The sequence below is a fragment of the Streptomyces sp. NPDC101191 genome (assembly GCF_044767915.1).
Taxonomy (GTDB): Bacteria; Actinomycetota; Actinomycetes; order Streptomycetales; family Streptomycetaceae; genus Streptomyces.
Genome location: NZ_JBIWOU010000001.1, coordinates 640565 through 698235, shown reverse-complemented (window position 1 = coordinate 698235; position 57671 = coordinate 640565). Strand labels below are relative to the sequence as shown.

At 70.5% G+C, this 57671-nt stretch carries 44 protein-coding genes (2 of these 44 running past the window's edge); 23 read left to right on the top strand and 21 right to left on the bottom strand.

Annotation, left to right across the window (positions count from 1 at the left end):
• Together ACIRQF_RS03135 and ACIRQF_RS03130 are read right to left on the bottom strand one after the other, a co-directional pair.
• Positions 1-78: the beginning of a hypothetical protein gene (locus ACIRQF_RS03135; protein WP_404088347.1), read on the bottom strand. It extends 141 nt beyond the left edge of the window; the window shows 78 of its 219 coding nt (coding positions 1-78); the start codon lies at positions 76-78; its stop codon lies off the left edge, out of view.
• Between the two features lie 250 nt (positions 79-328).
• A complete protein-coding gene (locus ACIRQF_RS03130) occupies positions 329-1282 on the bottom strand; it encodes a helix-turn-helix domain-containing protein (RefSeq protein WP_404088345.1) in 954 nt (317 codons plus the stop codon).
• A 91-nt stretch (positions 1283-1373) separates the two neighbouring features.
• Here ACIRQF_RS03130 and ACIRQF_RS03125 point away from each other — a divergent pair, with 91 nt between their 5' ends.
• Entirely contained in the window at positions 1374-5597 is a 4224-nt protein-coding gene (locus ACIRQF_RS03125; protein WP_404088343.1) for a S8 family serine peptidase, read from the top strand.
• Positions 5598-5800: 203 nt separating this feature from the next.
• Here the strand turns inward: ACIRQF_RS03125 and ACIRQF_RS03120 are convergent, their stop codons facing one another.
• A complete protein-coding gene (locus ACIRQF_RS03120) occupies positions 5801-7150 on the bottom strand; it encodes a M64 family metallopeptidase (RefSeq protein ID WP_404088341.1) in 1350 nt (449 codons plus the stop codon).
• Between the two features lie 138 nt (positions 7151-7288).
• Here ACIRQF_RS03120 and ACIRQF_RS03115 point away from each other — a divergent pair, with 138 nt between their 5' ends.
• Entirely contained in the window at positions 7289-8629 is a 1341-nt protein-coding gene (locus ACIRQF_RS03115) for a tetratricopeptide repeat protein (RefSeq protein ID WP_404088339.1), read from the top strand.
• 130 nt (positions 8630-8759) lie between these two features.
• On the opposite strand, the gene ACIRQF_RS03110 is transcribed toward ACIRQF_RS03115, so the two are convergent.
• The 3 genes from ACIRQF_RS03110 to ACIRQF_RS03100 all read right to left on the bottom strand — a co-directional run bounded on the left by ACIRQF_RS03110 (position 8760) and on the right by ACIRQF_RS03100 (position 12541).
• Positions 8760-9983, bottom strand: coding sequence for a cation:proton antiporter (locus ACIRQF_RS03110; RefSeq protein WP_382479717.1), 1224 nt, complete (start codon positions 9981-9983; stop codon positions 8760-8762).
• 193 nt (positions 9984-10176) lie between these two features.
• Entirely contained in the window at positions 10177-11532 is a 1356-nt protein-coding gene (locus ACIRQF_RS03105; protein ID WP_404088337.1) for a flavin monoamine oxidase family protein, read from the bottom strand.
• A 109-nt stretch (positions 11533-11641) separates the two neighbouring features.
• A complete protein-coding gene (locus tag ACIRQF_RS03100; RefSeq protein ID WP_404088335.1) occupies positions 11642-12541 on the bottom strand; it encodes an MBL fold metallo-hydrolase in 900 nt (299 codons plus the stop codon).
• A 195-nt stretch (positions 12542-12736) separates the two neighbouring features.
• Here ACIRQF_RS03100 and ACIRQF_RS03095 point away from each other — a divergent pair, with 195 nt between their 5' ends.
• Positions 12737-13426 (top strand): DUF1345 domain-containing protein, encoded by a 690-nt coding sequence (locus ACIRQF_RS03095; RefSeq protein WP_404088333.1) that lies wholly within the window; start codon positions 12737-12739, stop codon positions 13424-13426.
• 34 nt (positions 13427-13460) lie between these two features.
• Here ACIRQF_RS03095 and ACIRQF_RS03090 read toward each other — a convergent pair whose 3' ends face one another.
• Positions 13461-13643, bottom strand: a complete 183-nt coding sequence (locus ACIRQF_RS03090) for a hypothetical protein (RefSeq protein ID WP_404088331.1) — start codon at positions 13641-13643, stop codon at positions 13461-13463.
• Positions 13644-13797: 154 nt separating this feature from the next.
• A complete protein-coding gene (locus ACIRQF_RS03085; protein WP_404088329.1) occupies positions 13798-14691 on the bottom strand; it encodes an FAD-dependent oxidoreductase in 894 nt (297 codons plus the stop codon).
• A gap of 256 nt (positions 14692-14947) precedes the next feature.
• On the opposite strand from ACIRQF_RS03085, the gene ACIRQF_RS03080 reads away from it, so the two are divergent.
• Positions 14948-15568: a TetR/AcrR family transcriptional regulator gene (locus tag ACIRQF_RS03080; protein WP_404088327.1), complete on the top strand. Its 621-nt coding sequence runs from the start codon at positions 14948-14950 to the stop codon at positions 15566-15568.
• 368 nt (positions 15569-15936) lie between these two features.
• On the opposite strand, the gene ACIRQF_RS03075 is transcribed toward ACIRQF_RS03080, so the two are convergent.
• Positions 15937-18114, bottom strand: coding sequence for a SpoIIE family protein phosphatase (locus ACIRQF_RS03075; RefSeq protein ID WP_404088325.1), 2178 nt, complete (start codon positions 18112-18114; stop codon positions 15937-15939).
• A 631-nt stretch (positions 18115-18745) separates the two neighbouring features.
• Here ACIRQF_RS03075 and ACIRQF_RS03070 point away from each other — a divergent pair.
• Positions 18746-20353, top strand: coding sequence for a transporter (locus ACIRQF_RS03070; RefSeq protein WP_404088323.1), 1608 nt, complete (start codon positions 18746-18748; stop codon positions 20351-20353).
• A gap of 213 nt (positions 20354-20566) precedes the next feature.
• Here the strand turns inward: ACIRQF_RS03070 and ACIRQF_RS03065 are convergent, their stop codons facing one another.
• The 7 genes from ACIRQF_RS03065 to ACIRQF_RS03035 all read right to left on the bottom strand — a co-directional run bounded on the left by ACIRQF_RS03065 (position 20567) and on the right by ACIRQF_RS03035 (position 30382).
• A complete protein-coding gene (locus tag ACIRQF_RS03065; RefSeq protein ID WP_404088321.1) occupies positions 20567-21913 on the bottom strand; it encodes an NAD(P)/FAD-dependent oxidoreductase in 1347 nt (448 codons plus the stop codon).
• Between the two features lie 44 nt (positions 21914-21957).
• Positions 21958-23505 carry a long-chain fatty acid--CoA ligase gene (locus tag ACIRQF_RS03060; protein WP_404088319.1) on the bottom strand — a complete coding sequence of 516 codons (1548 nt, stop codon included), beginning with the start codon at positions 23503-23505 and terminating at the stop codon, positions 21958-21960.
• Positions 23506-23626: 121 nt separating this feature from the next.
• Positions 23627-25090, bottom strand: a complete 1464-nt coding sequence (locus ACIRQF_RS03055; protein WP_404088317.1) for an aldehyde dehydrogenase family protein — start codon at positions 25088-25090, stop codon at positions 23627-23629.
• A 27-nt stretch (positions 25091-25117) separates the two neighbouring features.
• Positions 25118-26215 (bottom strand): Zn-dependent alcohol dehydrogenase, encoded by a 1098-nt coding sequence (locus ACIRQF_RS03050; protein WP_376628171.1) that lies wholly within the window; start codon positions 26213-26215, stop codon positions 25118-25120.
• Between the two features lie 112 nt (positions 26216-26327).
• Positions 26328-28673 (bottom strand): AMP-binding protein, encoded by a 2346-nt coding sequence (locus ACIRQF_RS03045; protein WP_404088315.1) that lies wholly within the window; start codon positions 28671-28673, stop codon positions 26328-26330.
• 68 nt (positions 28674-28741) lie between these two features.
• Positions 28742-29458 (bottom strand): transporter, encoded by a 717-nt coding sequence (locus ACIRQF_RS03040; protein WP_404088313.1) that lies wholly within the window; start codon positions 29456-29458, stop codon positions 28742-28744.
• Between the two features lie 24 nt (positions 29459-29482).
• The gene (locus ACIRQF_RS03035) at positions 29483-30382 is read right to left on the bottom strand and encodes a phytanoyl-CoA dioxygenase family protein (protein ID WP_404088311.1); all 900 of its coding nucleotides are present in this window, start codon (positions 30380-30382) and stop codon (positions 29483-29485) included.
• 200 nt (positions 30383-30582) lie between these two features.
• On the opposite strand from ACIRQF_RS03035, the gene ACIRQF_RS03030 reads away from it, so the two are divergent.
• A complete protein-coding gene (locus tag ACIRQF_RS03030) occupies positions 30583-31176 on the top strand; it encodes a TetR/AcrR family transcriptional regulator (protein WP_376628163.1) in 594 nt (197 codons plus the stop codon).
• Positions 31177-31258: 82 nt separating this feature from the next.
• Here ACIRQF_RS03030 and ACIRQF_RS03025 read toward each other — a convergent pair whose 3' ends face one another.
• From ACIRQF_RS03025 to ACIRQF_RS03015, 3 genes are read right to left on the bottom strand one after another with little or no spacing between them, the layout of a single operon-like run.
• Entirely contained in the window at positions 31259-32035 is a 777-nt protein-coding gene (locus ACIRQF_RS03025) for a gamma-glutamyl-gamma-aminobutyrate hydrolase family protein (protein ID WP_404088308.1), read from the bottom strand.
• The gene (locus tag ACIRQF_RS03020; RefSeq protein WP_404088306.1) at positions 32032-33402 is read right to left on the bottom strand and encodes a glutamine synthetase family protein; all 1371 of its coding nucleotides are present in this window, start codon (positions 33400-33402) and stop codon (positions 32032-32034) included. Before ACIRQF_RS03020 ends, ACIRQF_RS03025 begins: the two co-directional genes overlap by 4 nt.
• Entirely contained in the window at positions 33395-34060 is a 666-nt protein-coding gene (locus tag ACIRQF_RS03015) for a hypothetical protein (protein ID WP_376628159.1), read from the bottom strand. Before ACIRQF_RS03015 ends, ACIRQF_RS03020 begins: the two co-directional genes overlap by 8 nt.
• Before the next feature lie 167 nt (positions 34061-34227).
• Between ACIRQF_RS03015 and ACIRQF_RS03010 the strand changes: the two genes are divergently transcribed.
• From ACIRQF_RS03010 to ACIRQF_RS02990, 5 genes are all read left to right on the top strand, one after another.
• Positions 34228-35190 (top strand): alpha/beta hydrolase, encoded by a 963-nt coding sequence (locus ACIRQF_RS03010; RefSeq protein ID WP_404088304.1) that lies wholly within the window; start codon positions 34228-34230, stop codon positions 35188-35190.
• Between the two features lie 198 nt (positions 35191-35388).
• The gene (locus ACIRQF_RS03005) at positions 35389-37053 is read left to right on the top strand and encodes a flavin-containing monooxygenase (RefSeq protein ID WP_404088302.1); all 1665 of its coding nucleotides are present in this window, start codon (positions 35389-35391) and stop codon (positions 37051-37053) included.
• Positions 37050-37430 carry a hotdog domain-containing protein gene (locus tag ACIRQF_RS03000; RefSeq protein WP_376628154.1) on the top strand — a complete coding sequence of 127 codons (381 nt, stop codon included), beginning with the start codon at positions 37050-37052 and terminating at the stop codon, positions 37428-37430. Before ACIRQF_RS03005 ends, ACIRQF_RS03000 begins: the two co-directional genes overlap by 4 nt.
• A 248-nt stretch (positions 37431-37678) precedes the next feature.
• Complete coding sequence (locus ACIRQF_RS02995) at positions 37679-39148, top strand: MFS transporter (protein ID WP_404088299.1); 1470 nt, start codon at positions 37679-37681, stop codon at positions 39146-39148.
• Positions 39149-39401: 253 nt separating this feature from the next.
• Positions 39402-40514 (top strand): acetate/propionate family kinase, encoded by a 1113-nt coding sequence (locus tag ACIRQF_RS02990; protein ID WP_404088297.1) that lies wholly within the window; start codon positions 39402-39404, stop codon positions 40512-40514.
• A gap of 144 nt (positions 40515-40658) precedes the next feature.
• Here ACIRQF_RS02990 and ACIRQF_RS02985 read toward each other — a convergent pair whose 3' ends face one another.
• Positions 40659-42440 (bottom strand): PucR family transcriptional regulator, encoded by a 1782-nt coding sequence (locus tag ACIRQF_RS02985; RefSeq protein ID WP_404088295.1) that lies wholly within the window; start codon positions 42438-42440, stop codon positions 40659-40661.
• Positions 42441-42760: 320 nt separating this feature from the next.
• Between ACIRQF_RS02985 and dnaK the strand changes: the two genes are divergently transcribed.
• The 10 genes from dnaK (at position 42761) to ACIRQF_RS02935 (ending at position 55470) form a co-directional block, all read left to right on the top strand.
• On the top strand, positions 42761-44659 hold the full coding sequence (gene dnaK, locus ACIRQF_RS02980) for a molecular chaperone DnaK (protein WP_382479681.1): 1899 nt from the start codon (positions 42761-42763) through the stop codon (positions 44657-44659).
• 9 nt (positions 44660-44668) lie between these two features.
• A complete protein-coding gene (locus tag ACIRQF_RS02975) occupies positions 44669-45289 on the top strand; it encodes a nucleotide exchange factor GrpE (RefSeq protein WP_404088293.1) in 621 nt (206 codons plus the stop codon).
• 6 nt (positions 45290-45295) lie between these two features.
• Positions 45296-46249 (top strand): DnaJ C-terminal domain-containing protein, encoded by a 954-nt coding sequence (locus ACIRQF_RS02970; protein ID WP_404088291.1) that lies wholly within the window; start codon positions 45296-45298, stop codon positions 46247-46249.
• Entirely contained in the window at positions 46246-46653 is a 408-nt protein-coding gene (locus ACIRQF_RS02965; protein ID WP_376628141.1) for a chaperone modulator CbpM, read from the top strand. Before ACIRQF_RS02970 ends, ACIRQF_RS02965 begins: the two co-directional genes overlap by 4 nt.
• Entirely contained in the window at positions 46644-49286 is a 2643-nt protein-coding gene (gene clpB / locus ACIRQF_RS02960) for an ATP-dependent chaperone ClpB (protein WP_382479675.1), read from the top strand. The genes ACIRQF_RS02965 and clpB overlap by 10 nt, the downstream gene beginning before the upstream one ends.
• On the top strand, positions 49283-49723 hold the full coding sequence (trxA, locus tag ACIRQF_RS02955; protein ID WP_376628137.1) for a thioredoxin: 441 nt from the start codon (positions 49283-49285) through the stop codon (positions 49721-49723). Before clpB ends, trxA begins: the two co-directional genes overlap by 4 nt.
• A gap of 170 nt (positions 49724-49893) precedes the next feature.
• Positions 49894-50157 (top strand): UBP-type zinc finger domain-containing protein, encoded by a 264-nt coding sequence (locus ACIRQF_RS02950; protein WP_376628135.1) that lies wholly within the window; start codon positions 49894-49896, stop codon positions 50155-50157.
• A complete protein-coding gene (locus tag ACIRQF_RS02945) occupies positions 50157-51911 on the top strand; it encodes an FAD-dependent oxidoreductase (RefSeq protein ID WP_404088288.1) in 1755 nt (584 codons plus the stop codon). The genes ACIRQF_RS02950 and ACIRQF_RS02945 overlap by 1 nt, the downstream gene beginning before the upstream one ends.
• Before the next feature lie 240 nt (positions 51912-52151).
• On the top strand, positions 52152-53273 hold the full coding sequence (locus ACIRQF_RS02940) for a hypothetical protein (RefSeq protein WP_404089498.1): 1122 nt from the start codon (positions 52152-52154) through the stop codon (positions 53271-53273).
• 25 nt (positions 53274-53298) lie between these two features.
• Positions 53299-55470 carry an FUSC family protein gene (locus ACIRQF_RS02935; RefSeq protein ID WP_404089496.1) on the top strand — a complete coding sequence of 724 codons (2172 nt, stop codon included), beginning with the start codon at positions 53299-53301 and terminating at the stop codon, positions 55468-55470.
• A gap of 112 nt (positions 55471-55582) precedes the next feature.
• Here the strand turns inward: ACIRQF_RS02935 and ACIRQF_RS02930 are convergent, their stop codons facing one another.
• Positions 55583-56218, bottom strand: coding sequence for a TetR/AcrR family transcriptional regulator (locus ACIRQF_RS02930; protein ID WP_404088286.1), 636 nt, complete (start codon positions 56216-56218; stop codon positions 55583-55585).
• 135 nt (positions 56219-56353) lie between these two features.
• Between ACIRQF_RS02930 and ACIRQF_RS02925 the strand changes: the two genes are divergently transcribed.
• Together ACIRQF_RS02925 and ACIRQF_RS02920 are read left to right on the top strand one after the other, a co-directional pair.
• Entirely contained in the window at positions 56354-57508 is a 1155-nt protein-coding gene (locus tag ACIRQF_RS02925) for a VOC family protein (protein ID WP_404088284.1), read from the top strand.
• A gap of 28 nt (positions 57509-57536) precedes the next feature.
• On the top strand, positions 57537-57671 hold the 5' end (the start) of the coding sequence (locus ACIRQF_RS02920; RefSeq protein WP_404088282.1) for a fumarylacetoacetate hydrolase family protein. The gene runs 894 nt beyond the window's last position; only the first 135 of its 1029 coding nucleotides appear in the window; it begins with the start codon at positions 57537-57539; its stop codon lies beyond the right edge, outside the window.

Here is a 57671-nt window from a genome sequence, read left to right as displayed (position 1 = left end):
CGGCCGAAGGGGCACGCCTTCGGGAGCGGCCGCGACAGCGGCCCGCAGGCTTCGGATGAGAGGCGACTCGTCGGACATGGGGTCAGCCTAGAAATCGGCCCGCGGCTCTCGTTCACCGGGTGCGGTCACGATCGACGGACGGGGAGCGCGCCGGTCCCGCGGCGTCCGGCCGGCTCCCCCGTACGCGGAGGCCGAGGTGCGCGGCCGGGGTCAACGGCGTGGTCGGTCCGGCGCCGAGACGGCGCCCCACGCGCCGCCGCCTGCCGCCATCAGTGCCGGTGGCCGATTGCCTGTGGCGGACAGTGCGTCTGTTCCCTCCCGGTGGCGGTCAGACCCAGCCGCGGCGTGCCGCGACGACGCCGGCCTGGAAGCGGTTCACCGCGCCCAGGAGGTCGTGGAGGCGGCTCATGCGCCGGCGTACGGTGCGGACCGACCAGCCGAGCTGACGGGCTATGGCCTCGTCCTTGAGGCCGCTGACCAGCAGGGTCAGCACCAGGCGATCCTCCTCGCCGACCGGGTCCTCGGCGGGGGCGTCGAGCGGCAGGGCCTGCTTCCAGCACAGCTCCCAGTAGTCGCTGAGGGCGTCCAGCAGAGTGGAGGGGCGGATGACCGCAGCGCGCACGCCGTCGAGGTCCAGGGAGAGCGGCATCAGCGCCAGCCGGCGGTCCGCGATGGCCAGTTTGATCCGCAGGCCCGGCATCACCCGGGCCTGCTCGCCACGGCGCACGAGTCCGCGGATGTCCTCGAGCACCCCGGGCCACTCCAGCGCCTCGGGGGCGTAGACGGCGCGGTAGCGCACGCCGCGCCCCAGCGCCGTGCTCTCCACCGGGTTGGCGGTGGTCAGTGCGTACGGCGGCCGGTCCAGCGTCATGACGTCCTCGCGCGCCTCCTGCTGGAGGCGGACGAACCAACGGCCGAGCGCCTCGCGGCCGGTGGCGATCTCCACCTCGTCCTCTCCGGCGGTGCCGGCCTGGGCCGCCGCGAAGAGGCGGGACAGCTCGCCCGCCGCCGAACGGACCCGGTCCAACTCCGCCGTCCTGGTCCGCACCAGGGACTCGACCGCTGCTCCCGGCTCGATCGCCGCGTACCGGCGTCGCACGCCCGCGAGCCGCCCGACCAGGCCGTGGTCGTGCAGTCGGTCCAGCGCCCTGGCGGCGCGGAGCGGGGAGCAGCCGAGGTCGGCGGCGAGCTCGCTCGGGGCCGCCGTCCGCCGGGTCAACACCGCCCGGTAGACGCTCTCGTCGAACGGATCGATTCCTGCCGCGGTGAGCTCGTTCGTCATGAGCGGATACTGGCCCACTTGTGCCAAGTGCAGCAATGGGCCGCCAAGATCCGTTGTACGGAGAGTGACTTCGGCGCTAGGACTTCTCCCCATGGCCAAGAACCCACGAAGAACCCGACGCCTGACGGCCGCCACGGTCACCACCGTCGCGCTGGCCGGGACGCTCACCGCGACACCCGGCACCGCGACCGCGACGTCACCCGGCCCGAACCAGCGGGTCATCGTCGAGTTGTCCGGAGACGCCGCCGTGGCGGCCGCCCCCGGCGGCTCGCTCACGTCCCTGGCCGCCGGCACCACCTCCGCCGTCGGCCACGCCCGACGGGCCCTGGCGGCGCGGCAGGACGCCTTCGTCAGGACGGTGGGGGAGGCCGGACTGCACCCCGCCTCACCCCGCAGACTCGGCCTGCTCGTCAACGCCGTGGCGATGACGGTGCCCGCCTCCGAGACCGCGCGGCTGGCCGCGCTGCCGGGCGTCGTCGCCGTCCGGCCCGACACCCGGATACAGGTGCGCACGGACGCGGGCGTCCCGCTGACCGGCGCGCCCGAGGTCTGGAAGCGCGAGGACCGGGCCGGGGTGAAGGTCACCGGCAAGGGCACCGTCGTGGCGGTCCTGGACAGCGGCGTCGACTACGGTCACCCCGACCTGGGCGGCGGCTTCGGCAAGGGTCACAAGGTCGTCGGCGGCTTCGACTTCGCCAACGGCGACGCCGACCCGATGGACGACAACGGTCACGGCACCCACGTCGCGGGCATCATCGCGGGCAAGGCGGCCGGGAAGGGAGGCGTCACCGGCATGGCGCCCGACGCGAGCCTGTTGGCCTACAAGGTCATCGGCGCCGACGGCAGCGGGTACACCTCCGACATCATCGCGGGCATCGAGGCGGCGGCCGACCCGGCCAACCCCCACCCCGCCGACGTCATCAACATGAGCCTCGGCGGCCCCGGTGACGGCACCGACCCGCTGGGCCGCGCGGCGACCGCCGCCGTGCGGGCCGGAGTGGTCGTCGTCGCCGCGGCCGGCAACGACGGGCCCGGCAGCGGCACCGTCAACACCCCGGCGTCGGCCGACGGCGTCATCGCGGTCGGTGCCTCCACCAGCGGGCTGCGGATACCCAGCGCGTACCTGGCGGGCAAGGACCCCGAGTTGATCCAGACGTACCGGGGCGTCCTGTCCGCGAACCCGCCCAGGGAACCGGTCACCGCGCCGCTCGTGGACGTCGGCGCGGGCACGGCCGAGGACTGGAAGCGGGTCGGTGACGTACGGGGCAAGGTCCTGCGGGCCGACATCCTCGTCCCGCCCAGTACGGATGTCCTGAGCCAGAGCGACATCGACTGGGCACGCGAAGCCGAGGAGCGCGGCGCGCTCGCCGTGCTCGGCGGCCTCCCGGCAGGGGGCGGACCCGTGCTCGCCGCGACCCCGGGAACGGTCGGGGCCACGGCGACCCCCGCCCGCCCCGACCTCACCCGGACCGCCGCCTCCGGCGACTCGCTGCGCATGGACCGCTTGGTCGTCATGGGCATCGACACGACCCAGTACGCTCAGCTGAGCCGCGAACTGGCCGCCGGGAAGGTGTCCGTCACCCTGCGCGGCACCGACTCCACCGACCAGATCGCCTCGTTCTCGTCGCGCGGGCCCGGCACCGGCTTCGGCCTCAAGCCCGACCTGGTCGCACCCGGCGTGGAGATCCGCTCCACGATCCCCACCTCGATGTACGCACCCGGCGTCTACCGCATGTCGGGCACCTCGATGGCGAGCCCGCACGTCGCCGGAGCCGCCGCCCTGCTGCGCCAACTGCGCCCGGGCCAGGGCCCCGACGAGATCAGGTCCGCACTGGTCGGCTCCGCGAAGCCGCTCGCGGGGACCGGCCCCACCGTCCAGGGCAACGGACGGCTCGACGTGGCCACCGCGGCGTCGGCCACCCTCAGCGCCTCCCCGGCGACCGTGTCGTTCGGCCTCGCCGACCTGGCGGACAGGACCGTCGGCGGCACCGCGACGGTACGCCTGGCCAACCCCGGCAGGGAACCGCTGGCCGTCACCCTCGGCAGCACCGGGCCGGCCACCGTGTCTCCGCCGCGGCTCACCGTCCCCGCCGGCGGGTCCGCAACCGTCCACGTCACCCTGCGCGCCGACCGCCCGGCCACCGACACGGAGATCAGCGGCCGGATCACGGCCACCCCCGCGCGCGGCCCGGCCCTCCGGGTGCCGTATCTGCTCGTCGTCCGGCACCTGGTCGTCCAGGCGTCCCCCGACCCGAGCGACGGCCGCTCCACCGTGCACGTCGCCGCTCCGGCCGCCCTGAACGCGCCGCCGCAGATCCGGGTCACGCCCCCGCACGGCAAGGCCTTCACGCTGCCCACCACCATGAACGGCGCCGGCTACTACCAGGCCGACGTGACCGGGAAGGCGGCCGGCGCCTACCGGTTGGCCGTGTGGGCCACGACCGTTGACGGCCGGCGGATCACCGGAACCGGCGCCTTCGAGGTCACCCCCGCCGACAGCCGCCGCGACCGCTGGGAGCCCATCGGCCCGAACAGTGAGGCCGGCCACCTCGCGCTCTCGCCCGCCCGGCCGAAGCAGGCCGTCGTGACCCAGTACCGGAAGGCCGCCCCCTGGCTGACCACCGACGGCGGCGTCACCTGGCGCCAGGTGGGCAGGCTGCCGGTCGCCGACGGCAACGGCACCGGAGCGGTCGTGGTCGACGCCCGCCGCCCCGACCGCTGGTGGTACGCCGTGAACACGGCCGCCGACCCCACCCGCCGCGGCACGATCCTGCGCACCGACGACAACGGCCGCACCTGGCGCAAGCTCGGCGTGCCCGACGCACGCATCGACGCGTTCGTCGCCGACGAGCAGACCCGCACCCTCGCCGCGATCGTCGACGGCACGCTGCTGGTCAGCACCGACGCGGGCGACAGTTGGGCGACGTACCCCACCGGCGTGACCGGTGACGTCCGCGACGCCACGCTCGTCGGCGACACCCTGTACCTCGCGACCTTCGACAGCGTCTGGCGAATCGACGGCGTCGGCAAGGGCGACCCCGGTCCGGCGCACCTCCTCCTCGACGAGCCGGTGAACACCGTCCGCGGCCTGGCGGCCGACTCCACCGTGGTGGCGGCCTACGTCCCCGGAACGGGCGTTCGCGGCTCCTACGACAAGGGCCGTACCTGGTCCACCCTGCTGCCCCTGGCGCAGGGCGGCAACGGACTGTCCGCCTCCGGCGGCGACCTGTACCTGCGCGCGCTGTTCGGCGCCGGGCAGGTGAGCCGCGACCACGGCAGGACCTGGAAGCCCGTGCCCGCGCCCTCGAAGGCCGCCATCGCGATGGACTACGACCGCTGGGCCGACGGATCGGTGACCGTCTCCAGCGAACAGGACGGCCTGTACCGTGGCTCGGCCGACGGCACCGGCTACCGGAGGATCGGCGTCCAGGGTCTGACCGCCTTCGCCCTCGCGGCCTCCGGCGACCGACTGCTCGCCGGAACGGTGAGCGGCACCTACCGCACCGCGATCCCCGTCGCCGGCCCCGACTGGGGCCAGTCCGGGGCGGAGGGCATGACCGGTCGTCTCACCTCGCACATCGCCGTCTCGCCCGCGGACACCAGGGTGGTGTGGCAGGTCCGGCGCACCGCGACCGGCCTCTTCGAGGTCTCCCGCAGCAGTGACGCCGGCCGGACCTGGCTGGTGAAGGGCACGTCGTCGGAGATACCCACCGTGATCCTGGTACACCCCGCCGACCCGGACCGGGTGGCGATCAGCTTCAAGAGCATCTTCGGCGACGGGCTGTTCTCGACCTCCGACGGCGGCAGGACGTGGAAGAACCTCTTCCACGAGAGGCCCTTCGACGCCATGGCCGGTGACCCGCGCGACCCACGGCGCCTCTGGCTCGGCAACGCTTCGGGCCTCTACCGCTCGGACGACGGCGGCGTCACCAAGACCAAGGTCGCCGAGGGACCCGTCTCCGCGATCATGACGGACGGCCGACGCCTGGTCGTCGGCGGATCGTCCGTCCGGGTCAGCACCGATGACGGCAGGACCTTCCGTACCGCCGACACCGGCCCGCTCGCGGTCCACGTCTCGGACCTGCTGCGGGTGAACGGAGCGCTCTACGCGGCCACCGCCCGCTCGACCGCGTCCGGACTCGTCCAGGGCGGCCGGGGCGTACTGCGCAGCACCGACAACGGCCTCACCTGGGAGAACGTCTCGACCGGTCTGCAGAACACCGACACCACCAAGCTGGCCGCCGCGCCCGACGGTCGCACGCTCTACGTCGGCACGGTCGACGGCGGGGTGCACCGCCTGAAGCTGCGCCGCTGATCCACCCCGCGCACGGCGGGTACGACGCATGACCGACACGTCCGTCTGACCGGCGGGGGCGCCGACCGGGCCCGGAAGTCCTGGGTCCGGTCCGCGCCCGCGCCGCGTGGCCGGCGGGAAGAAATCCCGCCGGCCACGATCTCATGTTCCCCGACGGCGCCTTCGAACCGGCCGCGAACCGCGACGGCTGCCCACCGGAGCCGTCAGAGCCGGACCGTCCAGCTGACCGTGGACCTCATCGTCCGGGCGACGGCGCGATCCCGCACCGAGGGCGAACGGTCCTCGGCGGTGAGGGACAGTGTGTGCCTCCGAAGGTCGAGCAGCCGCAGGGCCAGGTCGGACACGCGTACGTCGGTGCGGCCCGCGAGGGACTTCACCTCCCGCCCGTCCAGATACCAGCGGATCGTGAGTTGACGCCCGTCCGCCCCCGTCAGCCGAGGTACGAGGGCTTTGGCGGTGTCGCCCCTGCGCAGGGTGCGATCGGTGGCCGTGACGGGGGAGGCGATGCGCGCCTCGCGGTAGAAGCCGGCGATCATCGCCTCCACTCCGGGCAGGTTGAAGGGCTTGCCGAGGGAGCGCATCAGAGAGTTCTCGGTGGGGCGCCGCAGTCCGGTGACGTAGTAGCCGCCGCCCTCGTACGCGCCGACCGTGCCGCCGTCGGGCGACTGCTCACCGAGCCAGCGGTGCCACTTGGCGCCCCGGTCGGCCATCTCGTCGGCGGTGAGGGTGGTGATGTTGGAGTCGGTGGGCTCGGGGCCCACGTACCGCTCGTAGCCGGGGTAGTCGGGATAGAAGTATTCGTCGGCGAGCTTGCCCAGCGAGTGGCCGGTCTCGTGGATCGCGACCTGGCCGGACTTCTCGTTGCCCGCAGAAGCCGTCGAAATGCCTTCGTAGCCGAGGGTCTTGCTGGGCTCGTTGTAGCCCGCGCCGCCGTACTTGGTGCTGTTGGCGAGGACGAGCACCAGGTCGGCCTCGGGGGCCTTCGCCACGTATCCGTCGACCTTGTCCTGGTCGACGCAGAGCAGCCGCTCGATACCGTCGCACCAGAAGTACGAGCCGAGAGCCGTGTCCCGGAGGGTTTCGGGAGAGGGGTCGCCGGAGACGCCGGACTGGTTCGAGACGGCGTCGACGGTCCAGACGTTGAAGAGGTTGCGGTAGGTGGTGTACGGCTCGACGGCCGTCAGCTCGGCCCATTTCTGCTGGGCGTCGGCGTGGAAGCGGGGCAGTTCGGCGGCGGTGTAGCCGTCTCCGACGACGACGATGTCGAGCCGGTCGGCGGTGGGGCCGTTGTCGACCGTCTTGGCCACCTCGCCGTCGGCGACCGCCTCGGTCGCCGTCAGGCGGGAGGCCGGCCGGTTCAGGCCCTCCGGCGACACCTGCGCGTGGCCGGAGCCGGCGAGCGCCCCGTCCTCCGGCCCGGGTATCTCGACCTCGACTCCGGCCGCGGGGAGTGTCGTCGGGTCCGCGGCGGCGCTGCCGGGTGCGGCGGCCAGTACGGCCGCGAGGGCGACGGCCACTCCGGCGGCCATGGCTCCCCGTCGTGCTGAACGCATGAAATCAGCCCCTTGTCAGGCGAGTTAAGCGCGTCAGTAAATGTGTTGAACGAGTCGCTTAACCTAGGGGGCAGGGCGAGGGGTGCGCAATATCTACTGCTTCTGGATACTGGGCAGTTCACGAACCAGGGGGTCCGCATGGACGATCCGGCCACGATCGGCCACCGAGTACAGCGGCTGCGCGCTCAACGCGGGCTGACGCAGAGGCAGTTGGCCGAGCCTTCGTACACTCCCGCGTACGTCTCGACTCTGGAGTCGGGCAAGGTCAGGCCCTCGGAGACCGCACTGCGCTTCCTTGCGGAGCGGCTCGGTACGTCGTACGAGGAACTGGCCACCGGCCGCCCCGCGCACCTCGCCACCGAGCTGCGGCTCGCTCTCACCGACGCCCACCACCAGCTGGCCACCGGGACGGCTGACGAGGCCGCGGTGCGCTACCGCCGGCTCCTCACCGACGCGGAGCACCTCGGACTCGTTCCCGAGCAGGTCGAGGCGCTGCTCGGGCTCGGCGACTGCGCCCTGGAAACCGGTCAACTGGGCGACGCGGGCCGTCACTTCCAGGCCGCCGAGCGCCTCCTCGCCGAGGAGCCGCTGCCCCGCCGCGCACGCGCGATCCGCGGCCGTGCCGTCGCACACCTCCTGGCCGGGGAGTTGCGTTACGCCTGCTACCTCCTCGAATCCACCATCGACGAGCTCGGTGCGAGCGGCCTGGCCGACCCCGAGGCGCTGGTCATCCTGTACGCGGCCGTCATCGGCCCGTACATCGACATGGGTGCACACGCCCGTGCCGCGCACGCCGCCGAGCTCGCCCTGGCGCTGGCTCCGCAGGTCGACGATCCGGCGTTGGTGGCGGGCATGCACCGGCAGGTGGCTCGCACGTTCCTCGCCGAGGGGCGCACGGCCGACGCCGACGCCTCGCTGGCCAAGGCGCAGGCGATCTACCAGCAGTTGAGCCTGTGCACCGATCTCGCGCACTGTCACTGGATGCGTGGCTACGTCCAGGCCCAGAAGGGCGAACTGGCCTCGGCTGAACGGGAGTTGCGCGCCGCCCGGGACATGCTGAACGCCAGGCGCGCCGCTCTGTTCACCGCGCAGGTGGAGGTGGAGTTGGCCGACGTCCTCCGGCGGCTCGGACGGCACGACGAGGCGTCGGACCTGCTCTCCGCGTTTCTTGAGCTGGGTGACCGGCACGGCGCGGTGCACGCGGGGGGCGCGCACCGGCTGCTGGGGCTGATCGCCGAGGAGCGGGGGGACAGCGAGACCGCCGAGGAGCACTACGTCATGGCGCTGGGACTGCTGGAGCGCAGCGGCGCGAGCGGCGACCTCGCCGATCTGTGCCGTCTGCTGGGCGACCTTCTCCGCCGCGGCGGCCGTACCGAGGCCGCGCTGGACGCGTACCGCACGGGGCTGGGCCATCGGTCGCCCCCTGGCACGACGACGCTGGGGCCGGCTCCGACGGCACCGGCCTTCCCACGGCACTGAACCAGTGCGCGTGTCGGGCCGGTGATCACCGCGATGAGCACCGGCGGATCAGGTCCGCGATTCCACATGATCGCGGTGGTCGGCATCGTGCCCACGCTGCACACGGCTGCTTGATCCGGCTCCGGGGTCCTCAGCGGCCGGGACCGGGTGGTCCCACCCGCTCCTCGGGCTGCGGGTGCCGGGCGAACCAGCGCGCGACCGGTTCCGCCGACACCCCGTGCAGGACCACGCTGAGCAGGACCGTCGCGGCGGTCACGTTCACCACGAAATCCGCTTCCTCCTTGGGAAGTTGAATGTAGGCAAGGACGGCGAAGACGATCGAGGTGACACCGCGTGGCCCGAGCCAGCCGATCGCGACGCGTTCGGGGCGGGTGAAATCGGTGCCGGTGAGCGACGCCATCACCGGAACGAACCGGGCCACGGTCAGGACGAGGAGCGCGTAGGCGAGGACCTGGAGCGCGATGCCGTGGGCGAACGCCTCGGCTGCCAGTGCGCCGAAGGAGTACCAGGCTGCCAGGGCCAGTAGGTAACTGACGTCCTGTACGAGGTCGAGGGAGTCACCGCCGACGACGGAGACGGTGTGCGCGTACCAGAGGCCTGCCACGAAGGCCGCGACGAAGCCGTTGCCCTCGACGAGCACGGAAGCCGCATACGTCAGGAACGGCAGGGCGAGCCCCGCCATCCGCAGGCTCGCGGGCCTGGCCCACCCGGATTCCAGCGCCCGGCGCACCAGCTGGGAGGCCAGGAACCCGAGGGCGCTGCCGATGACCGTCGCGTACACCGCGCCCTTGAGGGCGTTGAGGAGGAGGTCGCCGAACGTGTCGCCTTCGGCGGAGACCAGGTTGGCGACGCAGAAGACGAAGAGCGGCGAGACCAGTCCGTCGTTGAATCCTCCTTCGATGTTGAGCGCGGCCCGCACCCGCAGGGGCACGCGCTCGTCCCGGAGGATCATCAGGACCGGGGCGAGGTCCATGGGCATGACGACGAGTGCCGCGACCGCCAGGAGCCACCAGCTCCTCCCGGGGAAGACAAGGGCGCCCGCCAGCGTGGCGAGCACGAGGGAGGCCGGCAGGGCGATCCCGAGAAGCCGTCCCTCCCCGACCGGACCTCGCAGCCGGGCGTACTCCCGTGCCTCGGTGGCGTCCGTGAACAGCATCACCGCGAGGACGAGCTCGATGGCCCGCTGGAAGGTGTGGGTGTCCACGTCGAGCGGCACGACCGGGTGGTCCTGTCCGCTGAGGAGGATGCCGGCCGCGGCGAAGGTGATCGGGGCGGTGATGCTCCACCGTCCCAGCCGGTCGGACACGACGGCCCACAGGAACAGCAGGGACAGCAGGGCGAGGAGAGCGATCACGGCGACTCGCAGAGCGGGAGTGGACAGGAAGACAGGGCAGGGTGGGGAGACCCCGAAGCCGACGGTGACATCCTCACAGGTGACAGCGTGATCGTCGGCCTCGGACACTCCGCGTGCGCCGCTCTCGGCCCGGGCGCCGTTCTCGGCCGGGCGCCGGCGCGCCGGGTCCGGTCTTCCTGCCCCGGCGCGAGGGTCAGCGGCCCAGGTCCGCCAGGACCGCCTTCGCCGCTCTCTCGCCCGACGTCGCCGCGTCGGCGAGCGACGGCATGTCGAGCTGGTAGTCGCCGGCGAGATGGATCGGCCCGAGAGGGTCGCGGAGTGTCGGCAACGACTCACGTCCCCGAGGTGCCCAGAACGGCACCACACGGTGGTGGCGTCGCACGATTCCGTCGCCGAGCTTCCCTTCGAGCTGGGGGTAGACCGAGACAAGATCCCTGGAGAACCGGGCGACGATTTCCTCGTCGGAGAGTTCGAACAGAGCGTCGGCCGAGGCACCGCCGGCGAAGCACGCCAGCGCACCACCCGGCCGCCGCGGACCGTTCTTACGCAGGGCGGCGGCATGGTTGAACACCGCCTGGAAGGACAGTTGAGGCGTGGACACGGCGAGGAGTCCGTCCCAGGGCTGAGGCCCCTCCTCTTCGGTGAAGAAGCCGACGATCACGTACCGGCCGTAGTGGATGTCGTCGAACGCGTTGCGATGTGTCTTCGGAAGTCCGGGAAGGATCTGCAGCGCGATGTCGCTGGGAACCGAGACGATGGCGCGCTTCGCGCGTATCCGCCTCGATCGGCCGGCGACGACGTAGTCCACGACGACGCCGTCCCCGCTCTTCTCCACGGTCCGGACGGTCGCCCCGAGCCGGAGACGTTCGCCGAGGTCGGCGGCCAGGATGTCGGTCAAGGTCTGGTTGCCGCCGGCCGGCAGGGCGAAGTTCGGCACCTTCGCCGGGTCCGTCAGAGCGAGTCCGATCGACACTACGAGCTGGGTCGCCGCCGTCTCTTCCGGCTCGCATCCCATCCACTGCCCCGACCACGAGCGGACAATGGCCCGGGTCAGCTCGGAGCGGACCCCGCGCAGGAGGTCCGACGCGGGACGCGCGTCGAGCCCGGTGCGCACCTTCTTCGCGAGGCGGCTGTCCGATTCCAGGAACGGCGCCGCGGCAAGGATGCGGGCACCGACCATGGCCATGCTCACGCGGTCCAGGAAGCCCATGCGGGTGCGGAACATGAGGGCGAGCATGTCGGACGTGTCGACCAGAGCGCCGTTGAGAACGAGCGCCACGCTCGTGTCGGCCAGGGACCCCATCTCGATGTCGTGCCGGTGGAGAGCGTCGATCAGCGGCCCCGTCCCTTCGGTGAACTGGGTCCCGACGTTGATCCAGTAGTCGCCCTTCCGGACCGTTTCGACGCGTCCTCCGGGCCGGTCCGCTGCTTCGAGCACCACGACGGCGGCTTTGTCCGCGAGCGTCGTGGCCGCCATCAGGCCCGACATTCCCGCGCCGACGACCACGACGTCGCAGGTCTCCTCGTCACTGTCTTCTACTGCGGCCATGACTCGCGACTCCTCGTACCGTTCTTCGCTGCGTCCACTAGTGGAACTCGAATCGAGTTCGAGAATACTCGAGCCGACACCTCCCGTACACCCGCACGGCATGGGGGCTTTACGTGGCGCGGAAGCGTCCTGGTTCGACCTCCGAGGCCCGGCCCGCGCCGACCAGCCGGCGCAGGTGCTGCACTGCGGTCCGGCGCTCGACCGGCAGTACCTGGGGGCCGTCGACATGGGAGCGGTAGACCAGACGGCGGTCGGCGATCTCGTCGACGGTCCGGGGTTCGGAGAGGAACGTCAGGAGGGTCGCGTCGCGCCGTGCCATCACACCGGCGAACACGTCCAGACGCTCCGAGAACTCGGTGGCACCCTCGATCACTCCCCGCTGGTGTGCCGTGCCGTACCAGCGGGCGTCGATCCCCCGGCAGCGCCGCATGGACGCCTCGAATTCGCTGAGGCTGCTGCCGACGTCCCCGTAATAGGGACCGAACGACGTCAGGTCGATGTCCGCCACGAAGAGGAATCCATCCGGCTCGATCAGGAAACCGCAGTGGCCCGCCGTGTGGCCGGGCAGGTGCACGACCGTCACCGTGCGACCGCCGAGGTCGAACACGGTTCCGTCGGTGAACCCCGTCGCGTCGGTGCGGTCCTGGACGTGGAACTGCTCGCGGAGCATCGTCTCGGTCTGCTCCGTGGCGTCCAGTGGGAGGCCGTAGCCGGCGGCCATGACGCTGCGGGATCGCAGGGCGGCGAGGTCCTTCTCGTGGATACGGACGGGCACCTCGTAGCTGCCGAGGCCCGCGACGTGGTCCTCGTGCGCGTGGCTCACGAGGGCCATGTCTGCGGGTGGTGCCGAGTCGACGAGCGACAGCGACGGGTCGATGACGAGTGTCTCGGCGCTACCGCGTACGAGGACGGAGTTGGCGTACGGATAGGCACCCCGCTCGGCGCCGATCAGTACGGTGACTCCGCCGAACTCCGCTTCCGTGTATCCCGTCGTGAGCAAAGGGGGCACTCCTTCGTGCGCAAGTGGGGTCGGGGCGATTTCTTTCCCTGGACAGTGCCGACGCCGCGCTTGACCACGCCACCGAGGAGGTCCGCTGACGCCGCACCGGACGACACTCCACAGTGCTCCGTCGGCGGAGCGACACGATGCCGTAGCGTCGGCCTCCGACCAGGTCGGCAGCCGCGTTTCCCGAGGAGTTCGTCCGTGGCCGAAAGGCGTAGTCGGAATCAGTGGCTCTCCGAGCGCCGCCGGTCGGTGGTGAGCGGTCTCATTGCCGCGGGCACGGGCGTGCTCCTCCTCGTCCTCGACCGCGGCTGGGCGCGGATGTCGGTGGCGGACGTGTGCGTATTGCTGGCGCTCGCCTATCTTTTCCCCTATCTCCTGATCACGGTGATCGCGTTCTCGACCGCCTCTCCCGAACGCGTACGCACCTGGGCAGGCCGGGAGACACGGGGCACGTTGCTCCAGCGGTACGTGTACGGGACGGCCCCCGGGCCGGGAGTTTCCCTCTTCATCGCGGCCGCGGCACTCGTGGTGGCGGTGGTGTGGCGCCCTGGGCACCTCGACTCCGCGTTCGAGCCGGTCGCTCGGGCGGTGGTGGCACTCACCCTGGTGGCCGTTGCCTGGATCTGTGTCGCCGTGTCCTTCGCGGTCGCCTTCCAGGCCGACAATCTCGTGGAGGGCGAACGGGCGCTGGAGGTCCCTGGTGAGGAGACCCCGCTCTGGAGCGACTACGTCTATTTCGCCTTCTCGGTCATGACGACGTTCGGCACGACCGACGTCACCGTGACGTCCCGGGAGATGCGTCGGACCGTGACGGTCAACGCGTGCATCGCCTTTGTCTTCAACACCGTCACGGTGGCCAGCCTCGTCTCCGCTCTGGACAGCGTCTGACCCACCCCCGTCCTGCCCGGCTTCGGGCTGTTCGTCAGACCCGCTCCCACCATCCCAGTGACCGGACGATGCCCTTCTTGACCGCACATCCGAACGTATGCCCCCTGAGGGAGAACGAGATCGAGGAAAGCGTCACGGATGTCGCGGTCGCCATGACGATGGCCAGGCCGATCTCCCAGGACATGAAGAATCCGAGGAGGAGGGTGGGTATGAGCATGATCAGGCTCCCCACCCTCGCCTCACGGAAAACCCGGCTCCAACTCGCCTTCCGCCACGACCGTGCTCTGCCGGAACATCCCTGAAGCGGGATGTGGCGGGTAGAGCCGCAGCCGTCCTTGGTCATGAGGGTGCTCTCCCGCAAGGGCGTGGTGTCAGCTGGTGGGGTCGCCCGTGGCGACCTTCGCGAGGGCGTAGAAGCTCGACCGGCCCAGTCCCGCCGCCTCGGCCGCCTTGAGATTGTCCACGGCGGCCGCCAGTACATTCGCGTTGAAGCCCGCGTTCCGCATGCCGTCGACGCAGGTCTCGCCTCCATGGGTGAACACCGAGAGCGTGGCTTGGTCCGTCGCGAAATCGCCGCTGCCGATCGCCGCCACGGCCTCTCCGGCTGCGTCCTTCAGGGCTGCGAGGACCTTGTCGGTGGCCTCGTCGAGGACGTCGCCCGGCACGCCCTGGCTCTGGGCGTACGCCACGGCGTCGACATAGGCGGCCAGTGCGGCGACGTACACTCCGCCGACGATCGTGAGGTCGACCGCGCTGGCGGCCTGCACCTGCTCGGAGACGAACCGCATCGCCGGACCGAGCGCGGCGAGCAGCTCCTCGTGCTCCGCCCAGGCCTCGGGGCTCCCCGAGAAGAGGACATAGCCGCGTTCGGTGCCGATGTCCTGGGGGAAACAGAGGATCGCGGCGTCCAGGTAGCGGACGCCCTTCTCGGCGGCCCATGAACCGGCCTTCTGCGACTCGTCCGTCGAACTCGTTCCCGTGTTGAGAAGTGTCTTGCCGGTCCAGTCCCCGACGCACTCCAGACTTCGGAGCACGGCCTCGTAGGACGGGGCGCAGGTAAGGATCAGACGGGCGGACGCGACCGCCGTCTCGAGATCCGCCTCAGCCTCGATCCCCGGCAGTTCGGTGGCCAGGGCTCGTGCGCGTGCCGTGTCCGGGTCGTACGCGGTGACCGTCCGGCCGGACCGTGCCAGGGCTCGGGCGATCGACGATCCCATGAGCCCGTTGCCGATCACCGCGACGTCACGCTCGATGTGGGTAGCCATGTGCGTTCATCTCATTTCCTGACCGGCCCGTGACGGGTGTGCGGTCGCTTCGTAGCCGCCGGACAGCAGCGGGGGTGAGGATCCGAGGACGAGGGGGAGTAACTCGAACCCGATTCGACTTTAAGTTTTCGGCTTGAGCGCGGTCAAACCGGGCTGCGTCGCGATGTCACCGCGATGTGAGGCGTGGGCCCGCTCCGGGTGCCGCCGCCCTCTCCGCCAGGGTGATCGACAGGTGCGGCTGATACGATCTCGAATTGTGTTCGAGAAAGAGTTGACAGCCCAGGCGCCGGCTCGTCCGGCTGTGCAACGTCGCGGCATGGAGCGGCGGCGGGCCATCCTGGACGCCGCCGAGAAGCTTCTCGGCGAGCAGGGCTACGAGGCCGCCACCCTGAAGGCTGTCGGCGAGCGGGCGGGCATTCCGATCGCCTCGATGTACCACTACTTCTCCGACCGGCATCAGGTCGACGCCGAGCTCCTGCGCCGGCATCTGCAGGCGGTGGAGGAGCTCCTCGTCACCGCCCTGGAGAACTCCGAGCCGCGCGCGTTGAGAGACGTCGTGGATGTGGTCATCGACCCGATGCGCGACTACTTCCGCACGCATCGCGGCTGTGTCGAGCTGTGGTTCGCGGGGCGCAACGAGATTGTCAGCGACCTGGTGCGGGAATTCGACGCGGCGCAGGCCGACCGGCTCTGGCGCCTTCTCGTGGAGCGTGGGCTGCTGTCCGCCGACACCCCTCAACGCGTCCTGCGGCTCGCCTTCGAGGTGGGCAACCGTCTCTTCGACATCGCGTATCGGCAATCGCCTACCGGCGACGACGTCACGATCGACGAAGCGCGCCGCATGGTGACCGCGTACCTCGAGACCTACGCCGCCTGACACCTACGGCTTCGCGACGATCGCCTGTCGGCGGGCACCCCCCCGCGGGTGGGTGACCAGGGCATCGCCATGACCTGACCTCCCCAGGCGAGGTCGGGGCGATGCCCTGGTCGGGGTCGAGTCGAGGGCGTCCCTGGCTCATCGACTCGACGACTTGGGGGCACGGTGTACCCATGTGCATGCAGTGGGTGATCGCACTCTCCGCCTTGCTGTGCCTCGGATGACCCGATATCCGTGTCGTGATCCGTTTCGAAGGCCCGGAGAGGCTCGATGTCGAATTGAGTTCGAGTTTAGCTCTCGGTCGGATTCCGTCAAGGTCCCGTCCGTCACGAGGACGCCGGCCCCGGGTGATCAGTCGGGGTACGGCGTCACCTCGCGGCGATATCGAAAGGATCGCCCATGGTCAGGGCCTGCTCCGCCCAGATCACCTTCCCCTCGCGGCTGTGCCGGGTGCCCCAGCGCTTGGCGAACTGGGCTACGAGGAGCAGTCCGCGACCACCCTCGTCGTAGGTGCGGGCGCGTCGCAGGTGCGGTGCGGTGTGGTTGGCGTCGAAGACCTCACAGGTCAGCGTGGACTGAAGGATCATGCGCAGGCGAATCGGGCTCTTGCCGTAGCGAATCGCGTTCGTCACCAGTTCGCTGACGATGAGCTCGGTGGTGAAGGAAAGCTCGTCGAGGCCCCAGGAGGTCAGCGTGTCCGAGGCGAAGCGGCGCGCCCCCGCCACGGCAGCCGGGTCGGAGGGGAGGTCGAGGGTTGCCACATGGCCGGCGTCCAGCGACCTGGTGCGGGCCACCAACAGGGCGATGTCGTCGACGGCCCGCTGAGGCGACAGCGCGGTGATCAGCCGGTCGCAGACCTCGTCCGGCGAATCGGACCCCTGGGCGAGGGCGTCCCGCAGCATCTCGCGAGCGGTGTCGACGTCGCGTGTACGGCTCTGGATGAGACCGTCGGTGAACAGGACCAGCAGACTTCCCTCCGCGAGCTCGAACTGCACGGTCTCGAAGGGGAGTCCCCCCAGGCCCAGGGGAGGGCCGATCGGCATCTCCGGGAACTCGACCGACCGGGAGCCCGACGGGCCGTCCTCGCCGTCCGGGGGAGTGGCCACGGCCGGCAGGACGTGCCCGGCGCTGGCCAGCGAACACACGCGGGAGACCGGGTCGTAGACCGCGTACAGGCAGGTGGCGCTGGTCTCGCCCGCATCCTCCCCCTCCTCGTGTTGGAGACGGATGACCACGTCGTCGAGGTGGGTGAGCAGTTCGTCGGGCATCAGGTCGATGTCGGCGAAGGCGCGCACCGCCATGCGGAGGCGGCCCATCGTGGCGGCGGCGCGCAGTCCGCGTCCGACGACATCGCCCATCACGAGGGCCACCCGGGCTCCGGACAGGGGGATCACGTCGTACCAGTCGCCGCCCACGCCGGCGCGGGATCCACTGGGGAGGTAGCGGGAGGCCGCGACGACGGCGGACTGTTCCACCGCGTGTTGCGGCAGCAGGCTCCGCTGGAGGGTGAGCGCGGTTGAACGCTCGTTGGTGTATCTACGGGCGTTGTCGATGGACACGGCCGCTCTGGCCGAGATCTCCTGGGCGAGGAGGAGGTCGTCCTCGTCGAAGGGTGCGCTGCTTCCCGTACGGAAGAACCGGACGAGGCCCAGTGTCTCCCCGCGGGCCACCAGGGGAAGCAGCATGGCCGAGTGGAACTCGCCGCCCGGGGCGCCTCCGCTTGCGTCGTGCGAGGCGTCGGATGCCCCGGCGCGACGCAGAACGGGCATGCCGGTCGCCAGCGCGCGGGCCGACTCCGATTCCACCGGGTAACTGTGTGCCCCTCCGGTCGGTACGGGGAACTCCGTGGTGTCGTCGTCCGGTACGGACCGCTGGGCGACGCGGCGGAGCGGTGACGGGTCCGACGGCGGCGACGCGTCCTCGTCGTCGAGGACGGAGACGAGGAGGTCGACGGTGACGAGGCCGGCGAAGCCGTCGGTGCAGACGTCCACCAGTTCCTGGCTGGTACGGCCGATGTCGAGCGTGGTTCCGATGCGTCGGCTCGCCTCGTTGGTCAGGATGAGCCGCCGTTGCAGTCGGCGGTCGCGTTCCTCCTGGTAGGCCGCGACGATGTGGGCGGAACTGTGGTCCACGTACGCGAAACCCGCCGCGATCAGCCGTAGTGCCGCGGCGTTCACCAGTTCAGGATCGTCGGTGAGCGCGGGGACCTCGGCCTGGACCGCCTGGAGCAGCGCGACGTGGCCGAGCCGGTAGCCGCGCAGGAGCGTACTGATCGGCAGCCCCCTCCGGGCGAACCGTCGCGCGAGCTCCACGGACTGGGGTGACGCCGCGACCTCTGTCGCGTCGAGGCCGTGTTCGAGCACGTCCAGAAACGCGACGACGTGCCCGGCCGTCTCCTCGGCCGCGAGGGCTGCGATCTCCTCGTACCCCCAGGGCTCGGGCAGCCTGCTGCGGGTGTACCGGAGCATGGCCTCGACCGACTCGTCCGTCCGCGGCCTGAGCTCCTGAGCCAGACGGCAGAGGAACGCGTCGACATCGGTCCTCATAGGGGCATTGTCCTGAAGGGCGCGGACGGCTGCCACCGCGGAAGGGGGTGCCCAGGGCTCGACGGCGATTGACGGATCGCGATCAATCATGCGTAAACTCGAAATCGATTCGGCATCGGATTTGAGTGTACCGTCAGCCGTGCCTGCCTCTCCGACGCCCCGGCCCAACAAGCCGGCTGCGGGGGCCACCCGGACCAGCAACGCCCTACGCGGGCCACGGTGGGACCCGGGCCACCACCCCACCCGCACCCTCGTTGCCCGGAGGCTTCCGTGCGCTTCCCCTTCGTCCAGGATCCACCCGGCCGGTCGCCCGCACCGCGACGCGACGGCGACGCCGACGATGCCGCGCGGCGCATCCGGCGAACGTTCCTGCTCGCCAACGCCGCGCCCCTCGTTGCAGGCGTCGTTCTGTCCTGCTCCACAACCCTTTCCGGGGCCCACGTCCACGGGCGGCTCACGCTCGGCCTCATGGGGGGAGCCCTGCAACTCGGCGTCTTCCTCGCCTCCGTGTGGTGGTACGAGGACCGGTCCACACGGCTGTGCGATCCTGCCGAGCACCCCCTGGTTTCCGGACGGCCCCACGCCGGACCCGTGAGTGCGTCCTCCGCGCGAGAGACCGGTTGGTGACCCGGTGACGACTCCGCTCCTCCTGAGCTCGGGCCTCCTCGACCCCGTCGGCTCGGCCGCCCGGGTCTCCGTGATCTGTGCCTTCCTGGTCTTCATCGGCTTGTGCCTGCTGTGGGTCTTCACCCTCGCGAGCCACGACGACCGTCCGGAGAACCTCCACGTCGCCGACCGGTCCCTCTCGCCGGTCCTCAACGGCTTCGCCCTGGCGGGTGAGTTCATCACGGTCGTCGCCCTGTTCGCGATCTCGGGGGCGATCGCCCTCTTCGGCTACGACGGGTTCGCCTCCGCCGTCGACAGCGTCCTTGCGCTCGGTGTGCTGCTCCTCCTCGCCCGGAAGATCCGCGCCGGCGAGCACTACACGCTGGGCGGCCTCTTCTCGCTGCGCGCGTCGGGCCAGGGACCGCGCACGGCGGCAGCAGTGGTGACGCTCTTCATCACGATCCCCCTGCTCATCGTCCAGCTGCGGGCCGCCGGCATCAGCGCGGCCCTCCTGATCGGCATGTCGAGCACCGCGGCCCAGGTGCTCTGCACGGTGCTGATGGGCTGCCTCGTCGCCTGTTTCGCGGGGGTGGCGGACCTGAGGGGCGCCACCTTCGTGCAGGTCGTCAAGGTACCCGTCACGCTGGTGACGCTCGCCGTGGTCACTTTGCTCGCCCTGCGCAGGTTCTCGTGGAGCCCGGGCGCCCTGCTCTCGGCGGCGGTGGATCGGAGCACGGATCCGGACGCGTATCTGAGCCGGGGGCTCTGGGCGCACACGGCGGGCCTGGGCCCTGTGAACACGATCAGTGACCACATCGTCGTGATCCTCGGCACGGCGATGATGCCGCACCTGATCCTCCGCATCGCCGCCGCGCGCAACGGCCGGGACGCACGCCGGTCCACGAGCATCGCGGCCGGCCTGACAGGTGCCTTCTACGTCCTCCTGACAGCGATCGGATTCGCGGCGGCGGCCGTGGTCGGCAGCGAGGTGATCGGCGGGGTCGACGCCAACGGTCAGGGGGCCCCGATCCTGCTCGCCTCCGGTGTCCTCGGTCAGGCGTCGACGGCACGCGTGGTCCTCATCACCGTCGTGGCGTGCGTCGCCTTCCTCGCCGCGCTGACAGCGGTGACCAGCGTGACCTTCGCCGCCGCCGTCTCCCTTACGCGCGACGTCATCGCCAGGAACGGCCGCATCCTCACCGACCAGGGCCGGATCCGGGCCCTTCGCTCGGTCGTCGTCGCGCTCTGCATGGGCGGACTGGCACTGTCCGTCGCGGTCCACCGGTACCCCGTCGAGTTCCTGGTCACCTTCTCGCTGGGCGTCGCGGCGACGTGCGTCTTCCCTGCGCTGGTCTACTCCTTCTACTGGCCGGGGTTCAACCGCCGGGGGCTGTCGTGGTCGGTCTACGGCGGACTGTTCCTCTGCACGGTCCTCACCGTCTGTTCGCCCGTCGTCTCCGGCACCGCGTACGCACTGTGGCCGGAAGCCGCGTTCGACTGGTACCCCTTCCACACCCCCGGTCTGTTCTCCGTCCCCGCGGCCTTTCTCCTCGGATGGCTCGGCAGCAGGAGGCCGTCCCCGCGGGCCGAGGGGGATCGTCGACAGGCCGGCTACGACCGGGTGCAGGGGTAGAAGGCGGAAACGGTGACCGGTTCGCCGACCGTGCTCGTACTCACGTAGGGAGCGGCCTGCCGCCGGGCGCCGGGACCGGGCCCGGCGGCCCGCTCCGCCGTGTCGTGTCGGCCCCGAACCCGTCGGTGCCAGTCGTGCACCCATGCCGAAGGGGCCCGCGGACCGGCCGATGGGAATCGCCGGACCCGAGGCCCCTCTGCCCCCTGGGCCCCGTCAGTTCACCGGGGCCGCGCCGCGTCGAGCGTTCCGCCGGCTTCCGTTGATCAGGTCGTTGAAACGGTCGACGGCCCAGATGGTCCGCAAGCCTGGAGCACCCATCATCACGGGGCGTCCGAACGTGGGCTTCTTCACCCAGAGGGCCTTCAAGTCCTCGTGCTGTGCGCCGTCCACGATGTGGTCGGCGATGAGCGAGCCGAGGTACGGCGCCTGGGCCAGGCCGTGGCCGTTGCAGGCGACCGAGTAGAAGATGTCGTCGCCGATGGTGCCGGCGAGCGGAAGCCACGACGTCGTGATCCCGATCCATCCGCCCCAGGCTCGGGCGGCCGCGACGTCGGCCAGCGCGGGGAAGCGGGTTTCGAAGCCGCGTGCGAGGTCGGCGACGACCGCCTCGTCCGGCTTCCTCAGGGGAAGCGGGTAGCTCTTCCCCCGTTGGATCCGACGGACGCCGAACACGATCGTGTTGCGCGAGGTGAGCCGGTAGTTCTCCATGAAGTTGTGCTGGGTGACCACCCCCGACCGGCTGGTCCAGCCGAGCGCGGCCAGGCGCGCGGGGTCGATGGGCTCGGTCTCCACCTCGGTGACCCAGATGGGCACGGACAGTCGCTTCGGAGTGATCGCCAGCTCGCCGCCGAAGGCGTTCGTGGCGAGCACGAGCTTGTTCGCGCGTACCTCACCGCCGGGTGTCCTGACGGAGATGCGACCGTTGTTCCGCGTGATGTCGGTGACCCTCGTCCGTTCGAAGACCCGGGCACTCGACGAGAGGAGGGCGCGGCGGATGCCCAGGCTGAACTTGCCGGGGTTCATCATCCCACCGACGGACTCGCGGAAGCCGCCGAGGAATCCGCGGGGGATGCCCAGCTCCGTACTCGTACCGAGTTTGACCTTCCCGCCGGCCTTCCGGAGGATTTTGGTCACGCGACGCACGCGACCCATCTGCCCACGGGAAACCGCGGCGCAGACGTTGCCGGTGGCCTCGTAGTCGCAATCGACGTCCAGGCGTTCGATCAGGCGCTCCACGAAGTGCGCGGAGTTCTCGGCGAACCGGACGATGCCGGGGAACTTCCTGGGGTAGAGGATGTTCAGGAACTGGATGTCGCCGCCCGGGGCACCCGCCAGCTGTCCGGCATTGCGCGAGGCGGAGCCGTGGCCGCAGAACTCCGCCTCCAGCAGCACCACGTCCTGGCCGCGCTCGGCCAGCCGCAGCGCCGTCGACATCCCGGCCAGGCCGCCGCCCACGACCACCACCTCACAGGTGACGTCCTCCTCCAGGGCGGACCGGACGTCTCCGGGCGGGTCGACCCATCCGGTGAAGGTGGTGTACTCGACGTTGTCCGTCTTCATCTCATGGTTCCTTGATTCGTGTTGTACGCGGCAACGGCTCGGCTTCAGGCCAGCCGGCGCTTGAGGATCTTTCCGCTGCCGGTCATCGGCAGGCTCGACACGATCTCGACGACGCGGGGGTACTTGTAGGCGGCCATCTGCTCCTTGGCCCAGGCCACGAGCTCGTCGGCGGTGAGGACGGCGTCCTGCTCGAGGATCACGAAGGCCTTGATCTCCTCGCCGTGACTGTCGTGCGGGACGCCGATGACCGCCGCGAGGCTGACCGCGGGATGGGTGTGGAGCACCTCCTCGACCTCGCGGGGGTAGACGTTGAAACCGCCGCGGATGATGAGGTCCTTGGCCCGGTCGACGATGTAGTAGAAGCCGTCCTCGTCGCGTCGGGCGAGGTCCCCGGTGCGGAACCACCCGTCGCGGATCGCCTCGGCCGTCGCCTCCGGGCGGTTGTAGTAGCCCTTCATGACGTTGTGGCCCCTGATCGCGATCTCGCCGACTTCCCCGGCCCCGGTGACCTCCGTCCAGTCCGGGCGGATCAGCTTGAGCTCCACACCCCAGATCGGGACGCCGATCGAGCCCGGCCGGGACGGGAGCCGGGGGTCGCTGAACGTGGCGACCGGCGACGTCTCGGAGAGCCCGTACCCTTCGAGCACGGTGACGCCGAGACGCTGCTCGACCCGGTTGATGATCTCGACCGGCAGGGCCGCTCCACCGGAGATTCCGATCCGTAGGTTGCCGGCGATCCGGCGGACGTCGACGTCGTCGGTCAGTGCGTTGAGCAGCCCCCACCACATGGTCGGGACACCCGCGAAGAACGTGATGACCTCGCGGCTCATGAGCTCGACCACCTCGCGGGCGGCGAAGCGCGGTACGAGGTGCAGGGTCGCCGCGACCGAGAACCCGGCGTGCATCTGTACCGTCGCGCCGAAGGTGTGGAACAGGGGAAGGCACACCACGTGGCTGTCGGCGGCCGGTTCGTTGCGGAACAACCGGTTGTTGGCCAGCACGTTCATCATCGTGTTCGCGTGGGAGAGTTCGGCGCCCTTGGCCTGTCCCGTCGTTCCCGACGTGTAGAGGACGACCGCGGTGTCGGTCGGTTCCCTGACCACCGACTCGAACACGGTGCTCATGCCGGCGAGTGCCTGACCGAGCGTCTCGGTACCGGCGATCGGGCTGGGCGCCTCCTGGTCGGCGGTGATGACGAAGAAGTGCTCGACCGACCCGACCTCTTCGTAGCCGGCATGACCCTCCGCGGCCATGGCCAGCTCCGGAGTTCCTTCGAAGCAGAAGTACGCCGAGACGTCCGCGTCGTCCAGGTGGTAGGCGATCTCGCGTCCCTTGAGCAGGACGTTGAGCGGGACCACGACCGCACCCGCTTTGAGCACGCCGTAGTAGACGATGGGGAAGGAGGGCAGGTTGGGGCAGCTGAGGGCGACCTTGTCGCCGGGCCGGATGCCCCGGGACACCAGCAGGTTGGCGACCTGGTTCGCCGTCTCGTCGACCTGGCGGTAGGTCAGCCGGGTCGGGCCGAGCACGAGTGCCTCCCGGTCCGGGAAGGTGCGGGCGGAGTCTTCGAGGAGGATCGAGAGGTTCAGCAAGGTGGTTCTCCAGCGGCTCTGGATTCGGTCATCGGGTGGTTTCGACGGCTGGGTCCGAAGACGTCAGCCCTCAGCCGCTGTGTCCTTCACCCGCGTCCCGGACACGACACAGCGGCGCGTCTCACAACGGAAGGTCCGGCGAGTCGACTCCGACCACCCGGTCACCGCAGAACACGCGCACCGACTCGGCCGGGCCGTGCCCGCCGATGCCGGACGGTCCCCAGAAGCTCTGCGCCGAATCGTCACCGAGGTCGGCGAGCTTGGCGCCGTTGACCCGCACCTCGCCGGACAACACGCGCGAGCCGACCTCGATCGCGCGCTCCGTGTCGGCGCCGAACACATACGCGTCGAGCCCCGAGGGGTGGGCGTTCGCGATGCGCAGCGCCTCCTCGTCGGAATCGACGGCGTGCAGGGACACCACGGGACCGAACAGCTCGGCGGTGGCCTTCGCCGGGTCGGCCCCGGCGGCCACGGTCGGCGAGAGGAAGAACCCGCCGAGCTCGGGCAGCCGGGCCGGCTGGTGGACGCTCGCCCCCAGGGCGCGCAGTCCCTCGATCCGGCTCTCCAGCGTCGCGAAGTGCGGTGCGTTCGAAAGAGGACCGAGCTCGGTGCTCTCGTCGAGCGAATGACCGATCACGACCTTGGAGATGCGCTCGGTCAGCGCTTCGAGCAGCGGCCCCACCAGGGTCCGGTGGGCGAGCACCTTGCCCGGCCCCTCGCACCACTGGCCGTTCAGCTTGGTCATGCCTTCGAAGATTCCGTCGGCGGCGACCTCGACGTCGGCGTCGTCCAGGACGAGCGCGGGGTTGTTGCCGCCGAGCTCCAGCTGAAGGACCTTGAAGTCCTCCGCGGCGGCCCGGGCGATCGCCCGGCCGGCGGCCGGACCACCGGTGAACGACAGGACCCTGACGCGCGGGTCACCGGTCAGTGCGGCACCCACGTCGCCCCGGCCGTGCACGAGCTGCAGCGCGCCGCTGGGCAGCCCGGCCGCGACGAAGCACTCGACGATGATCTGCGCGCTGCCCGGGGCGTGCTCCGACGGCTTCAGGATCACCGGGCAGCCCGCCGCCACGGCGCTCACCACCTTCGCCGCGGGGATGAAGCTCGGGCCGTTCCAGGGCGTGAGGATCGCGGCCGGCCCCCACGGGACCTTGTACAGGCGCACATCGCGGCCGTCCGCCGCCAGAGCCCGTACCCGGGGGATGTTCAGCAGGTCCGCCGCCGTCGCCCGAATCCTGGCGGGCAGAAACGCCGCCACCTTCCGGGTGACGCCGATCGGCACCCCGCTGGTCAGGGAGTCCGTGCGGGCGATGTCCTCGATCCGGGTCTCGATGAGCGCGGCGACGCGTTCGAGCACGTCGGCGCGCTCCTGGCGGGCCTCGTCGTCCCACCGGCCGACGTCGTACACGCGCTCGGCATGCCGCAGAGCCCGTTCGATGTCCTCGGATCCGGTCGTGACCGCGCGGTGCACCGGTTCCCGGGTGTTGGGGTCGACGTTCCACTCGCCCCGGATCGTCTCGCAGTCGCTCCAGGCGTCCGCGATGTAGTTCACGGGCTGGGGAATCGTCGTCTGGCCGCTCGACATGTGAGTCACCTCTTCATCCGTTGTTGGTCAGGCCTGGAGGTCGACGACGACGCGCGTCACGTCACCGCTGCGCATCGCCTTGAAGCCCTCGTTGATCTCGCCGAACGGGATGACCCGCGTGACCATCTCGTCGAGCAGCAGCCGCCCCTGCTGGTAGAGGCGCGCGAGCTGGACGATGTCCTGGCGCACCTGACCCGAACCCATGTACGAGCCGATGAGGCGCTTCTCGCCGAAGAAGAAGTCCGACGCGGGCACCTGGAGCTCGGTGCCCTCCGGTGCGATGCCCACCAGGCACGCGGTGCCGGTCGCCCGCACCACCGAGAGCGCCGTGGCCGCGGTGCGCGCCGAGCCGACGGCCTCGAACGAGTAGTCGACCCCGTCGCCCAACAGCTTCCGAACCTCGGCGGCGACGTCCTCGGCGCCCCCGTTCACGACATGCGTCGCGCCGTAACCGCGCGCGGCCTCGAGTCGTGCGTCGTCCAGGTCGATCGCGACGACGGCCGAGGCCCCTGCCAGTCGGGCTCCCTGGATGATGGCCGACCCGACCCCGCCGCAGCCGATCACCGCCACCGTGCTTCCCGGACGCACCCGGGCACCGCGGAAGACGGCACCGACGCCGGTGATGACACAGCACGCCAGGAGGCACCCCACGTGCAGCGGCACCGCGTCGTCCAGCTTCACCAGCGCGTTCTCCCGCATGAGGGTGTGCCGCGAGAACGCGCCGACGTCGCCGAGCCGCTCGACCGGCTTGCCGTCGGTCAGCTGGAACGCGGGACGCGGGCGGCGGCGGACCTCCGCCACGCGCTGACACTGTGTCGACCGGCCGGCCTCGCAGTTGACGCACCGGCCGCACGACGGGGTCAGCGCCCCGACCACGCGGTCGCCGACACGCAGTCCGGTCACCGCGGAGCCGGTCGCCTCGACCACACCGGCCACCTCGTGACCCACCACCACCGGCAGGTCGGTCGGCACCGTGCCGGTCATGTAGTGCAGGTCGCTGTGGCACAGGCCCACGTGCGAGACCGCGACGCGCACCTCGTCGGGCTCGGGATCGTCCACCTGGATCGTGGTCAGCTCGAGCGGTTCGTTCACCGCGGTGAGCACCGCGGCCTCTGTGTCGATCACGTCTTCTCCTCTGTCGTTCGTTACGGAAGGGGCCGTACCGACCCGTTCGTTACGGAAGGGGCCGTGCCGGCCCGTTCGTTACGGAAGGGGCCGTGCCGGCCCCCGTCCGGAGCTACTTGCCGGTGCCCTTCGCGCTCCAGAAGCCTTCGACGCCCGCCCTGAACACCCCGCTCTCCCAGGTCTTCCGCGCGGCGGCGTCCTCACGGGCGAAGGCCTGCTCGATCTCGTCGAGCCGCGGCCGCAGGAGCGCGAGGTGGAGCGCCGTCGTGTTGTGCTCCGGCGTCCACTCGACGACCAGGTCGACGGCACGGCCGACCAGTTCGCCGGGCGCGACGACCTCGTCCAGGAGGCCGATCCGCAGGGCCTCCTCTGCACCGATCCGCGGCGAACCGAGGACCATGCGCATCGCGTGGTTCCGGACGAGCCGGGTCAGCAGCAGGCTCGACGCGTTCGAGATCGTGATGCCCCGGCCGTTCTCCGGCTGGTAGTACTCCGCCGCCGGGCTGCCGATCCGTGCGTCGCAGCAAAGGGTGATCTCCGAGGCTCCGCCCACCGCGAGACCGTTCACGGCCGCGATGACGGGGACCCGTGTCTCCAGGATGGCCCGGGTGATGTCGTGGAAGGTCTCGAACGCCTCCCGCATCTCCTCGTACGAGGTGGGCGGCGCCTGCAGGTCCTCGCCGGCGGAGAACGCCCGGCCCTCACCCGTGAGCACGATGCCGCGCACGCTCTCGTCGGCCCCGAACTTCCTTATGACCTGGGCGAGTCGGCGTCGCGTGGCGACGTCCATGGCGTTCAGCTTCTCCGGACGGCGCAGGGTCAGCACCGCCACGCCCCGTACGACGTCGACGTCGAGGACGTCCGTGGACGGGGTGGAGGACGCGACGGCGGGCGCGCCCGCGGAGCCGCGCCGGGTGCCCAGATCGAAGGTGACGCCGGGCTCGGCCGCGGCGCGGGCCTTGAGCGCCGGCTTGGACACGCGCTCGGACGGCGTCCGCGGGAAGTCGGTGACGAACTCGACGTAGCGCGGCACCTTGAAACGGGCGAGCTGCCGGCCGGCCCGGTCGACGAGCCGCGCGGCGGTCGTGCGGTCGGCCGGCACCCCGGCGGAGAGCTGGACGAAGGCCTTGACCTCTTCGCCGAAGGTCTCGTCGGGTTCGGCGACGACGGCGGCGGCCACGACCTGCTCGTCACGTTCGAGAGCGGCCTCGACCTCGGCGCTCGCGATGTTCTCGCCGCCACGACGCACCATGTCCTTGATACGCCCGACCAGCCGGATGCCCCCGTCCGGCCGGCGGACGACGACATCGCCGGTGTGCAGCCAGCCGTCCCGGAGCACGCGGGCGGTGTCCTCAGGACGGTTCCAGTAGCCGAGCATCATCGGCCTGCCCGAGACGATCAGCTCACCGGGCTCGCCGTCGGGCAGATCGACTCCCTCAGGATCGACCACCCGGGCCCGTTTCGTCGGCACCGGAAGCCCCAGGCTCCCGCTTCCCACGGAGTGCGCGTCTTCGACGGAACCGAACAGGTCGACGCCGGTCTCGGTCATGCCGTAGATCTCCCGCCACGGCGCGCCCCAGCGTTCCTCCAGCTGCGCGTGGATCCCGACCGGGATGCCCGAACAGAGCACCAGGCGCAGCTGGTTGTCCAGGTCGTCGGGGTTCGGCGGTTGCTTGAAGAGCAGCGTCGGCATGGACCCGAGCACGTAGAAGAAGGTGGCGCGGTGGCGGCGGACGTCGGCGAAGAAGCCCGACGCGGAGAACCGGGGCAGCACGACCAGCGGGGCCCCGATCGTCAGGGCGAGCGCGGTGTTCCACTGCGGGTCCATGTAGGAGAACGGCTGAGCGGTGAGCAGGACGTCGTCGGACCCGAGGCCGGTCACCGCGGCGCAGGTCCAGCCCAGCCGCACCCAGTAGTCGTGGGTGAGCATGCACGCCTTGGGGAAACCGGTGGTGCCCGAGGTGTACTGCAGGTTCGCCAGCGTCCCGGGGGTGGGGTGCACCGCCGGAGCGGTCGCCGGGAAGGGCGCGGACCCGTCCGCTGCGACGTCGACGATGCGGAGGTCCGCCAGATCGGTCTCGGTGTCGGCGACCTCCTTCAGGAGGCCTGTCCGCTCGTGATCGGTGAACACGACCCGGGCTCCCGAATCCCGCAGGAGGAAGGTGAGATCAGCCCGCTTGTACGAGGAGTTGACCGGTACCGCCACCGCGCCGGCCTTCAGCGCCGCCAGCCACACGACCGGCCAGTGCACGATGTTCGGGAGCATGATCGCGACCCGGTCGCCGGGCCGGAGGCCGTCCGTCTCGATCAGCCGGTGTGCCAGCCGGGAGGTCCAGGCGTCGATCTCGGCAAAGGTCCAGGATTCCTCGCCGAAGCGCAGGAACTCCCGATCGGGGGATCGCTGCGCGCGCTCGGCCAGCAACCCGGTCAGCGTCGCGATGGACGGGTCCTCTCCCATCTGCTCGGGCCTGACGGCCGGCTGCGGACGGGGAGAGGCCGTGCCTCCCTCTCGCTGGGGCGTTTCCTTCACGACCACGACTGCTCCCCGGCCCCGGCAGGGCTCTGCTCACGTCGGTTGGGCTCCGCATCGGCCGACTCGTTGTGCTGGTGCAGGGCGCGGTAGCCGAAGTAGTAGGTGAACATCTGGAATCCCCAGGTGCTCAGGGCGCCGATGTAGAAGAGGGTGTGCGCCTCGTCGTCGCCCGGAATGTGGACGAAGTCGTACGTCCAGGCGATGACACACGCGGCGGCGGTCGCCAGGATCACGCCGACGGCCGTGCCCTTCGCGTCGATCGACCAGAGCCGCCTCGCGAAGTAGACCAGGAACAGGGTGGTCAGAACGTTGACCACGATGAGGAAGATCGCGACCCCGACGCCGAGCCGCTCGCTGAAGAACAGCAGGAAGAGTCCGACCGCGGTGGCGAACACGAACACCCCGACATCCGTCCCCACGGACGGCTTGTACCGGTGCGTCACCTGCATCAGGCCCATGACGAGAATCAGCGTGATGCCGACCGACCGGGAGAACTGGTCGAAGAAGTACGCGACGGTGTACATGGGACTCGTCTCGTCGGCGCCCACGAGCGCATAGACGAGGAAGTTCGACCCGGAGGTGGCGACGGTGATCCATTCGAGGCCGAGAAGATAATTCTTGAAATTCCGGATGAATTTCCACCCGAGGGTGAATCCGACGACGATCATCCAGACGTCGGCGAGCAGGAAGAGCAGGTCTCTGAATGCCATTTTTCCTCGGTTCCTTGATACTCGTCAGAGCGTGGTGGGCAGGCCGGCGTCGAGGGAGGTGTAGTCGTCCCGCTTGAGCAGGTCCATGGGGTCGGACATCTGGCCGGCGACTTCGGCCCAGCCGAGGTAGTGCTCCGTCGACCAGTCGAGAGCTCGCTGAATCTCTTCCGGGAGCTTCCGGATCTGCTCCAGGTTGTATGCGAGGAAGTGGTTCTCCTCGGTACGCAGGAAGGCGAGGTCCCAGCCCATCGAAAGCCCGAAACGATGGGTGTCCGTGGTCGTGTTCTCGCCGCCGCCGTGATAGGTCGACCCGATCCAGATGAGCGCGGAACCCGCCGTCATCTCGGTGGGGACCGCCTCCTCGCGCCGAGGCGCCCGGTGGTCGTCCCAGAGGTGCGACCCGGGGATCACCAGCGTTCCGCCGTTCTCGGCGGTGAAGTCGCTGACCGCGACCATGATCTGCACTCGGGCTTCGCGCCGGTATTCCGGGTGCCGCCACAGCCAGACGGAATCGTCGCGGTGGAGCGGCTGCGCGCCCTGGCCGGGGCCGATCTTGATGGCCATGGTGGCGCCGATGTGCATTCCCGAGGGAGCCGGCACCGCCTCTTCTCCGAAGAAGACGTCGAGTGGCTTGTCGAGGATGAGCTCGGCGACTCGGTGGTACAGCGGGTTCAGCGCCACGGTGACCATGTGCTCGGTCTTCGCGAACAGGCCGCCGGCCCGACGGGTGCGGTTGCCGGCGAACACCTCGTCGTGCCCCGTGTCCACCGCGTCGAGCACGGGATCCAGGTCGGCCTCGAGGCCCCGGATCGTCGCCTCGTCGAAGAGCCCTTCGACGATCACCCCGCCGTCTCGCAGGATGATCGCGACCGCCTCTTCGGGGGGCGTGTCGGCGGGGATGCGCGCGAGTGCTGGGTTCGGCATAGCTGTTCCTCCAGTCGATGCCGGTGACGGCATCGGGTTTTCGCGAGGGGATGCGAGTCATGCTGGTGCATCGTGGTCATGCGATCAAGTCATCTGACCAAGTATTCCGAGCCGAGCTGTGAAGTCCGTCGTTGTGGACAAACCGCCTGGTAGCCTGGGTGTCGACTTGATCAAACGTCCAACTTCGACAGGGGGCAGATGTGGCACGCGTACCAGCGGCCGAGCGGCGCAACGACCTGGTGAACGCCGCCATCCAAGTGATCGCGAGCCATGGCGTCGACGGTGCGACGACTCGTCGCATCGCCGAGCAGGCGAACGCCCCGCTGGCCACGCTGCACTACTGCTTCCAGACCAAGGAGCTGCTGTTCGCAGCCGTTTTCGAGAGGCTGACGGAGCGGTACCGCGAGGTTCTGATCGAGAACGACGTGCACGGTGACCTCGTCGCGACCGCGCGTGCGATCCTCCGCGGACTCCTGAACTGGTATCTCGAGTCCGATTCGGAGTTCGCGTCCGCGAGCTTCGAGCTGATCAGCTGGGCGCAACGGCAGGAAGAGCACCCGGCGGTGACCGTGTACAACGAGGCGTTCAACGTCGTGCGGTCGATCCTCGCGCGGGCCGCCGCCGGACGGGACGTCGCGCCCGAGACGATCGACCAGATCGGCTACGTGCTCGGCACCCTTACGGACGGCTTCGTCGTGAACTGGCTGACGTACGCCGACCGTTCCCGAGCCGCCGAGCAGGCGGAGATCGTCGTCGAGGTGTTCGACGCGTGGCTGGACGCGAAGCTCGCCTGATCACGAACCTGGGACGGCCCCTGACCGGACCCGAGCGGCGTCCGCCCGTCGGCGACGCGCCGACGCGCTCGGGTCGGCCGCGTCACAGGCGTTTGACGGATTCCTCGACGATCCACGTCATCGTCGGATCGTCGCTCTCCATCCATTCCGGGTGCCACTGGACTCCCAGCACCGGTGCGTCCGGAAGCTCCACCGCCTCGACCACGCCGTCGGCCGCCCGGCCCGTGACGAGAAGCCCCGTGCCGCAGCGATCGACGGCCTGGTGGTGCCACGAATTGGTGACGGCCCGCGCTCCGAACAGTCCCGCCGCGATCGAGCCGGCCTCGAAGGTCACGACGTGATCGTCCGTACCGTCGGTGAGCGCGGCCTCCTGCGACAGATGCCGCACCTCGCCGGGCGGAAGGTCGGCGATGAGCGTGCCGCCGAGCGCGACGTTGAGGACCTGCATGCCCCGGCACACGGCGAGCACGGGAATCCCCCGGTCGAGGGCGGCACGTACCAGCGCGAGCTCGTACCTGTCCCGTTCGAGGTCGTGGACCATCGGGTCCGTACGGGGGTCGACGTCGCGGACCACGGAGGGGTCCCCTCCCCAGCACGCCGGATGCAGGTCCTGCCCGCCGGTGACGACGACGCCGGCCAGCCAGTGGCAGACCGCCTCCGGATCCGTCTCGTACGCGAGGTGCACGGGGAGGCCGCCGGCCCGGGCGAGCCGGATCGCGTAGTCGGACATGTAGCTGTCGGCGCAGCGGTCGCCGTACCGCCGGTCCGCACCCTTGATGAGGTCCAGCCGGATCCGTCGGCCGGTGACGCCGATCAGCGGCCGCACCGCGGTCGGCGTGCCGCGCGTCGTGGCGCTCACGGCAGTTCGAAGTATCGGGCGGACTCCCACTCGGAGAGTTCGGCGAGCGGATCCCCGCCCGCGGTGTGGAACTGCATCCACTCCCACCGGCGCGTTCCGACCCAGTAGTCCACGAACTCGGCACCGAGGAGGTCGCGAAGGACCGGGTCCGCCTCGAGCGCGGCGGCGGCCTTCGTGATGGTGTCCGGCAGCCGGGTGATCTCCCCGGGCGGCATGCACCACGCCATCTCGGCGACCGGCTCCGGCGGTTCGATCTTGCGCTCCAGGCCTGCGACCACACCCGCCAGCACGCCGGCGAGCGCGAGGTACAGGTTCGCGTCGGCACCGGGGACCCGGTACTCCAGGCGGGAGTACGACGGGTGCCCGCACACCGCCCGGATCGCGGTGGTCTTGTTGCTGATGCCCCAGGTGGCGGTGACCGGCGGGCCGCTGAGGTCCACCAGGCGCCGGTACGAGGTGATCTGCGGGAGCACGATCGAGGTGTTGCCCTCGATCGTCGCGAGCAGACCGCCGACGGCATGGCGCATCGCCTCCGACGGCCCCTCCTCCGCGTAGAACGCGTTGACGCCGTCGCGCTGGAGGGACAGGTTGATGTGCGAGGCCTGTCCGTAGCCCGCGGTGGGCTTGGCCATGAAGGTGACCGTGTGGCCGAGGGCGAACGCGACCTCGCGCATGATCTGGCGGGTCCGCGCCCAGGCGTCGCAGACCGCGATGGGGTCGCCGGGCGCCAGGTTGATCTCGATCTGGCCGGCGGCGTCCTCGTCGCTCCAGGCCTCCCACTCGATGCCGACCGCGTCGAGCCGGTCGGCGACGGCGTTCATGTAGCCGGTCCAGTCCTTGGACTTCGCCAGGTGATAGGCCGTACCCGCGCTCCCGCCGAGCGGAGTCAGGTCGCGATATCCGCGGGCGCGCGCCTCGTGGATGGACTCCTCGAAGACGGTCGCCTCGATCTCGACGGCGACGGTCGCGGTGAAGCCGAGCGAGGCGAGCCGGTCGGTCATCTTCTTCGCCAGGTTGCGCGGACAGATGGGGACCGGCGTGCCGTCCTTCAGCCAGTAGTCGCCGATCACGGCGTCGAGGCCCGGCTCCCACTCGACCTGGGTCGACATGTCGGGGCGGAAGTAGACGTCGTCCAGATGCCCGCGCCAGTCGGGATAGGCGAAGCCGAAGGCCGGGGCGTTGCCGAGGTCGAGGCCGAACAGGAGGTCGGCGAAGGCGAACCCGGAGTTCACGCCCGAGGCGAACTTCTTCGGCGCCAGAGTCTTGCCGAGGAACGATCCGTCGTGGTTCGTCGCCTCGATCCTGACGGCCCGAGTCGTGCCGTTGGGGGCGTCAACTCCCGTGACGGGCCGGGTGAGTTCAGACATCGTAACGAACCTTCCAGGATGCGCCGACCATGACCGACAGCTGGGAGAGGGTGCCCTGGATCCCGAGCACACCGGTGGAGAGAACGGCGAGGAGGTCGTCGGCTCCGGAGAACACGCCGGCGAGCGTCTCGGGGGCTCCCGCGATGAGGTAATGGGTCGTGCCCTCGCCGAGCACGACCTGCTCCAGGCCTTCGGGGCCCTCGGTGACCGCGATGAGCACGTCCGGAATCCCCGGTACGGAGCGTGCGGCGGTCCAGAAGTGCTCGGCGGCCGGCTGCCAGTCCGGCACCGGCGGCGACAGCGCGAGGAGCGCGTCCGAGGCCAGCTCGGCGTCGCCCGACGGGGCTTCGACGGGTGCGAACCGGGCGTTCAGGTCCACGGTGATCGTGGCATCGGGTTCGACGAGGACTCCGCTCGAGACCTCGATGACACCTCCGGCGAAGGTGATCGTCGCCGCCTGCGGCGTCTCGTGGGACCGGATCGCCACCGTGGCGGCCGGCTTCCGCAGCGCCTGGAGCGCATGGCCCGCACGGGCGGAATCCCGCAGGGTGCGGCCGATCAGCCGGACGAGGGGAGTCGCATCGTCCTCGATCCTTACGTCGACCTCTGTGGTCGTCGCTGCGCCGGACACCGCAGGAGCCGTCGTGGTTTCGGTCATCCTCCAGTCCTTTCGACTTCGGGAGATCACGCGCGCCGCGAATCGGCTGCTTCGGATCTCGGATGGACCGTGATCATCATGGTCAAGTGACTAGATCAGGTGACTAGGATGGTGGGGTACAGGCCGCGACCTGTCAATGACTTCGGGAAGGCCCCACAGTGAATGAAGTGAATTCCTCGTACTGGGACCGGCTGGACGCCGATGCGCGATACGCGGCGCAGGTCATCGCCGGAACCCTCCAGAAGCCCGTACGGGAACTGGGTGCGGAGGCGGCGCGGAAGCTCCTGGCGACCCCGCCGTCGGAGCAGCCGATCACCCCTCTCGACCGGGTCGAACGCCTGACCCTGCCGGCCCGCTCCGGCGAACTCCGTGCACGCCTCTACCACCCGGACGGCACGCCGCCGTCGGCCGGACCGCGCCCGGCGCTGGTCTATCTGCACGGTGGCGGCTTCGTCCTCGGGACCCTCGACGGAGTGGACGAGGTCTGCCGCGCGATCGCCGCCCGGTCCGGGTGGGCGGTGTTCTCCCTGGAGTACCGACTCGCGCCGGAGAACCCCTATCCGGCCGCGCTCGACGACTGTCTCGACGCGTTCGCCTGGTTGCGCCGATCGGCATCAGGGCTCGGCGTCGACCCGCACATGATCGCCGTCGGGGGAGATTCCGCAGGCGGCAACCTCGCCGCCGCGCTGTGCCTCAAGCTCCGCGATCTCGGGCTCGCCCGCCCCGTGTCCCAGGTGCTCGTCTACCCCGCCGTGGACGATGCGTTCGCCACCCCGTCCTGGACGGAGTTCGCCGACGCACCCCTGCTGACCAGTGCGGATGCCCGCTGGTTCTGGGAGCAGTACCTCGGTCCGGACCATGGGGGAGTGGTCGATCACTACGCCGCCCCGATGCACGCCGAATCGCTGCGGGACCTTCCGCCGGCGCTCGTTCTCACCGCCGAGGTCGACCCGCTTCGCGACGATGCCGAGGCCTACGGCGAGAGGCTGCGGCGTGACGGAGTGGAGGTCACGGTGACCCGCTGTGCCGGCGTCTTCCACGGCTTCTTCACCGAAGTGGGCGTGTTCGCCAGGACGGACGAGGCGATCTCGCAGGTGGTGCGCCATCTTCAGGACGCCGCCGGCTCCTGAGTGCGCGCGGCCGGGGCGAACCGAGTCGCGTCCGACTGTTGACGGCACCCGGCCCCATGGCTAGATTCCGTTGGTCATACGACTAAGTCGTTTGACTAAAACCTGCGCTCTGATGCGCCGAGGGGCGAACGGCCCCCGCCGAGGCGAAGCCCTGACGGCCAGATGTCATCCGCATTTCGACTACCCGAAGGCACACGCATGACTGAGACCGCTCCACCCACCGCACCCGTCGTCGACCTCCTCTGTGTCGGTGCGGGATTCTCAGGCCTCTACGCGGCTTACAAGGCCGTCGAGAAGGGCTGGACATTCGCGGGATTCGAGCTCGCGCCCGATGTCGGTGGCACCTGGTTCTGGAACACGTACCCCGGCGCCCGGTGTGACGTCGAGAGCGTCTACTACTCCTACTCGTTCAGTCAGGAGCTCCTGCAGGAGTGGACGTGGAGCGAGCGCTTCGCTCCGCAGGCCGAGATCCTGAGCTATATCAACCACGTCGCGGACCGCTTCGACCTGCGCAGGCACTTCAGCTTCAACACCAAGGTGACCTCCGCGACCTGGCTTCCGGACGAGCGGCTCTGGGAGGTGACCCTCGACTCCGGCGAGACCCGGCGGGGCCGTCACCTGCTCGCCGCCTCGGGCGGTCTCTCGACGCCCAAGGACTTCGACGTGCCGGGCCTGGAGAACTTCACCGGGACCACCGTCTCGACGAGCCGGTGGAACATCCCGCTGAGCGACCTGGCGGGGAAGCGCGTCGCCGTGATCGGCACGGGATCGTCCGCGGTGCAGTGCATTCCGCTCATCGCCGAGGTCGCCGAGCACCTCACCGTGTTCCAGCGCACCCCCAACTACGTGTTCCCCGCCCGGAACGCCCCGCTGTCGGCGGACTACGTCGACGAGATCAAGAGCAACTACACGGCGATCCGCGAGGAGTGCCGCCACTCGCTCGGGGGCATCCCGGACCGCATCCCGGACGCCGCGGCGTTCGACGTCTCCGACGAGGAACGGCGTGAGCGCTACGAGCGGGCCTACGTGCGAAGCGGATTCAACGGCGTCGGCGGCGAGTTCTCCGATCTGCTGACCGACGCGAGGGCCAACGAGACCGCGGCGGAGTTCGTGCGCGAGAAGATCCGCCAGATCGTCCACGACCCGAAGACCGCCGCCGTCCTCGAACCCCGCTTCCACCCGCTGGGCGCCAAGCGCAGCTGTTTCGGCACCGACTACTACGAGACCTTCAACCGGCCCAACGTCTCGGTGGTCTCCCTGCGCGACGAGCCGATCGACACCATGACGAGCGACAGCATCGTCACGAGGGGCGGCTCCTACGAGGTCGACGCCATCGTGCTGGCGATCGGGTTCGACGCCTTCACCGGCCCGCTGTTCGCGTTGAACGTCTCCACTCCGGAGGCCGGCAGGCTGCAGGACGCGTGGAGCGACGGAGTTCGGACGTACCTGGGCGTCATGGCCGCCGGGTTCCCCAACTTCTTCATGGTCGCCGGACCGCAGAGCCCCGCGCTCGCGAGCAACGTCGTGGTCACGATCGAGCAGGCCGTCGACTGGATCACCGATCTGATCGGGCACGCCAAGGTCGTGGGGGCCGACGTCATCGAGCCGACGGTCGAAGCCCAGGAGGACTGGGTGAAGATCACCGAGGACACGGTGAACCAGACGCTCTACGCGACCGCCGACTCCTGGTACCGCGGTTCGAACGTGACCGGCAAGCCGACCACCTTCCTCGGTTACGTGGGCGGCGTCGGCAAGTACCGCCGGATGTGTACCGAGCTCGCCAAGCGCGGCTACCCGGGCATCGAGCTCGACGGCGAGACCGCCGCCCGCCGCCTCGGCCCCATCGACAGGGAGATCGCATGAAGGTCGTGCACCAGCGCTATGTCGCCCACTCCGAGGCGCACTACGCGGGGAACCTCGTCGACGGGGCCTTCGGGCTGAAGCTCTTCGGGGACGCCGGAACGCACCTGGCGATCACCATCGACGGCCACGAGAGCCTGTTCGCCGGGTATGCGTCGGTCGAGTTCCTCGCGCCTGTCCGTGGCGGCGACGTGGTCGAGGCCGAGGCGCGCCTGGCGTCGAAGGGGAGGCGCAGCCGGACCGTCGACTTCGAGCTGCGGATCATCTGCAGGTCCGTCGACGACAGCGGCCGGGCCGAGGTGCTGGCGGAGCCCATCGTGGCCACTCGGGCGCGAGGTACGGCCGTCGTTCCGATCGACGCCGCGACGACGGCACCGTGACCGCCGGGGGCGACGTCGGCCGGCGAGGACGGTCCGGGGCGCACCCCGACAGGTAGACGGTCACGGCGGCTTGAAGCAGTTCACGGCGGTGGGCCCGAAGGCCCATCGCCGCACCGGTGGAGGCCGTCCGGGAATCGACGGGACCCAGTCCCGACCGGGCGGCTGTCCGTGCGTACGGCCCGCCGATTCCGGCGGCAGGCCGTATGGATGCATGCGTGGTCCCGCAAACAACCAGTTCGGAGACTGACATGACCGAGATCAACGAACCGAGCGGCCTGGCATGGGAGTTGAGACCACGCAGCGCACCGCGGAAGGGGGCGCTCATCGCGGTCGGTGCCCTTCTCGTCATCCTGACCAACGCGATCATGTTCATCCTGCCCCCGCTCCTGCCGGTCATCCAGACGCAGTACGGGCTCACCACCGTGTCCGCCGTCATGTGGATCTTCACTCTGCTCACGCTGGGAGGAGGCGCGGGCTACATCCTGCTTCCGCGCCTCGCCGACGTGTCCGGCGATCGCAACGCGTCCGTCCTGGCCTCCGGCTGTCTTGCCGCCGGGGCGCTCGTCCCCGCGGTGGGCGACTCGTACCCGGCCCTGCTCATCGGGTCCACGGTCATGGGCTTCGGCAGTGCAGCCCAACTGCTGCCCCTGGGCTTCCTGCGGCGGAACCTGGGGGAGGAGGGGATCATCACGGCGGTCCGTGTCCTGGTCGTCGCATCGGGAATCGGGATTGTCGTGGGCATGATTGGCGGTGGGCTCATCGTCGAAAGCCTGTCCCTGCGTACGTTCTTCTGCATCCTCGCCGCGGCGTGCGTGGCGACGACGATCGCCTCGTTCGCGGCCATCCCCCCTTCCCCGCCGGCGGAGTCCGGCGGCCGCATCGGCCTGCTCGGCACGGTGTGGTTGATCACCTGGGTCGGGGCGGTGCTCCTGACGCTGACGCAGGGCCTGGTGTGGGGCGGCGCGGCCGTCATCCCGCTGGTCGCCGGTGTCGTCGGTGGCGTCCTGTGGGTGCGTGTCGAGCGGAAGTCCTCGGCCGCGGTGTTCGACGTGGTGCTGCTGAAGTTGCCCCTCGTCACCGTGGCGTGCCTGTCGATGGCGGTGTTCGGTGCCGTGAACGCGGCCTTCCTGCTGCTGCTCAGCACGTACAGCCAGGTCGTCCCCTCCGCCCTCCCGCCCGCGGACGCGTACGGTCTCGGGCGCACCGCGCTGCAGACGGGCTGGCTCATGGTGCCCTTCGCGGTGATGTTCGTGGTGGGCGGCAAGGTGGTCGATCGGCTGGTCGCCAGGGGGCGCGGCGCTTCCGTGCTCGTGACGGGGGCGCTCCTCAGCGCCGTGGGACTCGCCTGGCTCGCGCTGGCGCACGATCACGCGTGGCACTATCTCGTGGGCGCCGGTGTGATCGGCCTCGGGTGCAGCATGGGATACGCGGCCGGGTTCAGCATCGCCCAGATGGCGGTGCCGGAGGAGAAGGCCGGGATGGCCGCGGGTGTGGCCGGCACCGCGATGGCGATCGGCATCGCCTTCGGATCGGCACTGATCACCGGTGTGCTGAGCGCCTCGGTCGTCTCCGTTCCCGGAACGGAGGTCGAGGTCGCCGAGAAGAGCCTCTACGGCACGAGCTACTGGATCTCGGTCGGCCTGGCCCTGCTGATCGTGGTCGCCGTGCTCGTCTCGCGAGCGCGCGACGGCCGGCGCGTCCCCGCCGCGGCGTCCTAGACGGACCACGGTTCCCGAGGAGGTGCCGGCGTGTCGACGGGCGATCCGCCGGCACCTCCACCGCCAGGAAAAGGGCACTCGGCCGATCGCTGCTCCGAAAGCGAAAGGTACTGGTCCACCGGAATCGTCCCGCAGAATGTTCCGTTTCCAGGGTGGTCGGATCGGGTACCCAGTGCCGGGGCACGGCAGCCCGATACGAAAGTCATGACCCCTCTTTCGGGACATGTCGCGGAACGAGGGAGAGGATCGGTGTGTGCGAACACGGACCAGCCCGGTACTGGTGACAGACGCGGGGTCGTCGAGTTTGCGTCTGACGCTCTTCGGGGACGGCGGTGAGGTTCTCAACGAACACCACAGCGAATCTCCTCCTGGCGAGAGCGCATTCGGTTCGCTGCGGCAATTGCTGAGGGAAGGGCCGGCTCCCGCGGCTGTGGGTCACCGCATCGTCCACGGCGGCTCGGAGCTGCGCAGCCACACCCTGCTCGATGACGATGTGCGTGTCCGCTTGGATCGCGTGGCGGAACTCGCGCCCTTGCACGTCCCGCAGGCCTTGACCGTGCTGGACGCGGCCCGGGACCTGCTGCCCGGAATTCCGCACGTGGTCTGCTTCGACACCGTCTTCCACTCCGGCCTACCGGCTGCCGCGCGGGAGTACGCGGTACCGGCCGGCTGGCGCGAGACGTACGGACTGCGCCGCTACGGCTTCCATGGCCTGTCCTACGCCTGGGCGCTGGCCCGCACCGCTGAACTCCTCGGCCGGCGCCCGGAGGAGCTGCAGCTGGTGATGGCGCACCTCGGCGGCGGCTGCTCCGCCTGCGCGGTGCGCGAGGGGCGCAGTGTCGACACGACGATGGGCTTTACGCCGTTGGAGGGTTTGGTGATGAGCCGTCGCAGCGGCAGCGTCGACCCTGGTGCCCTGACCTGGCTGCTGAAGAGGAAGAACGTGTCTGCGGACGAGATCGAGGACGCTCTGAACCACAGGTCCGGTCTGCTTGCCCTCTCCGGCACTTCCGGCGACACGCGCGACCTGGTCCGCAGCCGGGCGGCGGGCGACGAGCGTGCCGCACTCGCCCTTGACGTCTTCACCCACCATTGTCGTCGCGGTATCGCCGGGATGGCCGCGTCCTTGAGCCGTCTGGACGCTCTCGTCTTCACTGGTGAGATCGGTGAGGATCAGCCCGAGGTACGGGAAGAGGTGTGCGCCCGGCTGTCCGTGTTCGGCCTCAGGGGCGGTCTGCGACCGCTGGTCGCCGAGCGGCCGGAGATCGTCAGCGCGCCGGGCGCACGGGTTCCCGTCGTGGTCGTGCCTACGGGAGAGGCCCAGCAGATCGACCTTGAGACCCGGGCTCTCCTGGCTCACGGCTGAGCGGGGGCCGACGACACGGCCTCACCGGTACCAGGGAGATCACGCGGGTCGAGTCCGCATCCCTACGACCCCTGCGCCGGCCCCGGTTCGCACAGCTGTGGCGGGGGTTCAGCCGGATCCGGGGGATCAGCCGGCTCCGGGGGTTCAGCCGGATCCCCCCAGCATGATCTTCCACACCCGGGTCGCGACCTGGAGGTTGAGCCGGTCCTCGACGTTCGCGAGGTCGTTGCCGCTGATCTCTCGGATGCGCTGCAGCCGGTAGCGCAGCGTGCTGCGGTGGATCGCGAGGGACGCGGCGGCCTCGTCGTAGTTGCCGCCGCAGTCGAAGTACCGGGAGAGGGTCTCCACCAGGGTTGCGCGATGTCGGGAGTCGTAGTCGATGAGCTGCCCGAGCCACTCGTGGACGAACGTCTCCAGTTCCTGGTGATCGGCGCCAGGTCCCAGGATGCGGTACAGGCCGAGCTCGTCGAAGAAGGTCGTGCCGTACCGCTCGCGGGAACTGAGGCGCACTTCGAGGGCGCGCTGTGCCTCCTGGTAGCGGTGGGGGATGTCGGGCACGGAGTCGGAGGGGGCGCTCACCCCGATCGCCCCGGACTGTGTTCCGGTCTCCCGGGCGAGCGCCTCGTGCAGCGCGCGAGCGTGCGGTCTGTCGTCAGCGACCAGGACCACGTGGCCGGAGCGCCGGGTCAGCAGCGAGTGCATGCCGACGGCAGAGGCCGCCCGGCTCACGGTCCGGGCGAAGGAATCGTCCGCGGTCCGGTTCGACCACTCCACGACGACGACGTAGTGGCTGCGGTGCAGGTCGTGTCCGACTGCTTCTGACCGGGCGTAGGCGCTCGCGGCGTCCGTCCCCGCCAGGAGGTCGTCGACCAGCTCACGGTGCAGCCTCAGCTCCACTTCGGCCAGATTGCGCAGGTGTGCCAGCTCCAGGGCGAGCGACGCGGCGGCGTGTTCCAGCGCGAACACGGTGTGTTCGTCGGCCTCACCCAGGGCGTCGACCAGAGCCAGCACGCCCAGGATCTCGCCATGGGGGCGGACCAGCGTGATCAGCCGGTCCTTCATCCGTACGGGCCCGACCTTCCGGGCGACGGCGTGCAGCATGTCGTTCCGGCGGACGGGGTCCGGTTCCGGGTAGGGGTCGGGTCGGCCGGGTCCTGACCAGGCCTTCAGCCGTCCGAAGCGGTCTTCGACCAGCGCGGGAAGGCCGGTGAGCTCATGCAGTGCACGGGTGACCGCCTCCTCGCCGCCGCCCGCGGCGGCGATGTCGGCCATGAGCACGTGAACGGCCCGCTGGTACCCGAGCTCGGCCACCACGGAGGTCAGCTGCTGCTGAAGGGCTGCGCGTTCCTCCCGCAGCCGGTAGAGCTCTACCGCGTCCTCGCGCTGCCGGCGCTGCGCGAAAGCGACGGACAGGGCGGCAGCGGTGTGCCGGACGAGCGTGGCGAGCAGGGACCGCTGGGCCCCGGTGGGCCGGATGCGGGAGGTCACCACCAGGTACCCGTGCAGTCTCTTCATCCCGCGCAGCCCCAGGGCCCAGCCCCAGGTCCCGTCGGGAACGGTCACAGGCCCGTCCTGCCCGTCCAGTTCCCGCACCCTGCGGTCCACGGATGCGGCATGGGTGTGATCGTTCTCCGGGCTGGGGACCAGGTCGCCATCGACCTGGAGGTATCCGGCTTCGGCGCGGTACGGCCCGGCGGCGGCTATGTGGTGCATGGCCAGGCGCAGGATCTCGGCTTCGCTCGGGGCTTCGAACAGGGTGGAGGAGAGCTCCATCATGTCGTGGAGGGCAGTGGCGGCCGGGTTCGTGGCGGACGGGAGCAGCTCTCTCCGCGCATCCGTGGGGTGCTGCCCGGCGCTGCTCGGCGGAAGGCTGCCCTCCCGGTCGGAGCAGCGGCCGTACACGTTGTGTGACCGGCTGCCGACCATGGGATCACTCCGTTCACTCCACAGCTCCGGAGACGCGATCGTTTTCTACGCCTACCCGCTCGGAGGCGCTCCATCCGGAATGTCCGGATGCTTCCCTCTCGTACTCGTGGGGCTACCGGGCCCGTGAACTTCTGACTCGTCAGGGGCAAGCGCGAAGCCGACCGGTCAGCGACCCTGGTCAGGGTCCGGCAGCTCCGCGTGCACCAGCGGAAAGGACCGGGCGATGACCCGGCAACCTCGCAGGACGGTCGCCTCTTCACCCTGAACGAGCGTGATCCGGAGAGCCGGCGCGGGACCGCCGCATTGGGAGGAGATTTCTCATGGCCAAGGCAGTGGGTATCGACCTGGGTACCACGAACTCGGTGATCGCCGTGTGGGAAGGCGGCGAGCCGTCCGTGGTGCCCAACAGCGAGGGCAACCGCACGACACCATCTGTAGTGGCCTTCACCGACACCGGCGAGCGTCTCGTGGGCCAGATGGCCCGGCGCCAGGCGATTCTCAACCCCAAGGGGACCATCTACTCGGCCAAGCGGTTCATCGGCCGGCACTTCGACGAGATCTCGGAGGAGGCCAGGGCGGTCGCGTACGACGTCGTCGAGGGCGACGGCGGGGCGGCCCGCTTCAAGGTGCGCGACAAGTTGTACGCACCTGAGGAGATCAGCGCCCAGGTCCTGCGCAAACTCACCGAGGACGCCTCCAAACAGCTGGGGGAACGGGTCACGGAGGCGGTCATCACGGTGCCCGCCTACTTCAACGACGCCCAGCGCACCGCCACCAAGGACGCCGGTCGGATAGCCGGACTGGAGGTGCTGCGGATCATCAACGAGCCGACGGCCGCAGCCCTCGCGTACGGCATGGACAAGCAGCAGCACGAGACCGTCCTCGTCTTCGACCTGGGCGGCGGGACCTTCGACGTGAGCATCCTCGACGTCGGCGACGGCGTGGTGGAGGTGCGCTCCACCGCCGGTGACAGCCACCTGGGCGGCGACGACTTCGACCGGCGCCTGGTGGATCACCTCGCCGACGACTTCCAGAAGGAGAACGGCATAGACCTCCGCAAGGACCCGCAGGCGCTGCAACGATTGTTCGAGGCGGCGGAGAAGGCCAAGACCGAGCTGAGTTCGGTGACACAGACGCAGGTCAGCCTGCCGTTCATCACCGCCGACGCCTCGGGCCCCAAGCACCTCACCGACTCGATCATGCGGTCCACCTTCGAGCAGATCACCGGCGACCTGGTGGAACGGTGCCTCGGACCGGTCCAGCAGGCCATGACCGACGCCAAGGTCGGCGAGAGCGACATCGACGAGGTCATCCTCGTCGGCGGTTCCACCCGTATCCCCGCCGTCCAGGCCCTGGTGCGCCGGCTGACCGGCGGCAAGGAACCCAACATGAGCGTCAACCCCGACGAGGTCGTGGCCTTGGGCGCCGCGATCCAGGCCGGGGTGCTCAAGGGCGAGGTCAAGGACGTCCTGCTGCTCGACGTCACCCCCCTGTCGCTGGGTGTCGAGACACGTGGCGGCGTGATGACGAAGATCATCGAGCGGAACACCACCATCCCGGTGCGCCGCTCCGAGACCTTCTCCACCGCCGAGGACAACCAGCCCGCCGTCGACATCGTCGTCCTCCAGGGCGAGCGCGAGCTGGCCGCCGACAACCGGGTGCTGGGGCGGTTCCAGCTCACCGACATCCGGCCGGCGCCGCGCGGCGAACCACAGGTCGAGGTCACCTTCGACATCGACGCCAACGGGATCCTCAACGTCACGGCCCGCGATCGGGACACCGGCAAGGAACAGGGCATCACGATCAGCGAGAGCTCCAACCTGGACCGCAGCGAGGTCGAACGCATGGTCCAGGAGGCCGAGCGGAACCAGGGCCAGGACCAGGCACTCCGCGAGGCCGTCGACGCCCGCAACGAGCTCGACGCCGTCGCCTACCAGGTCGAGAAGCGCCTCGCCGAACTGGGCGACACGGCGCCCGCGCACGAAAGGGCACGCGCCGAGATGCTCGTGTCCGATGCCCGGGCGGCGGTCAAGGAAGAGGCGGACGTCGCGCGCGTGCGGCCCCTGACCTCCGAACTCCAGCAGCTGCTCGCCGGGCTGGCGGCCCACCAGGGCGCCGCCGACACCGGCGGCCCTGGGCAGGACGCCACCACCGGCGGTCCCACGAGCGGCGCTGACGGTGACGACGACGTCATCGACGCCGAGTTCGACAAGGACTGAGGAACCGCCATGCCCATGCACCCCGGGAAACCCGACCCCGCCGCACCCGACCACACCGATCCGGCTTCGGAGGACGCCGTAGGTCCCCTTCCCGGCGCTCCGCCACGCTCGGGCCCCCCGACGGGGCCGGGGCCTGCCACGGACGCACAACCCGGCGTCGGCGCGGCCGGCGGCGCCCCCGCACCGACCGAGGACGAGTACACGGCCGAACTCAAGGAACTGGAGGACCGCTGGCGTCGCGCGCTCGCCGACCTGGACAACCTGCGCAAGCGCCACGCCAGGGAACTGGAGCGGGAACGGAAGGCCGAGGGCTCCCGGACGGCCGCCGCCTTCCTGCCGGTCCTGGACAACCTCGAACTCGCCCTGACCCATGCCGGCGCCGATCCCGGAGCCATCGTGGAGGGCGTCCAGGCGGTCCGCGACCAGGCGGTGAACGTCCTCGAACTGCTCGGCTACCCGCGGCACGCGGAGACCGGCGTCGCGTTCGACCCGGCCCGGCACGAGGTGATCGGCGTCGTCCAGGACCCCGACGCCTCGCCGGGCACGGTCGTCGACGTGCTGCGCCCCGGGTACGGGGACGGCGAACGGCAGCTCAGGCCCGCCGCCGTGACCGTCGCGAAGCGGGAGTGACCGGCGATGGCACAGGACTTCTACGAGGTGCTGGGCGTGTCGCGAACCGCGAGCCAGGACGAGATCCAGCAGGCGTATCGCAAGCTCGCCCGCAAATACCACCCCGACGTCAACAAGGACCCGGGGGCGGAGGAACGCTTCAAGGACCTCAACGAGGCATACAGCGTCCTGTCGGACCCGAAGACCCGGGCCCGTTACGACCGCTTCGGCGAGGACTTCCGCAAGATCCCCGAGGACTTCGACGAACGGGTCGCGGCCGGCGCGGGCGGCGGCTTCCGCGCCCGGAGGACCGCGGGCGCGGGTGGCCCCCGTGTTCGGTACGCCACCGGCTTCGGCGACGACTTCGCAGCGGAGGACATCGACATCGAGGACCTGTTCGGTTCGTTCTTCGGAGCGGGCGCCGCCCGCGGCGGTGTACCGGGAGCCGACCAGGAGGCCGAGCTGCCGCTCACCGTGGAGGAGGCGTACAGGGGCGGCCGTCGCACCGTCACGCTCGCCGGGCCCGCCGGGCAGCCGCGGCGGTACGAGGTCAACGTGCCGCCGGGCGTCACCGACGGACAGCGCATCCGGCTGGCGGGAGAGGGCGGTCGGGGGAGCGGTGACGCCCCCGGAGGCGACCTGTACCTGCGGGTGCGCATCCAGCCCCACCCACAGTTCCGGCTGGAGGGCCGCGACGTTCACGTCCAGGTCCCCCTCACCCCCTGGGAAGCGGCCCTTGGCGCGACCGTGCCCGTGCCCACCCCCGGCGGTGGCACGGCCAAGGTCACCGTGCCCGCGGGCTCGTCCAGCGGTCGGCGACTGCGGCTGCGCGGCGAGGGCATGCCCGGTCCGCGCGGCGCCGACGGCGACCTGTACGCCGAACTCCGCGTCATGGTGCCGCCGACCCTGGGCGACCGGGAGCGCGAACTGTTCGAGGAGCTCGCCGCCACCTCCTCCTTCGATCCCCGGAGGACACGATGAACGACCGACCCGCGGGAGCGGCAGGCATCGGCCGGGCCGGCGTGGGCGACCGACCGGTGCGAACCGGCACCGGCCTCACCGCCACGACGGCTGTCCGGTACGCGCTCGTGCCCGTCCACAGACTCTCCCTGGACGCCGTGGCCCGTCGCTCGGGCCTCCACCCCGACCTGATCCGCCGGTTCGTCGCCCTCGGACTGGTCGACGCCGACCGCGACGCCGCGGGGCACCTGGTGTTCGACCCCACGGCCCCGGCGGTGCTCGCCCGCGTCCAGCGGCTGCGCTCCGGACTCTGCCTCAACTACGCCTCGATCGGCCTGGTGCTCGACCTGCTCGATCGCATCAGCCTGCTCGAAGCCGCCCTGCGAGGGCGCGGCACGAGGAGTGAAAACCCCCCATGGACATGAACCGTCTCACCCAGAAGTCCCAGGAAGCCCTCCAGGAAGCCCAGACCGCGGCCGTCGGCATGGGGCAGACCGAGGTCGACGGGGAACACCTGCTGCTCGCACTCCTCGATCAGGAGGACGGTCTGATCCCGCGGTTGGTGCAGCAGGCCGGTACCGAGCCGAACCGACTGCGCGCGGCCGTGCGCGAGGAACTCTCCCGCCGCCCGCGGGTCACCGGCCCCGGCGCAGCCCCCGGCCAGGTCTTCGTCACCCAGCGTCTGGCCCGCCTGCTCGATGCCGCCGAACGGGAGGCCAAACGCCTCAAGGACGAGTACGTGTCCGTGGAGCACCTCCTGCTCGCCCTGGCGGAAGAGGGCTCGTCGACCACCGCCGGGCGTCTGCTCAAGGAGGCCGGCATCACCAGGGACTCGTTCCTGAGCGCGCTCACCCAGGTCCGCGGGAACCAGCGCGTCACCTCCGCCAACCCGGAAGTGGCCTACGAGGCTCTGGAGAAGTACGGCCGCGACCTCGTCGCCGAGGCACGGACCGGCAGCCTCGACCCGGTCATCGGCCGGGACGCCGAGATCCGCCGCGTCACCCAGATCCTGAGCCGCAAGTCCAAGAACAACCCGGTCCTCATCGGCGACCCCGGCGTCGGCAAGACCGCCATCGTCGAGGGTCTCGCCCAGCGCATCGTCCGCGGTGACGTGCCCGAAGGGCTGCGCGACCGGACCGTGTTCGCCCTCGACATGGGCTCCCTGGTCGCCGGGGCCAAATACCGCGGTGAGTTCGAGGAACGGCTCAAGGCCGTGCTCAGCGAGGTCAAGGCGGCCCAGGGGCGCATCCTGCTCTTCGTCGACGAACTGCACACCGTCGTCGGCGCGGGTGCCGCCGAAGGAGCCATGGACGCGGGCAACATGCTCAAGCCGATGCTCGCGCGCGGAGAACTCCACATGATCGGCGCCACCACCCTCGACGAGTACCGCAAGCACATCGAGAAGGACGCCGCCCTCGAGCGCCGCTTCCAGCAAGTGGTGGTCGACGAGCCGAGCGTGGAGGACACCATCTCCATCCTGCGAGGACTGCGCGAACGCCTGGAGGTCTTCCACGGAGTGAAGATCCAGGACACCGCACTGGTCTCCGCGGCCACCCTCAGCCACCGTTACATCACCGACCGGTTCCTGCCGGACAAGGCCATCGACCTCGTCGACGAGGCGTGCGCCCGGCTGCGTACCGAGATCGATTCCATGCCGGCCGAACTCGACGAGATCACCCGCCGCGTCACCCGCCTGGAGATCGAGGACGCCGCCCTCTCGAAGGAGACCGATCCCGCCAGTGAGGCCCGCCTGGAAGAGCTGCGCAGGGAACTGGCCGACCTGCGTGCGGAGGCCGACTCCAAACACGCCCAGTGGGAGGCCGAGAGGCAGGCGATCCGCCGAGTGCAGGAACTGCGCCAGGAACTGGAGCAGGTCCGCCTCGAGGCGGAGGAGGCCGAACGCGCCTACGACCTCAACCGCGCCGCCGAGCTCCGCTACGGCCGCCTTCAGGACCTGGAGCGCCGACTCGCCGCGGAAGAGGAGCAACTGGCCGCCAAACAAGGGCAGAACCGGCTGCTGCGCGAGGTCGTCACCGAGGAGGAGATCGCCGAGATCGTCGCCGCCTGGACCGGTGTCCCCGTCACCCGCCTCCAGGAGGGCGAACGCGAGAAACTGCTGCGCCTCGACGAGATCCTGCGCGAGCGCGTCATCGGCCAGGACGAGGCCGTCAAGCTCGTCGCCGACGCCATCATCCGCGCCCGCTCCGGCATCCGCGACCCTCGCCGCCCCATCGGCTCGTTCATCTTCCTCGGCCCCACCGGCGTCGGGAAGACCGAGTTGGCCAAGACCCTCGCCCGGGCGCTCTTCGACTCCGAGGAGAACATCGTCCGGCTCGACATGAGCGAGTACCAGGAACGGCACACCGTCAGCCGGCTCATGGGCGCACCGCCCGGATACGTCGGCTACGAGGAGGGCGGCCAGCTGACCGAGGCCGTACGCCGCAAGCCGTACTCGGTCGTGCTGTTCGACGAGGTCGAGAAGGCGCACACCGATGTCTTCAACACCCTGCTGCAGATCCTCGACGACGGCCGTATCACCGATGCCCAGGGCCGCACCGTCGACTTCCGCAACACCGTGATCATCATGACGTCCAACATCGGCTCCGAGCACCTCCTCGACGGCGTCACCGCCGAAGGTGAGATCAAGCCCGACGCCCGCGCCCTGGTGATGGGCGAGCTGCGCGGACACTTCCGCCCGGAGTTCCTCAACCGCGTCGACGACATCGTGCTGTTCAAGCCGCTCGGCGAGCGGCAGATCGAGCGGATCGTGGAGCTGCAGTTCGACGAGCTGCGGCGACGGCTCGCCGAGCGCCGGATCACCGTCGAACTCACCGCTGATGCACGGGAGTTGATTGCCCACCAGGGCTACGACCCGGTGTACGGGGCCCGGCCGCTGCGGCGTTACATCTCGCATGAGGTCGAGACGCTGGTCGGGCGTGCCCTGCTGCGCGGCGACGTCCAGGACGGTGCGACCGTGCGCGTCGACGCCGAGCACGGAGAGCTGGTGGTCACCTACGACCAGCAGCAGGAGGGGGCCTGGGAAGCGAGGGCGGCGTGAACACCACCCGGACGACAACGGTGACCTGCCCGAACTGCGGGCGCGGCAACAGGATTCCCGTGGCCGCCGAGGGGCGGCCCAGGTGCGGCCACTGCAAGCAGCCCCTGCCCTGGCTCGTGGACGCCGGCGACGACGACTTCGCCGAGGTCGTCGAGCGGGCCTCCGTGCCCGTGGTCGTCGACCTCTGGGCCACCTGGTGCGGCCCCTGCCGCATGGTCAGCCCCGCCCTCGAACAGGTCGCCCGCGACCTCGCCGGACGGATCAAGCTCGTCAAGGTCGACGTCGACAGGAACCCACAGCTCAGCCGTCGGTTCGAAGTGCAGGCCGTGCCGACCCTCCTCGTCCTGGACAAGGGCGAGACGATCGCCCGGCAGGCCGGCGCGGCACCCGCACACGTCCTGCGCGCGTGGGTCGAGCAGGCGATGGCGGGCCGGTGAACCACTGCAGGAGGGTGAGCACGACGGTGCGGTCACTCGAGAGCCCCACGAACCGCAATCCCGACATCGACCGGGCGTCCCCATCGTGCGGCGGTTCCGGTCTTGGCGGCGGGAAGGGAAGACGGTCGCCGACCGCGGCTGAGCGTCCCGTTCACGGAAGGAGAACCCTGATGGCCACGATTCCCGACCCGCACCTGGCGATGGTGCGTCCGGTCACTCCGCGTACCCCGGAGGGCTGCGAGGAGTGCCTCAAGGAGCATTCCCCGTGGGTGCACCTGCGCCTCTGCCTCACCTGCGGACACGTCGGCTGCTGCGACTCGTCGCCCCTCAGGCACGCCCGACGCCACGCGGGGAGCGTCGGTCACCCCGTCGTGCAGTCCTTCCAGCCGGGCGAGGACTGGCGCTGGTGCTTCGTTCACGAGGCCCTGGTCTGATGAACACGGCCGAGCACGAGCAGGGTGCGGTCCGCGAGACACCTGACCGGTACGGGGCGTTCCCGCGCCTGACACCCGAGCAGCTCCAGGACCTGACCGCGCACGGTGAACGCCGACCGACCGCCGAGGGCGAGGTGCTGTACCGCGAGGGCCAGCCGTTCCGCGAGTTCCTCGCGATCCTCAGCGGCACCGTCGAGATCCTCCACGACCACGGTGGGCCCGACGAGCGCACGGTTGCCGTGCACGGGCCCGGCAGGTTCCTCGGTGAACTCGGGCTGCTGGAGGGCCAAGCCGCGTTCGACACCGCGGTGATGCGCCAGGCCGGCGAGATCCTGGCCGTGCCGGTGGAGCGGCAACGCGCCCTGGTCGACCGCGACCCCGTCCTCGGCGACCTGATCCTCCGCGCCTACCTGGGCCGCAGGTATCTGCTCATCGGCCTCGGCGCCGGCTTCCGGATCCTGGGGTCGTGCTATTCACCGGACACGTTGCGACTGCGTGAGTTCGCCGCCCGTAACCGGCTGCCCCACCGATGGGTGGATCTGGAGAAGGACAAGGAGGCCGACGCGCTGCTGCGCCGGTTCTCTATCCGTCCCGAGGAGACTCCGGTGGTCCTCTGGAAGGGCGAGCGGGTGCTGCGCAATCCGAGCAACGCCGAACTCGCCCGGCTCATCGGGCTGCCCACCCCCTCGCCGGAGGCCACGCGGTGCGACGTGATGGTGGTCGGCGCGGGCCCCGCGGGACTCGCCGCCGCCGTGTACGGAGCCTCCGACGGGCTCACCACGGTCACCGTCGACGCTGTGGCCACCGGAGGCCAGGCCGCCACCTCGTCCCGCATCGAGAACTACCTCGGCTTCCCGTCGGGCATCTCCGGGGGCGAGCTCATCGAACGCGCGGTGCTCCAGGCCCACAAGTTCGGCGCCCGCCTCATGGTGCCGGCCCAGGTCACGGCGCTCACCCCGCAGGACGACGAGTACGTCGTCACCTTCACCGACGGGTCCAGGGCACGGGCGGGCGCCGTGGTGCTCGCCTCGGGCGTGTGGTACCGCAGGCTCGAGGTCCCGGACATCGACCGCCTGGAGGGCATCAGCGTCTACTACGCGGCGACCGTCCACGAGGCCAGTCTCTGCCAGGCGGATCCGGTCGCCGTGGTGGGCGGCGGGAACTCCGCCGGGCAGGCATCGCTGTTCCTCGCGAACCACGCGTCCCGGGTCCATCTCCTCGTCCGGGGCGGTGATCTCAACGCGGACATGTCGCGCTACCTGGTGGACCAGGTGGAACGGCACCCGAAGATCGAGGTGTCGCTCCACACCGAAGTCCGGGGCGTCTCCGGGGAGGAGAAGCTGGAGTCGCTGATGGTGGAGGACAACGCAAGCGGTGAGCGGCGCGAGCTGCGGGCCGCGGCGCTGTTCGTGTTCATCGGGGCCCGGCCACGCACGGATTGGCTCAGGGGCGTGCTGGCCCTGGACGAGAAGGGTTTCGTTCTCACCGGCGCTGACGCCCGGGCGGCGGCCGACGTGTCCCGGTGGGACTCGCTCGGCCGAGGTCCGCTGATGCTGGAGACGACCCTTCCGGGCGTCTTCGCCGCCGGTGATGTCAGGAGCGGTTCGGTCAAACGAGTGGCCTCGGCCGCCGGCGAGGGGGCCATGGCGATTCGCTTCGTTCACGAGCACCGGGAAAAGGCGGGCAACCTGGTCCGGTCCGCGGGCCCCGAGGGGCCTCGTCCGGCAGCGGGCCGGTCGGTGCCCTGGAGGTGACCGCCCCTGACGGACTCGGCAGGCGGCCCGACCCACCGCAGGGGCATCCCCCAGCGGCGCCCAGTGCGCCGCCTCCTGTTCCCCGGGCAGAGGTGGCGGGGCGGGGGAGAGCGGGCGATATCGCCCGCACCTGCCGGTGGGGGGCCAGCGTGTCGCGCGGAGTGCCGCCATTGCCGTGAGGGCATCCTGTGGGCACCTGCGATCGTGGAGGTAGCCGACGAGAAGGGGCGGGTCACGCACATGTCGCCTCAGGACGTTACGGTCGTGGCTCTTCTGGCGGATCCGGACGCGCCGACGGACATCGCGCGGCGCATGGCCCGGGGACTCGCCACTCGGCTCGCCGAGAAGTCGGGCCAGGGGCAGCGGTTCGACGTCAGGGTGGTCAGTGAGCCCTTCACCGCAGGGACCGAGGATCCGCGCACCTTGATGCGCCGGATCATGGACCGCGGAAGTGCCGAGGACTGGGACATCGTCGTGGCCCTCACCGACCTTCCGCTGCACTCACACGGGCGCAGGCTCGTGGTGGACCTGAGTCACGAACACGGGTTGGCGCTGCTTTCGCTTCCTTCTCTGGGGGGTCTGCGCCTGCAGGCCAGGGCCCGGCAGGCCGTGGAAGAAGCCGTGCTCGGCCTGGTGGGGCCGCGGGACACCGGTGCTGGGGAGCGACCGCGAGGTCAGCGGCGTCCGGGACCGCTTGCCGTTCGTCTCACGCCCGTTCATCCGGGCCAGGTCGGCGAGGAGGAGACCGCCGATCTGCGGTACGTCGTCAGCGGGCCACGCGGCTACCTGAGGGTGCTTGCCGGTATGGTCCGCGCCAACCGGCCTTGGCGCCTGGTGCCAGGGCTGTCGAAGGCTTTGGCGGCCGCACTCGCCACGGGAGCGGTCGCCACCGTGAACTCCACCGTCTGGAGTCTCGCCGAGGCCCTGAGCACGCCGCGCCTCGTCATCGCCATGGTCGGCTCCGTCGCGCTCATGATCGGCTGGCTGATCGTGGACGCGGAGCTGTGGCATCACTCGGCGGAGGGTTCCCCGGAGGCGAGACAGCGGGCGAGGCTCTACAACACGTCGACGGTCCTGACCGTAGGCATCGGCGTGCTCGTCTGCTACGCGGGTCTGATGCTCATCAACGTGGTGTGGGCGCTGTTCATCCTCAATGACCAGGTGTTCGCTTCCATGACACGAGAACCGCTGGACGCGACGGACTACTGGACGTTGTCGTGGTTCGTCGCTTCGACCGCGACCGTGGGCGGCGCGCTGGGCTCCGGCTTGGAGAGCGACGAGGCCATCCGGGCCGCCGCCTATTCCAAGCGGGAACAGGAACGACGCCAGATGGCGCTGGACGCCCGTGGTGACCAGCGGTGACCTGAGCCGGAGGACCGGGTCGGCGCTGTCGTGGCTGCGGGCCCTCCGGGAAGTCGTGCGATCCGGGCTCACGATCGAGGAGACGCGACTGGAGCCCCTGCTCGCGTTGCGCACGGCGGCTGGAGTGGCGATCATCGTCGGGTCGGCGTTGTGGCTGGCCTCCCCGGCGTACGCCGCGTCCGCCGCCCTCGGTGCCTATTCCGCGGGCGCAGCCACCTTCCAGCGCACCTGGCGTCCACGGAAGGTGATCGCGCTCGGCGCGGGCGCCGGTCTGGCGCTCAGCACCTTCGTGGGCTATCTGGCGGCGGGGCGCCTCGTGACGTTCCTCCCCTTGCTGGCCGTATGGGCCTTCGTGGCGGGGATGGCGTGGGCCGTCGGATCGACCGCCGGGATCGTCGCAGCGACGACGGTCGGCAGCATGCTGGTGACCATCACCCTGCCCACGAGCGTCGGGCGAGCTCTGGAGCACGCCGGGGTCATCGCCCTCGGGGGCGTGGTGCAGGCCCTGCTGATCCTGCTGGTCCCGATCCGCCGATGGGGGGCGCATCGCGACGCGCTCGCCGATGCCCTGGCCGCCGTGGCGGACCACGCCCGTCGGTTGCGGCACGACCCGACCGCCGCGTTCGACCCGGAGCCGTTGATGACGGCCCGTGACGCGGCTGCCGTGACGCCGTCACAGGCGCGCACCCGTCCCAGCGTCCTCCACGGCCCCCGGGGACTTGCCGAGCGCATCCTGCCGGCCGTCGCCGCGCTCGCCGACCCGGACGTCGGCGCCCCGGCGGAGGGAGCCGGGCGGGACCGCGCGCGGGAGCTGCTCGGCGCGGCCGCCGACGTGCTGGATGCGGCCGCCCGTTCGATCCGCCGTGGCACTCCGGCGGAGGTGCCGCCCGGAAGCGCGGACGTCCTGCGTGTCGACGAGGAGCACGAGGTACTGGAGGGTCCCGCGCGGCAGGCCGCCGAGCGGCTCGTGAAACTGCTCGGCGAGGCGCTCGAGGTCGCGGGGAGCGGCAGCACGCGGGGGACGACACCCGCCCCGCACGGCCCTGCGGGCGCCCCGTTCCTGGTGCGCCCGACGATGCTGCGGCTTGTCCCGGTCGTCGTGCGGGCGGTCCGCCGGGAGCTCCGCCGGGACTCACCCGTGTTCCGGCACGCCGTCCGCCTGGCGGCGGTAGCCGTGCTCGGATATCTCATCGCCACCCGGCTGCCCCTGGGCCACGGCTACTGGGCGCCGATCGCCGCGGTGATGGTGATGCGGCCGGACTTCCATCAGACGTACGCGCGTGCGGTCGCCCGTCTCGCCGGGACCCTGGCGGGGGTCGCGCTCGCCACCGGGATGGCGCGGGCCCTGGGCCCGGACGCCCGACTGTTCGGCGTGCTGGCCGTGGTGTCGGCAGGTCTGTCCTACACGCTGACCCGTACCGGCTACGCCTACTCCCAGTGCTTCACTGCCGCGTACGTCGTCTTCCTGCTGGCCATGGGCGGCCAGGCATGGGAGCAGACGGTCCCGGAGCGGGTGGTGCTCACTTTGCTGGGCGGGGCCCTGGCGATGCTGGCGTACGTGGTGTTTCCCGCGTGGGAGACGCCCCGGCTGCCGGGCCGGCTCGCGGATTGGCTCGCCGCGAACGGCCGCTACGCGGCCGCAGTGCTCCGCAGCCACGCCGAACCGACCGGGGAGCGTCGCGCCGACATGCGCCGGGCCCAACTGGCGAGCAGGGAAGCACGTGCCGCCTGGCACGAGGCGTACGACCAGGCACGACAGGAACCGGTTCCCCCCAGGGGTCTCACCTCGCGCGAGGCGGAGGAGGCGCAGGAGGCGCTCAAGGGGTTCGACAGGGCGGCGATGCTCATGGAGAGCCACGTCCCGCGGGCCGGTGGCCGTCTCGCACCAGAGGCGAAGCGGTTCGCCGAGGCACTGGAGGCGGACACCGCGCAGGCGGCGGTCGACGTGCGCGAGCACAGGAATCCGGAGTGGGAGCGCGTGGGGGAGGCGCTCCGGGCATGGGAGGGCTCCGCCGCCGGGAGCCCGGTGCTACGGCGCGGTGCGGAGCTGCAGAAGCAGGCCCTGGAGGACCTCGCGACCGCCGTGAGCCGTACACCCCTGGAACGGGACGTCGGCTCCGTTCGCGAGGAGCAACGGGTGCGGGCGGCCGCGGCGGAGGAAGGCGAGGGATCGGGACTGGCCCATCGAGGTGGGTGACGGCTCCGGTGAAGGGGAGCGCCGCGCCTCCTGGCCCGCTTCACCGGCCGCTCGGTCACCTTCCGTCCAAGCTCGTCGTCCACCGCATGGGGAGAGGGGCGTCGGCGGTCGGTCAGGCGAGGTCGGGGAGGGGGCGACGGGCGACCTCGTGGGCGTCGTCCGGCGGGACGCCCAGCATGCGCAGGACCATCTCGGCGAGATTCACCGCGGCGTCGTCGCCGTCCACCTCAGGGCGGGCGAATCTCAGCTCCACCAGGGACAGCAAGGTTCCACCCAGCGCGGACAGGGCCACTGTCGGGTCGACGGCGGTGAAGCGGCCGGAGGCCATGCCCACCTCGACGTCCCGGCGGGCCCGCCGGGTCAGACCGTTGTCCGCGTGGATGTGTCCCAGGCCCCGGCGGCGCAGCACCTGCATCAGCTCCGGGTGCGACTCGGCCATGCGTGCGCTGAGCCGGAAGCCCGCCGCGACGAGCTCCGCCGGGTCGTCGATGCCGGCCAGGCGCTCGTCGAAGGTCTGGCCGAACTCCTCCAGCGCGTCCTGCACCGCGGCCTCGAACAGCTCCGTCTTCGAATCGAAGTGGTTGTAGAACGAGCCGAAGCCGACGTCGGCGCGCTCGGCGATCACCTGGATGCTGGCGCTGGTGTCCCCGGTCTCGGCGAGTATCCGGCGGGCAGCGCGGACGAGCGCTCCGCGGGTCTCGGCGCGACGCCGCTCGAATCGGTTACCGGGCGGGGCTGACGTAGGCATGCCCAGATTCTAACCGGCGAGGCGATGACCATCGCAGTCCTGATGAATCCATCATTTCCTGCTGCGAACACCTTGACGATAGAACTGTCACACTTGATGATTTCCTCATTACGGCAATGTCGCTTGGAGGGCACCGTGTCCGCAAACCGCGTCACCGCAGTCGGCGTCCCGGACGTCAGGACGGCCCATCAGGACCTCCACAGCGCGCAGGGCGCCCTGCGCGGCGAACATCCCGGGCGGTCCCGGAACCCCGTGATCAAGGCGGCCGACCTGGCCTGGCTGGAGTTCGAGAAGCCCGATCTGGACCGGGCCGAGGTCTTCGCCCGGGACTTCGGCTTCGGTGTCGCCGCCCGGAGCGAGGGCGAGCTGTGGCTGCGCGGCACCTTCGCCGGCTCGCCGTGCATGGTGATCCGGCGCGGCCGGACCTCTCGTTTCATCGGCCCGGCGTTCCGCGCCGCCGAGCGGGCCGACCTGGACCGGCTGGCCCGCGCCACGGGTGCGGCCGTACGGGACGCGGACGTGCCCGGCGGGGGCAAGGTGGTCGACCTGCTCGACCCCTCCGGCTTCCCGGTCCGGGTCGTGCACTGCGGGGAGGAACTGCCGGCCCTGCCCGAGCAGCAGCCGCTTCTGCTCAACTTCGGCACCGATCACCGTCGCGCGAACGTCCCCCAGCGCCCGCCACGTGAACCCTCCCGCATCCAGCGTCTGGGGCATGTGGTCCTGGAGACACGGGTGTTCGGGCGCGCCCTCGACTGGTACCTGGACACCCTCGGGATGATCGTGTCCGACTTCCTGTTCCTGGACGGCCAGCGCGGCCGTGGCCCGACGATGGCGTTCATCCGCTGTGACCAGGGCAGCCGGGCCGTCGACCACCACACGCTGGCCATGCACCTCGGTCCGGGCAACGGCTACGTCCACTCCGCCTACCAGGTGACCGACCTCGACTCGATCGCCGCAGGCGGCGAGTACCTGGCCGAGCGCGGCTACCAGCGCAGCTGGGGCATCGGCCGGCACATCCAGGGCAGCCAGCTCTTCGACTACTGGCGCGATCCCGACCGCTTCATGCTGGAGCACTTCGCCGACGGGGACCTGTTCTCCTGCGACCTGGAGCCCGGCTGGGCACCCATGTCGACCACCGGCCTCGCCCAGTGGGGACCTCCTGCCACCCGTGACTTCCTCGGCGCCGGCCCCTCCCCGCAGCGGGTCCGTGACGTCATCGAAGCCCTGCGAGGCGACAACGAGATGGACCGGGCACGCCTGCTGGGCCTGCTCAAAGCCGCCAAGTCCTGAACCCCGCCCCCCTCACGAAGGTACTGACATGAGCACCAAAGTCCTGCGCACCGCCGACGGATGGTGGGTCCTCCTTCCCCAAGCTCTCGACTCCGCTCGAGCAGGGGAGACCCCCTTCGACCGGGCCGTCCCCGTCGACACCAAGGCCGCCACCACCGCCGAG

Excerpts from the sequence above, each read along its gene's own strand:
- ACIRQF_RS03075 (WP_404088325.1), bottom strand. The coding sequence starts at position 18,114 with ATGAGGACCGATGTCGACGCGTTCCTCTGCCGTCTGGCTCAGGAGCTC.
- ACIRQF_RS03015 (WP_376628159.1), bottom strand. The coding sequence starts at position 34,060 with ATGACCGAAACCACGACGGCTCCTGCGGTGTCCGGCGCAGCGACGACC.
- ACIRQF_RS02940 (WP_404089498.1), top strand. The coding sequence starts at position 52,152 with ATGTCGCCTCAGGACGTTACGGTCGTGGCTCTTCTGGCGGATCCGGAC.
- ACIRQF_RS02965 (WP_376628141.1), top strand. The coding sequence starts at position 46,246 with ATGAACGACCGACCCGCGGGAGCGGCAGGCATCGGCCGGGCCGGCGTG.
- ACIRQF_RS03035 (WP_404088311.1), bottom strand. The coding sequence starts at position 30,382 with ATGCCGAACCCAGCACTCGCGCGCATCCCCGCCGACACGCCCCCCGAA.
- ACIRQF_RS03040 (WP_404088313.1), bottom strand. The coding sequence starts at position 29,458 with ATGGCATTCAGAGACCTGCTCTTCCTGCTCGCCGACGTCTGGATGATC.
- ACIRQF_RS02985 (WP_404088295.1), bottom strand. The coding sequence starts at position 42,440 with ATGGTCGGCAGCCGGTCACACAACGTGTACGGCCGCTGCTCCGACCGG.
- ACIRQF_RS03055 (WP_404088317.1), bottom strand. The coding sequence starts at position 25,090 with ATGTCGAGCGGCCAGACGACGATTCCCCAGCCCGTGAACTACATCGCG.
- ACIRQF_RS03085 (WP_404088329.1), bottom strand. The coding sequence starts at position 14,691 with ATGGCTACCCACATCGAGCGTGACGTCGCGGTGATCGGCAACGGGCTC.
- ACIRQF_RS03120 (WP_404088341.1), bottom strand. The coding sequence starts at position 7,150 with ATGCGTTCAGCACGACGGGGAGCCATGGCCGCCGGAGTGGCCGTCGCC.
- ACIRQF_RS03125 (WP_404088343.1), top strand. The coding sequence starts at position 1,374 with ATGGCCAAGAACCCACGAAGAACCCGACGCCTGACGGCCGCCACGGTC.
- dnaK (WP_382479681.1), top strand. The coding sequence starts at position 42,761 with ATGGCCAAGGCAGTGGGTATCGACCTGGGTACCACGAACTCGGTGATC.
- ACIRQF_RS03000 (WP_376628154.1), top strand. The coding sequence starts at position 37,050 with ATGAAGGTCGTGCACCAGCGCTATGTCGCCCACTCCGAGGCGCACTAC.
- ACIRQF_RS02930 (WP_404088286.1), bottom strand. The coding sequence starts at position 56,218 with ATGCCTACGTCAGCCCCGCCCGGTAACCGATTCGAGCGGCGTCGCGCC.
- ACIRQF_RS02950 (WP_376628135.1), top strand. The coding sequence starts at position 49,894 with ATGGCCACGATTCCCGACCCGCACCTGGCGATGGTGCGTCCGGTCACT.
- ACIRQF_RS03090 (WP_404088331.1), bottom strand. The coding sequence starts at position 13,643 with ATGCTCATACCCACCCTCCTCCTCGGATTCTTCATGTCCTGGGAGATC.
- ACIRQF_RS02975 (WP_404088293.1), top strand. The coding sequence starts at position 44,669 with ATGCCCATGCACCCCGGGAAACCCGACCCCGCCGCACCCGACCACACC.
- ACIRQF_RS03005 (WP_404088302.1), top strand. The coding sequence starts at position 35,389 with ATGACTGAGACCGCTCCACCCACCGCACCCGTCGTCGACCTCCTCTGT.
- ACIRQF_RS02995 (WP_404088299.1), top strand. The coding sequence starts at position 37,679 with ATGACCGAGATCAACGAACCGAGCGGCCTGGCATGGGAGTTGAGACCA.
- ACIRQF_RS03115 (WP_404088339.1), top strand. The coding sequence starts at position 7,289 with ATGGACGATCCGGCCACGATCGGCCACCGAGTACAGCGGCTGCGCGCT.
- ACIRQF_RS03020 (WP_404088306.1), bottom strand. The coding sequence starts at position 33,402 with ATGTCTGAACTCACCCGGCCCGTCACGGGAGTTGACGCCCCCAACGGC.
- ACIRQF_RS03065 (WP_404088321.1), bottom strand. The coding sequence starts at position 21,913 with ATGAAGACGGACAACGTCGAGTACACCACCTTCACCGGATGGGTCGAC.
- ACIRQF_RS02970 (WP_404088291.1), top strand. The coding sequence starts at position 45,296 with ATGGCACAGGACTTCTACGAGGTGCTGGGCGTGTCGCGAACCGCGAGC.
- ACIRQF_RS03045 (WP_404088315.1), bottom strand. The coding sequence starts at position 28,673 with ATGGGAGAGGACCCGTCCATCGCGACGCTGACCGGGTTGCTGGCCGAG.
- clpB (WP_382479675.1), top strand. The coding sequence starts at position 46,644 with ATGGACATGAACCGTCTCACCCAGAAGTCCCAGGAAGCCCTCCAGGAA.
- ACIRQF_RS02945 (WP_404088288.1), top strand. The coding sequence starts at position 50,157 with ATGAACACGGCCGAGCACGAGCAGGGTGCGGTCCGCGAGACACCTGAC.
- ACIRQF_RS03105 (WP_404088337.1), bottom strand. The coding sequence starts at position 11,532 with ATGGCCGCAGTAGAAGACAGTGACGAGGAGACCTGCGACGTCGTGGTC.
- ACIRQF_RS03130 (WP_404088345.1), bottom strand. The coding sequence starts at position 1,282 with ATGACGAACGAGCTCACCGCGGCAGGAATCGATCCGTTCGACGAGAGC.